Below are 57671 nucleotides of genomic sequence, written 5' to 3'. Positions count from 1 at the left end.
GGCGGTCCTCCAGCTCCCGCAGATACCGCAGCCGCTCCTCGAGCGTGCGCAGCTGCGCATCGTCGAGCATCTCGGTCGCTTCCTTGCGGTAGCGCGCGATGAACGGCACGGTCGACCCGCCGTCGAGCAGCTCGACGGCCGCCTTCACCTGCCGCTCGCGTACGCCGAGCTCCTCGGCGATCCTGCCTTCGATGGACGTCGTCACGGTTCTACCGACTCGCCTTCTCGTACTGGCTGTGCTTACCGGGGCGGGGCCCCTTCGCCTGCATTGTGCCGGGTGGCCGGGCACCGTGTCGCCCGACCACCCCTCTTGTCCGCCGGTCGGCGGCTCAGTCCTTGCCGATCAGATCGGCCGGGAAGGCGCCCGCCGAGGCCGCCGTGAACAGGAATCCGCGCGCCAGCTCGGTCAGCCGCGCCACACCCTCCTCGCCCAGATGCTCGTACGGGGCCTGGTCCATCCGGTCGGTGGCGTCCTCCAGGTCTGCCCGCAGTGCGATACCCGCCTCCGTCAACTCGCCCTCGCTGTTCAGGAGTCCACGCCCGCGCAGCCGCTCGGACGCCTCCTCCCAGTCGCTGCGGCGCCAGCCGCGGGTGGCGAGGACCCAGCGCGGGGACATTCCCTTGCCGGTCGCCGTGTGGCTGACCAGGGCCTCCACCGGGTCGAGACCGGCAGTGAGGAGAGCTGCGAGATGGCCGTCGCCGCGGTGTTCGCGCAGCAGCGTCCCGGCGTGCCAGTACGCCAGATGCGGTTGCTCGGGGACCGGAAGATCGGCATGGGCGGCGTAGAGCGGCCGGGCGTGTCGGGTGCACGCCTCGGTGGCGCGGAGCGCCAGTTTGGCCGCCTCGGCCAGTTCGGGGGAGGCGATGATCTCCTCGCCCAGCAGTCGGCGCAGCGTGGAGTCGGCGGCGCGCAGCCGGGCGTCCAGGACCGCCTGCGGTGAGGCGACGGACCACACGGCGGGCAGGTGCCGGGCGACGAGGTCGTGGTTGAAGTTGTAGAAGGCCGCGGTGATCGTCCCGGGGCCGACAGCGCCCAGCGCTGCCCCGCGCGCGGCGAAGTAGGCGGCGTTCGAGTCGTCGATGCCGAGCTCTCCGAGCTCCTTGCCGAGGTCGGGGGAGAAGTAGACCGTCGAGTGCAATGGGTTGATGGCGTTGTGGCAGCGGCGTCCGGCGCGCGGCGGCAGAGTACTCATACGAGAACGTTACCGACTGGTCGGTACGTCCCGTAACCCCGGGGTGACACCCAATCCGTGCAAGCCCCGGCATGGCAGAAAAGGTGGGATTTTCGTCATTGCGGCCATGCTCCCGGTTGCCCAGGATGGCAGTCATGACGCAGCGATCCGTACTCGTCGTTCTCTTCGACGGCGTCCAGAGCCTCGATGTGACCGGCCCGGTGGAGGTCTTCGCCGGGGCCTCCCACTTCCCCGGGGCCGGGTACGAATTGCGCACCGCCTCCCTCGACGGCGCCCCGGTCCGTACCAGCAGCGGCCTGACCCTCGTCCCGGACGGCGGCCTCGCCGACGCCGAACCGCCGCACACCCTCCTCGTCCCGGGCGGCCAGGGCACCCGGACCCCCGACCCGGCGCTCGTCGACTGGCTGCGGGGCCACGCCGCGCACGCCGAACGGCTTGTCTCCGTCTGCACCGGTTCGCTGCTGCTCGCCGCGGCCGGACTGCTGGACGGGCACCGGGTGACCACGCACTGGACGGTCTGCGAGCACCTCGCCCGCAGCTACCCGGCCGTCGAGGTCGACCCGCACCCGATCTTCGTACGCGACGGCAGGCTGGCCACCTCCGCCGGAGTCACTGCCGGTATCGACCTCGCCCTCGCACTCGTCGAGGAGGACCACGGCCGGGACATCGCGCTCACCATCGCCCGCCACCTGGTGGTCTTTCTGCGCAGACCCGGGAACCAGGCCCAGTTCAGCGCCCAGCTCACCGCCCAGACCGCCCGGCGCGAACCGCTGCGCGAGGTGCAGCACTGGATCACCGAGCACCCCGGCGACGATCTCTCCGTCGAGGCGCTCGCCGCCCGCGCCCGCCTCTCGCCCCGCCACTTCGCCCGCGCCTTCCAGGCCGAGACGGGCCTCACACCGGGCCGTTACGTCGACCGGGTACGCCTCGAACACGCCCGTCGGCTGCTGGAGGACACCACCGACGGCATAACCGGCATCTCACGCGCCTGTGGCTACGGCACCCCGGAGGCCATGCGTCGCGCGTTCACCAAGGCCCTCGGTACGGCGCCCGCCGAATACCGCCGACGCTTCCGCACCCAGCCCGCCATCGACTGATTGAACGAAAGGAACCCCATGCAGATCGCCATCGTCCTCTTCGACCGCTTCACTTCGCTCGACGCCGTGGGCCCCTACGAAATGCTGGTCCGTACCCCCGGGGCCGAGACGGTGTTCGTCGCCGAACGGACCGGACCCGTGCGCAACGACAACGGCAACCTTGCGCTCGTCGCCGACAAGGCCTTCGCCGACGTACCGGCACCGGATGTGATCGTCGTCCCCGGCGGCCCCGGCCAGAGCGACCAGATGGAGAACGAGACACTCCTCGGCTGGCTGCGCACGGCCGACGCCACCAGCACCTGGACCACCTCCGTCTGTACCGGTTCGCTGCTGCTCGCCGCGGCCGGACTGCTGAAGGGCCGCCGCGCGACATCGCACTGGCTCGCGCTGGACATCCTGAAGGGCTTCGGCACGGACGCGACCGGCGAACGCGTTGTCTTCGACGGCAAGTACGTCACGGCAGCGGGCGTCTCCTCCGGCATCGACATGGGGCTCACCCTGCTCGGCCGGATCGCGAACGACGAGCACGCCATGGCCGTACAGCTGCTGACCGAGTACGACCCGCAGCCGCCGTACGACGCGGGCTCACCGGCGAAGGCCCCGGCGGCACTGGTCGAGGAGTTCCGCACCAAGAGCCGCTTCGTCCTTGAGCAGTAGCCGCGGGGGCGTCACGACCCCGTCGTCCAGGTGAAGCGCGGCGCGCGCCGCTCCAGGAACGCGGCGACACCCTCCGCGGTGTCGCCGCTGCGCCGCGCCTGCTCCGCCCAGTACGCGTCGCGGTCCTCGCGCCCGGTGGCGAACTCCTTCGCCGCCGCCTGCGTCAGCCGCGAGCGCGCTGCCAGGGTGCGTACGTACGAGTCGACCCGCTTGTCCAGCTCACCGGCCGGCAGCACCTCGTCCACCAGACCGGTCCGCAGCGCCCGTGCGGTGTCGATCAGCTCACCGGAGAACAGCAGATGCTTCGTGGCGGCCGGGCCGATCAGCGCCACCAGCCGCCGGGTCGACGACGCGGCGTACACGACCCCGAGCTTGGCCGGTGTCACGCCGAACGACGCACCCTCCTCGGCGAACCGCAGATCGCAGGCGGCCGCGAGCTGGCTGCCGCCGCCCACGCAGTAGCCGCGGACCGCCGCCAGCGTCGGCCCGGGGAATGCGGCCAGCGCCTCCTCGGCCGCCACGGCGAGCGCCTGCGGACCGCCCGCCGGATCCCGGAGCGAGGAGATGTCCGCACCGGCACAGAAGGTGTCCCCGGCGCCCGTCAGCACCAGAACCCGGACCGCGGAGTCGGCGGCCAGCCGCTCCAGCAGACCGGGCAGCGTGCTCCACATCGCGGCCGTCATCGCATTGCGTTTGGCGGGGTTGCTGATGACGACAGTGGCGACACCGCCCGCAACGGTGTGCTCCAACCGGGGTTCCGCACGGTCCATGCGCCGGATGCTATCCGTACGGTCCGAACCTATGATCAAGAAGGGGTCGCCGGACAGGCACGCACCGTGAGGAGCTTCCCATGGCCGGTCCCGCAGTCGAGGGCAAGAAGCTGAGCCGCAGTCTCGGCCGGCTGGCGCTGCTCGGCACCCTTCTCGCCGTGGCCGGTCTGGTCGGCCTCGTCTACACCGGCGTCGCGACGCTCACCTCGATGCTTCTCTTCGACGGGCTCGGCCTGATCGCGATCGGGATCGGCGGCCGCCGCATCGTCTCCATGGTCTCGGATCAACACGTGGCCGGAGAGCTGCCGGACACCCCCACCGGAGAGGATCAGAACCGGTCCAGGAGCTGATGGTTTCGAGCTTGTCCGATCAAAACCTGCCGATAGAAGTCGACTTTTGTTCAGTAGCACGGTCCGGACCAACTACGCCCCGCACTCTGTACTCGACGTGCAGTCACCATCGAGTCGAGAGCGGGTACCGGACTATGGAGAGCTGCGGGAGTGTCCCCGCCCGGCCCGTGTCGTACGAGGGAGTCTGGCGGTTCACCGCCCCGGCCGTGGACGTCTCCGTACCGCAGGCCAGGCACGCCGTACGCGATCTGCTGAACCGCCAGGGCGTGCCGATGGACGACGACATCGCCGAGGGCCTGCTGCTCATCGTCTCCGAGCTGGTCACCAATGCCGTGAAGCATGCCGCGCTGCTCTCGCCGGAGCTCGCCGTCGAGGTGGCCGTCGGCGCGGAATGGGTCAGAGTGTCCGTCGAGGACAACCATCCCTACCGTCCGACGGCCCTGGAGACGGACTACGCGCAGACCGGAGGGCGCGGCCTGCTCCTGGTCCGGGAGATCACTCGGGAAGCGGGCGGCGCCTGCGATGTGGAACACACCGCAGGCGGCGGAAAAATTATCTGGGCGGCACTGCCGCTGCGCCCGCAGCTCTGACCACCCGCATTCACTGCGGCACCCGGTGCCCTCGCGCCCGCTACCAGCCGGCGGACGGTCCGGTCAGCTCCCTGATCGCCGGCCGTGCGGCATCCAGCACCGTCATGAACCAGGCCGAGAACGGCGCCCGGGCATGCTGTTCGGTCAGCTCATCGGCTGTCACGAACGCGGTCTCGCCGACTTCCTCCGGGTCCGGGTGCAACTGGTCCTGCGCCATTCCCACGAAGAGATGGTTGAACTCCTGCTCCACCAGGCCGGAGGCCGGATCGGGGTGGTTGTAACGGACCGTGCCCGCCTCCGCCAGCAGGGAGGGCGAGACCCCCAGCTCCTCGTACGTACGCCGGGCGGCGGCGGCGAAGGGCGCCTCCCCCGGGTAGGGGTGGCCGCAGCAGGTGTTCGACCAGACACCGGGGGAGTGGTACTTGCCGAGCGCGCGGCGCTGCAGCAGCAGCCTGCCCTGCTCGTCGAAGAGGAACACCGAGAAGGCCCGGTGCAGTTGACCGGGCGGCTGATGGGCGGCGAGCTTCTCCGCCGTACCGATGGTGGTGCCGTTCTCATCGACCAGTTCGAGCATGATCGCTTCTGCTGTGCCGTTCGACGAGCTGTTCGCCGCGGTGGCTGGTGTGGTCGGCATACCCATCCTTCGCTATGGTCCCGGCCTCGTGCGCCGGTCCCGTCGAGTCCGCTCAAGTCTGCCGTACAGAAGCCGCTTGTCCGCACTTCGGGTCCTGGCATGTCCGGCCCCACCGCACCACGGGGCACGGCGGGGCCGGACGGCACATCAGACGCCGAAAGCCGCCGGGTAACGGATCGTGCCCTGCGGCACCGGCACGGAGTCGTCGAGCACCAGGGCCATCATCGTTTCGTCCGGGACGTCGAAGCTTGGCCGGATCCCGTACCGGGACGCCGGTACGAAACCGAACTTCGGGTAGTACTCGGGATGACCGAGTACCAGGACGAGCGGCTCGCCCCGCAGCCGTGCCGCGTCGAGCGCGGCCCGCACCACGGCCTGTCCGGCACCCTGCCGCTGACGGTCCGGGGCCGTCGCCACCGGGGCCAGCGCGAGCACCGGCGCGTCCCCGACCCGGCACCGGGTCAGCAGCGCGTACGCCGCGATGTCGCCGTCCGGGCCGTCCAGCGCGACGTACCCGAGGCCGGGCAGCCAGGCCGCCGGATCGGAGCGCAGCGCGTCGACGAGAGCGGCTTCGTCCGGCGTCGGGAACGCTGCGGCGTTGACCGCGTGCACGGCCTCGATGTCCGCCGCCGTCTCCGGCCGGGTCGTCCAGCGTGGGTCGGCGGGGCGCAGTACGTAGCAGGCGTAGCCGTACTCCGTACCGTGGTCGCGCCGCATGGCCAGCTCCTCGCGGCTCGCCGCGAGCGCCCACTCCATACCGGGAGCCGACGTGTCGGCGGCCTCGACACGCTCGGCGAGCGGGACGTAGTACTCGTCCCAGTCGCTGTCGGGCTGCACCCGCACCCCGAGGACGTGGTAGCCGGCCGCCACGGCTGCCGCGGTGTTGGCCGCCACGGGGCGCAGCGAGGTCTCCTGCTCCCAGAAGGCGCGGGCTTCGTCCGTCGGCGCGTCCGTCGTCCAGACGCACTCGCTGACGACGAGGGAGCCGCCCGGGGCGAGCAGCCGCTTCCAGCCACGCAGAGCGGTGTCGAAACCGATGATGTACGCCGACCCCTCGGCCCAGACGAGATCGAACGATCCGTCCGGGAAGTCGGGACCGGAGAGCTCGGCCATGTCGGCCCGGACCGTATTGATAAAGTCGCCGAGCCCACGAGCTTCGGCCGCCTCGCGCAATTCGTCGAGGAACGGCTCGTGGAGATCGACGGCGGTCACCTCGGCGCCCGCCTCGGCGGCGAGCAGCAGTGCGGCGCGGCCGGGCCCGCAGCCCAGATCCAGGACGCGCGGACGGCGCGGCAACGGGCCGGTGAGCTTCAGCAGCCGCCGGGTGGTGGCATCGGAGCCGGGGCTCTGCCGGGGCAGGTTGTGATGCAGGGAGAAGAACGCCTCGGAACGGACGGCGTGATCGTTGTCGGTCAACGTGGGAAACCCTTGTGTGCGAGGGCTCCGGCCAGCGAGTCGGCCCGGTGCGAGTCGGGCGCTAGCCGAGAACCCGGGAGATGAAGAGGGACCGGGTGCTGCGCCGGGCAGGCGCCTTCGCGACGGTCATCAACCTCAGCTCCTCTCTCGGACACGGGGGCCCACACGCTCCGCCGAACACCCTACACGGCTCTGCTGAACGGCAGTTCAGTGGCAGAGCTTGGCCTCGTGCTCGGCATGGCCGCTCGGCTCCAGCTGGAATGTGCAGTGCTCCACGTCGAAGTGGACACCGAGGCAGCCCTGCAGTTCATGAAGGAGCTTCTCGTGACCGATCGAATCGAGCATGTCCTGGCGCACCACCACATGGGCGGAGAGCACCGGCATCCCCGACGTGATCGTCCAGGCATGCAGGTCATGGACGTCCAGCACTCCGGGCAGGGCGGTGATGTGGGCCCGTACCTCGGCCATGTCGACGCCCTTGGGCGCCGCCTCCAGCAGCACATTGAGCGTCTCTCTGAGCAGCTTCACCGTGCGGGGGACGATCATCAGGCCGATCACCAGCGAGGCGATCGGGTCGGCGGCCTGCCAGCCCGTGGCCAGGATGATTCCTGCCGAGATCAGCACGGCGAACGAGCCGAGCGTGTCCGCGAGTACCTCCAGATAGGCGCCGCGCACATTGATGCTGTCCTTCTGGCCCCGGAGCAGCAGCGACAGGGAGACAATGTTGGCGACCATGCCGACCAGGGCGAAGACGATCGTCAGTCCGCCCCTGGTCTCGGCCGGGGTGATGAAGCGCTGGATCGCCTCGAGGAGCAGAAAGCCGCCCACGCCGAGCAGCATCAGACAGTTGGCCAGGGCGGCGAGGATCTCGGCGCGGGCGAAGCCGAAGGTCCGGTTGAGTCCGGCCGGCCGGTTGGCGAAGTGGATCGCCAGCAGCGCCATGCCCAGACCCAGGGCGTCGGTCGCCATATGGGCTGCGTCGGCGATCAGGGCGAGCGAGTCGGAGAGCAGCCCCCCGACGATCTCCATGACCATTACGGTGAGCGTGATGCACAGCGCGATCCGCAGCCGTCCCTTGTACGCGGCAGCTGCCGTGCCGGTGGGCGGTGGTCCGCCGTGTGTGTGCCCGTGGTCGTGCCCTGCCCCCATGGGGACGCCTCCCGGTCGTCTCGCGGACTCGGACGCGATCTGCCCGAGCACTGCCAGTGAACTACGGGTGGGGGGTATCGGGCAACACGGCACTGAACACCGTTGTCATATGCCCTGACCTGCGGAAATGGTTGCAGGTCAGGGCCGTGGGGTGATTGCCTGCGGCTCAGTTGCCGCGTGCCTCGGGGTGGTGCAGGCACCAGCCCTGCCAGGCCGACTCGACCATCTCGCGTACCCCGCGCCGGGCCGTCCAGCCGAGCTCCTCGGACATCCGGACGGCGGAGGCGACGGCCTTTGCCGCATCGCCGGCGCGGCGCGCCTCGATCTCCGGCTTCTCCGGCCGGCCACTGACCTCGCCCACCAGATCGGCGAGCTCGCGCACCGAGACGCCCTCGCCGCGGCCGATGTTCACGGTCAGGTCCCCGGCGTCCTGCTCGGCCAGCCTCCGGGCGACGGCGAGATGCGCGTCGGCGAGGTCCGCGACATGGATGTAGTCGCGGATGCAGGTGCCGTCGGGTGTCGCATAGTCGTCACCGAAGATCCGGGGGGCCTCGCCACGGGTCAGCCGGTCGAAGAACATCGGAATCACATTGAAGACACCGGTGTCCGAAAGTTCCGGCGTGGCCGCTCCGGCCACGTTGAAGTAGCGCAGACAGCCGGTGGACAGGGAGTGTGCCCTCCCGGTCGCCCTGACCAGCCATTCCCCGGCGAGCTTCGTCTCGCCGTACGGATTGATCGGAACACAAGGAGTGTCCTCGGTGATGAGTTCCACATCCGGTACGCCGTACACCGCGGCCGAGGACGAGAACAGGAAGCGCCGCACACCGGCGGCGACGACGGCCTCCAGGAGGACGGTCAGCCCGGCCACGTTCTCCCGGTAGTACAGCAGCGGCTTCTCGACGGACTCGCCGACCTGCTTCTTCGCTGCGAGATGCACCACACCGGCCACGTCGTACTGAGTCAGTACCCGGTCGAGCAGCGCACGGTCGGCGGCCGAGCCCCGGATCAGCGGAACATCTGCCGGGAGCCGCTCGACGACACCGGTCGAAAGGTCGTCGAGGACGACCACCCGCTCACCGGCACCCACCATGGACCGCACTACATGTGCACCGATATATCCCGCTCCGCCTGTGATCAGCCATGTCATGCGGGTCAGCCTAGGTGTATGCCATCGCGTTTTGTCAGCCGAGGCGGGGATCGACGATGATGATCGCGGACGGCGCCGCATGGTGCCGGTCCACCCCGAACGGAGCACAAACGGGCGGTGAACTCCCGCTTCCGTTCATCCGATAGCCTCTGCCGACGTGCCGCCGGCCCGCTTCAGGGCCGCACTGTCGCGCGCCGGCCCCGTCAGCACCAAGGAGTGAGTTCGTCTGTCGACCGCCATCCTCACCGGTGCACCGGTACCCGGATCGTCGCTCGTGGACGATCTGCGGTCACTGGGCTTCGACGTACAGATCGCCGCAGATGTGACCGAGGCCGCACGGCTGCTCTCGGCCGTCCCCGCCGACCGCCGCGTCGCACTGGTCGACCCCCGTTTCGTCGGCCATGTCCATGCCCTCCGGCTCGGGCTGACCGACCCGCGTTTCCCCGCCGCCGCCGTGCCCGGTGCGCTGACCGCGCAGCCGGAGGCGCGCCCCGCGCTCGTCCGCGCTCTGAGCACCGCCGCCGCCGCGGCCGTCGGCGCAGGCGCCCCGACCGGCCCGGGCGCGACCACGACGACGGTCACCGACCGCACCGTGCCGGGCCGCCTCGCCGTCACCATGGACGCCGAAGGCACCGCTGTGCAGCGCCCCGAGCTCGGCTCGCTGGTCGCCGCCGTCCCGGTCGACGAGTCGGCCCGCACCACCGCGCAGAGCGCCGTCGCCGCGGTCGACGACGAGGCGGTACGGCTGCGCAGCGCCGTGAAGGCCCACGACGGCTTCTTCACCACGTTCTTCATCAGCCCGTACTCCCGCTACATCGCCCGCTGGTGCGCCCGCCGCGGTCTCACTCCGAACCAGGTCACCACTGCATCCCTGCTCACTGCGCTGATCGCGGCGGGCAGCGCGGCGACCGGCACCCGCGGCGGCTACATCGCCGCCGGACTGCTGCTGCTCTTCTCCTTCGTCCTGGACTGCACCGACGGGCAGCTCGCCCGCTACTCGCTGCAGTACTCGACGATGGGTGCCTGGCTGGACGCCACCTTCGACCGGGCCAAGGAGTACGCGTACTACGCGGGCCTCGCGCTCGGCGCCGCCCGCGGCGGTGACGACGTATGGGCACTGGCCCTCGGCGCGATGGTGCTCCAGGCCTGCCGCCATGTCATCGATTTCTCGTTCAACGAGGCGAACCATGACGCGGTGGCCAATTCGAGCCCCACGGCAGCCCTCTCCGACAGGCTCGACAGTGTCGGCTGGACGGTCTGGCTGCGCCGGATGATAGTGCTGCCGATCGGCGAGCGCTGGGCGATGATCGCGGTACTGACTGCGGTGACCACTCCCCGCATCGTCTTCTACGCCCTGCTCATCGGCTGTGCCTTTGCGGCCTGCTACACCACCGCGGGCCGCCTGCTGCGCTCGCTGACCCGCAAGGCGGAGCGCACCGACCGCGCCGCCCGGGCACTCGCCGACCTGGCCGACTCCGGTCCCATTGCGCAGATCGTGGCGGTACGGGGCCCCCGGATCAGGGGCGCCTGGAGCGCACCTGTGATCGCGCTCGTCGGCGCGGGGGCACTGATCGCCGCCGCTCTGCAGCAGCCGTTCGGCAGCAAGCAGATGATCTTCGCCGCAGTGTTCTACGCGATCTGCTCGGGGACAGCCGTGGCCCGCCCCCTCAAGGGCGCGCTCGACTGGCTCGTACCCCCGATATTCAGGGCGGCGGAGTACTGCACCATCCTCGCTCTCGCTGCCCGCAGCGATGTCCCAGGAGCCCTTCCGGCAGCCTTCGGGCTGGTTTCGGCCGTCGCCTACCATCACTACGACACGGTGTACCGCATTCGCGGCGGCACCGGCGCGCCGCCCCAGTGGCTGGTACGCACGATCGGTGGGCACGAGGGCCGCACTCTGGTGGTGGCCGTACTCGCCGCCGTACACACTCAGCATTCAGCGTTCACCGTGGCACTCACCGCTCTCGCGGTGGCTGTGGCACTGGTGGTGCTCGTGGAGTCCATCCGCTTCTGGGTGTCCTCCGGAGCACCAGCCGTACACGACGAAGGAGAACCCGCATGATCGGCCTCGTACTGGCAGCCGGTGCAGGACGGCGTCTGCGCCCCTACACCGACACGCTCCCGAAGGCTCTCGTGCCTGTGGGCCCTGAACAGGACGGCGCTGCGAAGACGGTCCTGGACCTGACGCTGGCGAACTTCGCGGAGGTCGGCCTCACCGAGGTCGCCGTCGTCGTCGGCTACCGCAAGGAAGCCGTGTACGACCGCAAGGCCGAGCTCGAGGCGAAGTACGGCGTGACCCTCACCCTGATCGACAACGACAAGGCCGAGGAGTGGAACAACGCCTACTCCCTGTGGTGCGCCCGTGACGTCCTGACGCGCGGCGTCATCCTGGCCAACGGCGACACCGTCCACCCGGTCTCCGTCGAGAAGACCCTGCTCGCCGCCCGGGGCAACGGCCAGAAGATCATCCTCGCCCTCGACACGGTGAAGCACCTCGCCGACGAGGAGATGAAGGTCATCACCGAGGGCGACAAGGGTGTGCGACGCATCACCAAGCTGATGGACCCGGCCACCGCGACCGGTGAGTACATCGGCGTCACTCTCATCGAGCCCGAGGCCGCCGCGGAGCTCGCCGACGCCCTGAAGACTACGTTCGAGCGCGACCCCGACCTCTACTACGAGGACGGATACCAGGAGCTCGTGAACCGCGGCTTCACCGTCGACGTGGCCCCCATCGGCGAAGTGGCGTGGGTCGAGATCGACAACCACGACGACCTCGCGAAGGGCCGTGAGATCGCGTGCCTGTACTGACCCGGCTCATCCCGTCCCCGGTCGTCGTCGACATCCGCCGCGGGGCCCTGGACGATCTGGCCGGTCTCCTCGCCGACCAGCGGATCTCCGCCTCCGGCAAGCTCGCCGTCGCGATCAGCGACGGTTCGGGGCGCGCCCTGCGCGAGCGGCTGGCCCCCGCGCTGCCCGGCGCCCACTGGTACCCGGTCACCGACGGCACCCTCGACTCGGCCGTCAAGCTCGCCGACGACATCAAGGGCAACCGGTACGACGCCGTGGTCGGCCTCGGCGGCGGCAAGATCGTCGACGTGGCGAAGTACGCCGCGGCGCGCGTCGGCCTGCCCCTGGTCGCGGTGGCGACGAACCTCGCCCACGACGGTCTCTGCTCGCCGGTCGCGACACTGGACAACGACAACGGCCGGGGCTCCTACGGGGTCCCCACCCCGATCGCCGTCGTCATCGACCTCGACATCGTCCGCGAGGCACCGGCCCGCTTCGTACGCTCCGGCATCGGCGACGCGGTCTCCAACATCTCCTGCGTGGCCGACTGGGAACTCGCCCACGAGGTCAACGGCGAGGAGATCGACGGACTCGCCGCGGCCATGGCCCGGCAGGCCGGCGAGGCGGTGCTGCGCCACCCCGGCGGGATCGGCGACGACGCCTTCCTCAAGGTGCTGGCCGAGGGCCTCGTGCTGACCGGCATCTCGATGTCGGTGGCCGGGGACTCCCGGCCGGCCTCGGGCGCCTGCCACGAGATCAACCACGCCTTCGATCTGCTGTACCCCAAGCGTGCGGCGAGCCACGGCGAGCAGGTCGGCCTCGGTGCCTGCTTTGCCATGCATCTGCGCGGTGCGCGCGAGGAATCGCTGCTCATGGCGGTCACCCTGCGCCGCCACGGACTGCCCGTCCTGCCCGAAGACATCGGTTTCACCGCCGACGAGTTCGTCCAGGCCGTCGACTACGCCCCGCAGACCCGCCCGGGACGCTTCACGATCCTGGAACACCTCAACCTGTCCACCGACCAGATCAGGGACGCGTACGCCGACTATGCAAAAGCCATCCATAGCTGAACTCCGTCCGGTCGTGCACCCTCCGGGCGTGAAGGACCGGCGCAGCGGCGAACACTGGGCGGGTCGGCTCTACATGCGCGAGATCTCCCTGCGCGTGGACCGGCACTTGGTGAATACCAAGGTCACGCCCAACCAGCTGACCTACGTGATGACCGTCGCGGGCGTGCTCGCCGCGCCGGCGCTGCTCGTTCCCGGCATTCCCGGCGCGCTGCTCGGCGTCCTCATGGTTCAGCTCTACCTGCTGCTCGATTGCGTCGACGGCGAGGTGGCCCGCTGGAAGAAGCAGTTCTCACTGGGCGGGGTCTACCTGGACCGGGTCGGCGCGTATCTCTGCGACGCGGCCGTACTGGTCGGCTTCGGCCTGCGCGCCGCCGACCTGTGGGGCTCCGGACGGATCGACTGGCTGTGGGCCTTCCTGGGCACTCTTGCGGCCCTCGGCGCCATCCTGATCAAGGCCGAGACCGACCTCGTCGGCGTCGCACGCCACCAGGGCGGTCTGCCGCCGGTCAAGGAGGCCGCCTCCGAGCCGCGCTCGTCCGGCATGGCGCTCGCCCGCCGGGCCGCCGGTGCGCTCAAGTTCCACCGGCTGATCCTCGGCGTCGAGGCGTCACTGGTGATCCTGGTGGCGGCCGTCCTCGACGCGGTCAGGGACGATCTGTTCTTCAGCCGTCTCATGGTCGCGGTACTGGCCGGCATCGCCCTGCTGCAGACCTTGCTGCACCTCGTGTCGATCCTGGCATCGAGCAGGCTGAAGTGAGCACCCCCATGAAGCTCGGCGCGGTCATCATCACGATGGGCAACCGCCCCGAAGAGCTGCGCGCACTCCTCGATTCGGTCGCCGAGCAGGACGGCGACCGGATCGAAGTGGTGGTCGTCGGCAACGGCGCCCCCGTACCGGACGTCCCCGCGGGTGTACGCACCGTCGAGCTGCCCGAGAACCTCGGCATCCCGGGCGGTCGCAACGTCGGGATCGAGGCATTCGGCCCGTCCGGCGCCGATGTGGACGCTCTGCTCTTCCTCGACGACGACGGACTGCTGCCGCTCACCGACACCGCAGAGCTGTGCCGGCAGGCGTTCGAGGCCGATCCCGAACTGGGCATCATCAGCTTCCGTATCGCCGACCCCGACACCGGCGTCACGCAGCGCCGCCACGTGCCGCGGCTGCGTGCCGCCGATCCGATGCGCTCCTCGCGCGTGACGACCTTCCTCGGTGGCGCCAACGCCGTACGCAGCAAGGTCATCGCCGAGGTCGGGCCGCTGCCCGGCCAGTTCTTCTACGCGCACGAGGAGACCGATCTCGCCTGGCGGGCACTGGACGCCGGCTGGATGATCGACTACCGCGCGGACATGGTTCTCAACCACCCGACGACCGCCCCGTCGCGGCACGCGGTGTACCACCGCATGGTGGCCCGCAACCGGGTCTGGCTGGCCCGGCGCAACCTGCCCGCGCCGCTGGTCCCCGTCTACCTCGGCGTGTGGTTGCTGCTGACCCTGCTGCGCAAGCCCTCCGGCCCGGCCCTCAAGGCATGGTTCGGCGGCTTCCGGGAAGGCTGGTCCACGCCGTGCGGAACCCGCCGTCCGATGAGGTGGCGCACGGTATGGCGGCTGACCAGACTCGGCCGCCCTCCCGTGATCTGAGAGGCTCTCCTCTGAGAGCATGAGTCGTACGTTTTCTCCACGGGACCTGTCCGCTCCGAGCCGCGCCCGCGACTGGCTGCGCATCCTGAATACGAGAGTTTCATCTGGTGAGTGACACAACCCATGATGGTGCGGTCGCATTGAGCACCCCACCATCCGCCGACGACGGCCTGAGCGCGGCCGAGATGGCCACCAAGTACGGCCTGACGGTGAGCGGCGCCCGGCCGGGGCTCTTCGAGTACGTCCGGCAGCTCTGGGGCCGCCGCCACTTCATCATGGCGTTCTCCAGGGCGAAGCTGACCGCCCAGTACAGCCAGGCGAAGCTCGGCCAGCTGTGGCAGGTGGCCACACCGCTGCTCAACGCCCTGGTCTATTACATGATCTTCGGGCTGATTCTGGGTACCAGGAAGGGAATGACCCAGGAGGTCTTCATCCCGTTCCTGGTGACCGGTGTCTTTGTCTTCACCTTCACCCAGAGCTCGGTGATGGCGGGTGTGCGGGCCATCTCCGGCAACCTCGGACTGGTCCGGGCGCTGCACTTCCCGCGCGCCTCGCTGCCCATCTCGTTCTCGCTCCAGCAGCTCCAGCAGCTGCTGTTCTCGATGATCGTGCTCGCGGTCGTGGCCGTCGCCTTCGGCAGTTATCCGAGTCCCTCCTGGCTGCTGATCATCCCGGCGCTGGTGATGCAGTTCTTCTTCAACACCGGCCTGGCGATGATCATGGCCAGGCTCGGCAGCAAGACCCCCGACCTCGCCCAGCTGATGCCGTTCGTCATGCGGACCTGGATGTACGCGTCGGGCGTCATGTTCTCCATCCCGGTGATGCTCAAGGACAAGCCGGACTGGATCGCCAACGTGCTCCAGTACAACCCGGCGGCCATCTACATGGACCTGATCCGCTTCGCGCTGATCGACGGCTACGGCTCGGAGAACCTGCCGTCGCACGTCTGGGTCGTGGCGCTCGCCTGGGCGGTCCTCGTCGGCGTTGTGGGCTTTGTGTACTTCTGGAAGGCAGAGGAACGGTACGGCCGTGGCTGACGACAACACTTCGGGGCGCGTCCCCACCGTCATCGCCGACGATGTGCACATCGTGTACCGGGTCAATGGCGCCGGCGGAGGCAAGGGCAGCGCCACTGCGGCGCTGAGCCGGATATTGCGCCGCGGCAAGGGCGAGTCGCGCGGTGTGCGCAAGGTGCACGCCGTCCGCGGAGTCTCCTTCACCGCCTATCGCGGCGAGGCCATCGGCCTCATCGGGACCAACGGCTCCGGCAAGTCGACCCTGCTGCGGGCCATCGCCGGTCTGCTGCCGACCGAGCACGGCAAGGTGTACACGGACGGCCAGCCGTCGCTGCTCGGCGTGAACGCGGCGCTGATGAGCGATCTGACCGGCGAGCGCAACGTGGTGCTCGGCGGTCTCGCGATGGGTATGTCGCGCGAGGAGATCCGCGAGCGCTACCAGGGCATCGTCGACTTCTCCGGCATCAATGAGAAGGGCGACTTCATCACCCTTCCGATGCGGACGTACTCCTCCGGTATGGCCGCCCGGTTGCGTTTCTCCATCGCCGCCGCGAAGAACCACGACGTCCTCATGATCGACGAGGCGCTGGCGACCGGTGACCGCAAGTTCCAGATCCGCTCCGAGAAGCGCATCAGGGAGCTCCGCAAGGAAGCGGGCACCGTCTTCCTGGTCAGCCACAGCAACAAGTCCATCAGGGACACCTGCGACCGGGTGCTGTGGCTGGAGAAGGGCGAGCTGCTGATGGACGGACCGACGGACGAGGTCCTCAAGGCGTACGAGCGCGAGACGGGGAAATAGCTGCTCCCGGGTCCCGTGGCACCGAGGCGGCCTCCATCGGAGAGTTCCGGCGGAGGCCGCCTCGGTGTCCGGAGCGCGGACTCCCAGCGGCGCCCACCACCCCCGGCGGTACGCCCTGCACAAGATCTCCTCCCGTCGGATGACGTCAATTTCCTTGCGCACGGGGAAGGTTGGCGGGGCAGGGCTCGTTGTTCTTCCGGGCGTAACACCCCGACGTATCGATGAGCGTTGTACAACGTAAGCTGTAGCGGTGCTGATTCGTTGCAAGTGGGGCGATAGTGCCTGGCCATACGGCCTGGCGGCGTGCTCCGCACTCGGTAGAGCGGGCGGCGTGTCCGGAATGGGATGTTTTGGGTCAGCAGTGTAGAACGGGAGATGTGACGGCTATGACGGAAAATCTCCAGCTCCGAGGTGCTCACGCCGTCCCAACGCCGGGCGGTCGGTGGTGACCCGTACCCAGCAGGTGCACCCCGATGCCGCCGTGCCCAGCACCCTCGACAAGGCCGCGGACGAGAATTTCCCCGTAGCCCCCTTCTTTCTGCCGCGCGCCTGGCGCGACGACCTGATGGCCGTCTACGGCTACGCCCGTCTCGTCGACGACATCGGTGACGGCGATCTTGCCCCCGGCGGTGCGGACGCCCGCCATCTCGGGCTCGACCCGGCGCGGACCGAGGACCGGCTCGCCATGCTCGATGCCTTCGAGGCCGATCTGCACCGGGTCTTCGACACCACGGGCGACGGCCCGCGCCACCCCCTGCTGCGTGCCCTGCGTCCCACTGTGCGGCGCTGCGCGCTCACTCCCGATCCCTTCCTCGGCCTCATCGAGGCGAACCGGCAGGACCAGAAGGTCCGCCGCTACGGGACGTACGAGGACCTCGTCTCCTACTGCGAGCTCTCCGCCAACCCCGTGGGCCGCCTTGTCCTGCAGATCACCGGAACCGCCAGCCCCGAACGCATCCGCCGCTCCGACGCCGTCTGCACGGCCCTGCAGATCGTCGAGCACCTCCAGGACGTCACCGAGGACCTCGGCCGCGGCCGGATCTATCTGCCCGCGGACGACATGGCCCGGTTCCATGTCCGCGAAACCGATCTGGCCGCCCCGTCGGGGGGCGCATCGGTGCGATCACTGGTTGCGTACGAAGCAGAACGCGCTCGGGAACTGCTGAATGAAGGCACCCCCCTGGTGGGTAGCGTCCACGGCAGGCTCAAGCTGCTTCTCGCCGGATTCGTGGGAGGGGGGCGTGCCGCCCTCACCGCGATCGCGGCCGCCGGGTTCGACGTACTGCCCGGACCGCCCAAGCCCACCAAGCCCAGCCTGCTGCGCGAAGTGGGAGTTGTCTTGCGAAGAGCGCGTAGAGAGGGGTGAGCCGGACCGTGGAGGGACAGACGACGTATATGTCGGCACCGGTACAGGCCGCATACAGTTACTGCGAGGCGGTCACCGGACAGCAGGCGCGTAACTTCGCGTACGGCATCAGACTGCTGCCGGCCGAGAAGCGACAGGCCATGTCGGCGCTGTACGCCTTCTCCCGTCGTGTCGACGACATCGGTGACGGCGAGCTGGAGCCGGAGACCAAGCGGACCCGCCTGGAGAGCACCCGCACACTGCTGGACCGGATCCGCAACGGCGTGATCGACGAGGACGACACCGACCCGGTGGCCGTCGCGCTCGCCGACGCCGCGCGCAGATTCCCGCTCCCGCTCGGCGGCCTCGACGAACTCATCGACGGCGTGCTGATGGATGTGCGCGGTGCGACGTACGAGACCTGGGACGATCTCAAGGTCTACTGCCGCTGTGTCGCGGGCGCCATCGGCCGCCTCAGCCTGGGCGTCTTCGGTACGGAACCGGGCGCTCCCGGCGCCGACCGGGCCGCGGAGTACGCCGACACGCTCGGCCTCGCGCTCCAGCTGACCAACATCCTGCGCGACGTACGTGAGGACGCGGGCAACGGGCGTACGTATCTGCCCGCCGACGACCTCGCCAAGTTCGGCTGCTCGGCCGGCTTCCACCGGGCCACCCCGCCGCCCGGCGCCGACTTCGCGGGCCTGGTCCACTTCGAGGTACGGCGCGCCCGCGCCCTGTTCGCCGAGGGATACCGGCTGTTGCCGATGCTGGACCGGCGCAGCGGCGCCTGCGTCGCGGCCATGGCGGGCATCTACCGGCGACTGCTCGACCGGATCGAGCGCGACCCCGAGGCGGTGCTGCGCGGCAGGGTCTCGCTGCCCGGCCACGAGAAGGCGTATGTCGCGGTGCGTGGACTGTCGGGCCTCGATGCGCGATACATCTCCCGCCGCACGGCCAGGGGGCGTGTCTGATGCGCCGTACGGACATCTCGCGCAACATGTGCATCACGGTGAGTCGCGTCGATCAGCGGTCAACCCTCTGGTGTACTGACGCGTCCCTGACTGAAGTGACCTGGCGAAAGGAGGACGCATGACCGACGACGCCCCGCGTTCCTCGCGCGCGGTCGTGATCGGCGGCGGACTCGCCGGCATCACCGCGGCCCTGCGTCTCGCCGACGCCGGGCTTGACGTGACCCTGCTCGAAGGGCGGCCCCGGCTCGGCGGACTTGCCTTCTCCTTCCGGCGCGGCGAACTGACGGTCGACAACGGACAGCATGTCTATCTGCGCTGCTGCACCGCCTACCGCTGGTTCCTCGACCGCGTCGACGGGACACGGCTGGCACCCCTGCAAAACCGTTTGGACGTGCCTGTTCTCGATGTCGGGCGCCCCTCCGGCCCCCGGCTGGGACGGCTTCGCCGCAACGCACTGCCGGTGCCGTTCCACCTCGCCGCCGGACTCGCCGGCTATCCGCATCTCTCGCTCACCGAGCGGGCGAGCGTCGGACGCGCCGCACTGGCGCTGGGCCGGCTGGACCCGGACGACCCCGCGCTCGACGCCGTCGACTTCGGCAGCTGGCTCGCCCGTCACGGGCAGTCGCCGCGCACCATCGAGGCCCTCTGGGACCTGGTGGGCGTCGCCACACTCAACGCCACCGCCCCGAACTCCTCGCTGGCCCTTGCCGCGAAGGTCTTCAAGACCGGACTCCTCTCCGAACCCGGCGCCGCAGACATCGGATGGGCGAGCGTGCCGCTCGGCGAGGTGCACGACACACTGGCCCGCAAGGCCCTCGACACCGCCGGGGTACGCACCGAGCTGCGTACGAAGGCATCCTCCATCACCCGTACGGAGGACGGCTGCTGGACCGTCGACACCGGCAGCGAACGGATCGAGGCGGACACCGTCGTCCTCGCCGTCCCGCAGCGCGAGACCCACGACCTGCTGCCCGACGGCGCACTCGACGAGCCGGAGCGGCTGCTCGACATCGGCACATCGCCGATCCTCAATGTGCACGTGGTCTACGACCGCAAGGTGCTGCGCCGCCCGTTCTTCGCCGCGCTCGGCTCCCCGGTCCAGTGGGTCTTCGACCGTACGGACGCCTCGGGTCTCACCGGACCCGGCCAGTACCTCGCGTTGTCCCAGTCCGCCGCCGACGAGGAGATCGACCTCCCCGTCGCCGAGCTGCGAAAGCGCTACCTGCCCGAGCTGGAGCGGCTCCTTCCGGCCGCCCGCGGGGCCGGGATCAGGGATTTCTTCGTCACCCGGGAGCGCGCGGCGACCTTCGCCCCCGCCCCCGGCGTCGGCCGACTGCGGCCCGGAGCCCGCACCCGTACTCCCGGCCTCAGTCTGGCCGGAGCCTGGACGGCCACCGGCTGGCCCGCGACGTTGGAGGGTGCCGTCCGCAGCGGGTTCAGCGCAGCGGACGCCGCGCTCCGGACACTCGGCCGCACCCATGAACATCCGCTGCAGGAGGCGGCATGAGCAGTACCACCGGAACAAGAGGAGAGTCAGTGACCCCGGCGAATCCGGCTTTCGACACCGTGGCCGACACCACGGACGTCACCGCGCTTCTGGAGCGCGGACGGGCCCTTTCCGTGCCGGTGCTCCGGGCCGCCGTTGACCGGCTCGCACCACCCATGGACACCGTCGCCGCCTACCATTTCGGCTGGATCGATGTCCAGGGACGGCCCTCCGACGGCGACGGCGGCAAGGCCGTGCGCCCGGCGCTCGCCCTGCTGTCCGCGGAGGCGGCCGGAGCTGCGGCCGAGGCCGGCATCCCCGGCGCCGTGGCCGTCGAACTCGTGCACAACTTCTCGCTGCTGCACGACGACCTGATGGACGGTGACGAACAGCGCCGTCACCGCGACACCGTCTGGAAGGTGCACGGCCCCGCCCAGGCGATCCTGGTCGGCGACGCGCTCTTCGCGCTCGCCAACGAGATCCTGCTGGAGCTCGGCACCGTCGAGGCGGGCCGCGCGGCCCGTCGGCTGACCGTCGCCACCCGCAAGCTCATCGACGGGCAGGCCCAGGACATCTCCTACGAGCACCGCGAGCGGGTCACCGTCGAGGAGTGCCTGGAGATGGAGGGCAACAAGACCGGCGCCCTGCTCGCCTGCGCCTGCTCCATCGGTGCGGTGCTCGGCGGCGCCGACGACCGGACCGCCGACACGCTGGAGGCATACGGCTACCACCTCGGCCTCGCCTTCCAGGCCGTCGACGATCTGCTCGGCATCTGGGGCGACCCCGAGTCCACCGGCAAGCAGACCTGGAGCGATCTGCGCCAGCGCAAGAAGTCCCTGCCGGTCGTCGCCGCGCTCGCAGCGGGCGGACCGGCCTCGGAGCGCCTCGGCGAACTGCTCGCCGCCGACGCCAAGAGCAGTGATTTCGACAGCTTCTCCGAAGAGGAGTTCGCCGCCCGTGCGGCGCTCATCGAGGAGGCGGGCGGCCGCGAATGGACCGCCCAGGAGGCCCGTCGGCAGCATGCCGTCGCCATCGAGGCACTGCACCGGGTCGACATGCCGCAAACCGTGCGGGCGCAGCTCACAGCGCTCGCGGACTTCGTCGTCGTACGAAAGAGATGATCACCATCTGCTCCATATGACTCGCAGTCGCCGGCCGGTGCCCGTCCCGGGCGCCGGCCGACGGAGACCCCAGCACAGCAGAGGAACAACTGCACGAAGGGGAAGCCATGACAGCGACGACCGACGGAAGCACCGGGGCTGTGAGCCCCCGCGCAGCCTCGGCCAGTAATCCGACCGATACAACCATCGCCGCGGACGACCTACTCGCCGCCGCGCGGCGGGCCGCGGAACGCTCGGTGGAGCATCTCCTCGGCAGGCAGGACGAGCAGGGCTGGTGGAAGGGCGACCTCGCCACCAACGTCACCATGGACGCCGAGGACCTGCTGCTCCGTCAATTCCTCGGCATTCAGGACCAGGCCACCGTATCGGCGGCCGGCCGTTTCATCCGCGGCGAACAGCGCGGCGACGGCACCTGGGCCACCTTCCACGGCGGCCCCGGCGAACTCTCCACCACCATCGAGGCGTACGTGGCTCTGCGGCTGGCCGGAGACCGGCCGGACGAACCGCATATGGCCCGCGCTTCGGGATGGATCAGGGGACAGGGCGGAATCGCGGCGAGCCGCGTCTTCACCCGGATCTGGCTCGCCCTCTTCGGCTGGTGGAAATGGGACGACCTGCCGGAACTCCCGCCCGAGCTGATGTTCTTTCCCAAATGGGTGCCGCTCAACATCTATGACTTCGGCTGCTGGGCCCGCCAGACCATCGTGCCGCTCACCGTCGTCTCGGCCAAGCGGCCGGTACGCCCGGCCCCCTTCGCCCTCGATGAGCTGCACACCGACCCACGCCACCCGAACCCGCCCAGGCCCGCCGCTCCGGCGGCGAGCTGGGACGGGGTCTTCCAGCGCCTGGACAAGGCGCTGCACGCGTACCACCGGATCGCACCTCGCAAGCTGCGCCGGACCGCCATGAACGCCGCGGCCCGCTGGATCATCGAACGCCAGGAGAACGACGGCTGCTGGGGAGGCATCCAGCCGCCCGCCGTGTACTCCGTCATCGCCCTGCACCTGCTCGGCTACGACCTGGACCACCCGGTGATGCGGGCCGGACTCGCCTCGCTCGACCGCTTCGCCGTCTGGCGCGAGGACGGCGCCCGGATGATCGAGGCCTGCCAGTCCCCGGTCTGGGACACCTGCCTCGCCACCATCGCCCTCGCCGACGCCGGGGTCAGCCCCGACCACCCGGCGCTGGTGAAGGCCGCGGACTGGATGCTCGGCGAGGAGATCGTGCGGCCCGGCGACTGGTCCGTGCGCCGTCCCCGGCTCAATCCGGGCGGCTGGGCGTTCGAGTTCCACAACGACAACTACCCGGACATCGACGACACCGCGGAGGTGGTCCTCGCGCTGCGCCGGGTCCGCCACCCCGACAAGGCGCGCATCGAGGCCGCCATCAGGCGCGGGGTGCGCTGGAACCTCGGCATGCAGTCCCGCAACGGGGCCTGGGGCGCGTTCGACGCGGACAACACCAGCGCGTTCCCCAACCGGCTGCCCTTCTGCGACTTCGGTGAGGTCATCGACCCGCCGTCCGCCGATGTCACCGGGCACGTGGTCGAGATGCTCGCCGTCGAGGGGCGGTCCGGGCACCCCGCCACCCGGCGCGGTATCGAGTGGCTGCTCGCCGAACAGGATGCGAGCGGCGGCTGGTTCGGCCGCTGGGGCGTCAACTACGTATACGGCACAGGGTCGGTGGTGCCCGCACTGGTGGCCGCCGGACTGCCCGTCACTCATCCGGCGATCCGCCGCGCGGTCGGCTGGCTGGAGTCCGTACAGAACGACGACGGCGGCTGGGGCGAGGACCTGCGCTCGTACCAGGAGGACAAGTGGATCGGGCACGGCGCCTCGACCGCCTCGCAGACCGCGTGGGCACTGCTCGCACTGCTTGCCGCTGGACGGCGTGACAGCAAGGCCGTGCAGCGGGGAGTGTCCTGGCTCAGCGAGACGCAGCAGGCCGACGGATCCTGGGACGAGCCGTACTTCACCGGAACCGGCTTCCCCTGGGACTTCTCCATCAACTACCACCTCTACCGGCAGGTTTTCCCGCTCACCGCACTCGGACGGTACGTGCACGGCGAACCGTTCGCCGACCGCACGGTCACCCGCAAGGGGGCCTGATGGGCGATGGTCCGGGGCCGGCCGGCCCTGCAGCGCCGCTGCTGATCGCCTGTGCGCTCGGGATCGAGCAGTTCGCCCTGCGCAGCGGCAGAGGCAGGGCCGGTGACGCTCCGGGCCCGGTGACCGTACTCCGTACGGGCATGGGCCCCAAGGCCGCCGAGGCGGCCGTGTCACGGGCGCTCGGTCAGGACCGGGCGCCCGGCACAGCAGTGCTCGCCTCCGGATTCTGCGCCGGGCTGTCACCCGGCATGCACCCCGGGGACCTGGTGGTCGCCGCCGAGACCAGGGAATCCGGGGACTCGACGGTCTGCACCGGCACGGGCCTGCTCGCCGAGGCCCTCGCCAGTGCGGTCTCCGGCCGCACCGTCCACACCGGTCCGCTGACCGGCTCCGCCCATGTCGTACGCGGACATGAACGGGCCGAGCTGCGGGCCACCGGAGCGATCGCGGTGGACATGGAGTCCGCCGCCACTCTCCGCGCCGCCCTGCGGTCCGGGCCACGCCCGGTTGCCGCCGTACGGGTGGTCGTGGACGCTCCGGAGCATGAGCTCGTCCGCATCGGCACGATACGCGGTGGAATATCGGCTTTCCGTGTTCTCCGTGCCGTCCTACCGGCTTTCTACGAATGGCACCGATCTCTGCTGCTCCCCAGGAGGTGAGCTAGATGGCCATGCCGCTCCGCCAGACCATCAAGGTTGCGACGTACCTCATTGAACAGAAGCTCCGCAAGCGGGACAAGTTCCCGCTCATTGTCGAGCTGGAGCCTTTGTTCGCCTGCAATCTGGCGTGCGAGGGCTGCGGGAAGATCCAGCATCCGGCCGGAGTTCTGAAGCAGCGCATGCCGGTGGCCCAGGCCGTTGGCGCGGTACTGGAATCGGGCGCCCCGATGGTTTCCATCGCGGGCGGCGAACCCCTGATGCACCCGCAGATCGACGAAATCGTGCGGCAGCTGGTGGAAAAGAAGAAGTACGTCTTCCTGTGCACCAATGCGATGCTGTTGCGTAAGAAGATCGAGAAATTCACTCCGTCGCCGTTCTTCGCCTTCGCCGTGCACATCGACGGGCTGCGCGAACGGCACGATGAATCGGTCGCCAAGGAAGGGGTGTTCGACGAGGCGGTGGCGGCGATCAAGGAGGCCAAGCGCCGCGGCTTCCGGGTCACCACGAACTCCACCTTCTTCAACACCGACACCCCGCAGACCATCATCGAGGTCCTGAACTACCTCAATGACGATCTGAAGGTCGACGAGATGATGATCTCGCCCGCCTACGCGTACGAGAAGGCACCCGACCAGGAGCACTTCCTCGGCGTCGAGCAGACCCGAGAACTGTTCAAGAAGTCGTTCGCGGGCGGCAACCGGTCCCGCTGGCGACTGAACCACTCGCCGCTCTTCCTGGACTTCCTGGAGGGCAAGGCGGACTTCCCGTGCACCGCGTGGGCGATCCCGAACTACTCGCTCTTCGGCTGGCAGCGGCCCTGCTACCTGATGAGTGACGGGTACGTCCCGACGTACCGCGAACTCATCGAGGAGACCGACTGGGACAAGTACGGCCGGGGCAAGGACCCGCGCTGCGCCAACTGTATGGCGCACTGCGGTTACGAGCCCACCGCCGTCCTCGCCACCATGGGATCGCTGAAGGAATCCCTGCGCGCCATGCGCGAGACCGTCTCCGGGAACGGGTGACGTCATGACCGCTGGAGAACCGGTCGCACTGGGTCTCCCCGAGCTGCCGGCCCGGCCGCTCGCGATGCGCCGCCACTCGCGGCGCATCCAGGTCGGGTCGGTTGCGGTGGGCGGGGATGCGCCGGTGTCGGTGCAGTCGATGACCACGACGCGTACGTCGGACATCGGTGCGACGTTGCAGCAGATCGCGGAGCTGACGGCGTCGGGCTGTCAGATCGTGCGGGTGGCGTGTCCGACGCAGGACGATGCGGACGCGTTGGCGACGATCGCGAGGAAGTCGCAGATCCCGGTGATCGCGGACATTCATTTCCAGCCGAAGTATGTGTTCGCGGCGATTGATGCGGGCTGTGCGGCGGTGCGGGTGAATCCGGGGAACATCAAGCAGTTCGACGACAAGGTGAAGGAGATCGCGCGGGCCGCGAAGGATGCGGGTACGCCGATCCGGATCGGTGTGAATGCCGGTTCGCTGGATGCGCGGCTGCTGAAGAAGTACGGGAAGGCGACTCCGGAGGCGTTGGTGGAGTCGGCGTTGTGGGAGGCGTCGCTCTTCGAGGAGCACGGTTTCCGGGACATCAAGATCTCGGTGAAGCACAACGATCCGGTGGTGATGGTCAATGCGTACCGTCAGCTGGCGGCGCAGTGCGACTATCCGCTGCATCTGGGTGTGACGGAGGCGGGGCCGGCGTTCCAGGGGACGATCAAGTCGGCGGTGGCGTTCGGTGCGCTGTTGAGCGAGGGGATCGGGGACACGATCCGGGTGTCGCTGTCGGCGCCGCCGGCCGAGGAGGTCAAGGTCGGGCTGCAGATCCTGGAGTCGCTGAATCTGAAGCAGCGGCGGCTGGAGATCGTGTCGTGTCCGTCGTGCGGTCGGGCGCAGGTGGATGTGTACAAGCTGGCGGATCAGGTCAGTGCGGGTCTTGAGGGCATGGAGGTGCCGTTGCGGGTGGCCGTGATGGGCTGCGTCGTCAACGGTCCGGGTGAGGCCCGTGAGGCGGACCTGGGTGTCGCTTCCGGGAACGGCAAGGGGCAGATCTTCGTGAGGGGCGAGGTCATCAGGACCGTGCCCGAGTCGGAGATCGTCGAGACGCTGATCGAAGAAGCCCTGAAGATCGCCGAGGGCATGGACGACGCAGGGACACCATCGGGGGTTCCCGCCGTCACCGTGAGCTGAAACAGAACCAGAGAGGGGGCCCGAGCGTGACGATTCTGGAGAACATCCGGGGGCCGCACGATCTCAAGGCGCTGAGCGAAGCACAACTCGACGAACTCGCCGAGGACATCAGACAGTTCCTCGTCCGGGCGGTGGCGAGGACCGGCGGTCATCTGGGGCCCAACCTGGGGGTGGTGGAGCTTTCCATCGCCCTGCACAGGGCCTTCGACTCGCCAGTGGACCGCATCCTGTGGGACACCGGGCACCAGAGCTATGTGCACAAACTGCTCACCGGGCGGCAGGACTTCTCCAAGCTGCGGGTCAAGGGGGGCCTTTCCGGCTATCCCTCCCGCGAGGAGTCCGAGCACGACGTCATCGAGAACTCGCATGCCTCGACCGTCCTCGGCTGGGCCGACGGCATCGCCAAGGCCCATCAGGTTCTGGGGCGGAGCGACCATGTCGTGGCCGTCATCGGAGACGGGGCCCTCACCGGCGGGATGGCCTGGGAGGCGCTCAACAACATCGCGGCCGCGAGGGACCGGCCGCTGATCATCGTGGTCAACGACAACGAGCGCTCCTACGGCCCCACGATCGGCGGTCTCGCCAACCACCTCGCCACCCTCCGTACCACGGACGGATACGAACGCTTCCTCTCCTGGGGCAAGGGTGTGCTCCAGCAGACACCCGTCATCGGACAGCCGTTGTACGAGTCGCTGCACGGCGCGAAGAAGGGGTTCAAGGACGCCTTCGCCCCGCAGGGCATGTTCGAGGACCTCGGGCTCAAGTACGTCGGGCCGATCGACGGTCATGACATCGCGGCCGTCGAATCGGCACTGCACCGGGCAAAACGCTTCCACGGCCCGGTACTGGTGCACTGCCTCACCGAGAAGGGCCGCGGCTACCCGCCCGCGCTCCGGGACGAGGCCGACCGCTTCCACACCGTGGGCGCGATGGACCCGCTGACCTGCGCACCGCTCGTCCCGTCCGGAGCGCCCTCCTGGACCTCGGTGTTCGGGGACGAGATCGCCGCGATCGGCGCGGAGCGGCCGGATGTCGTGGCCATCACCGCGGCGATGCTGCACCCCGTCGGACTGACGAAGTTCGCCGAGGCGTTTCCCGACCGGGTCTGGGACGTCGGGATCGCCGAGCAGCACGCGGCGGTCTGCGCAGCGGGACTCGCCACCGCCGGACTGCATCCGGTCGTCGCCGTCTACGCCACCTTCCTCAACCGGGCCTTCGATCAACTGCTGATGGATGTCGCGCTGCACAAGTGCGGGGTGACCTTCGTCCTCGACCGCGCCGGAGTCACCGGTCCCGACGGACCCTCGCACAACGGCATGTGGGACATGTCCATGCTGCAGGTCGTCCCCGGGCTGCGGATCGCCGCCCCGCGCGACGCCGACGAACTGCGCGCCGAGCTCCGCGAGGCCGTCGACATCGACGACGTACCCACCGTGATCCGGTTCCCCAAGGAGTCGGTGGGGGAGCCGGTCCCGGCCATCGACCGGATCGGCGGAATGGACGTACTGCACCGGGCGGACGACCCCGACGTGCTGCTCGTGGCCGTCGGTGTGCTCGCCCCGGTCTGTCTGAAGGCCGCAGACCTGCTGGCGGGCGGCGGCATCCGCTGCACCGTCGTCGACCCGCGCTGGGTCAAACCGGTCGACGAACAGCTGGCCCCGCTCGCCGAACGGCACCGGCTGGTCGCCGTCGTCGAGGACAACAGCCGGGCAGGGGGTGTCGGTTCGGCGGTCGGGCAGGCGCTGCGGGATGCCGGGGTCGACGTTCCGCTGCGGACGTTCGGCATCCCCGATCAGTTTCTCGCCCACGGCAAGCGCGCCGAGGTGCTGGCCGACATCGGGCTCACCCCGGTCGAGGTCGCGGGGCGCATCAGCGCCGCGCTGGCCGCCAAGGAAGCAGCGACAAGGACCGAGGAGAGCGGGGCATGAAGGACGACGGGCCCAAGGGCTTCGACCTGGCACAGCTCCTCGCGGAGCGCGGCGGCGAGCGCTACGAGCTGCACACGAAATACCTCAACCCCCAGCTGCCCCGCATGCTGCACACCATCGGCTTCGACAAGGTCTACGAACGGGCCGAGGGCGCGCACTTCTGGGATGCGGACGGCAACGACTACCTCGACATGCTCGCCGGGTTCGGCGTGATGGGCCTCGGCCGGCACCACCCCGTCGTACGCAAGGCCCTGCACGACGTCCTGGACGCCTCGCTCGCCGATCTCACCCGCTTCGACTGCCAACCGTTGCCCGGGCTGCTGGCCGAGAAGCTGCTCACGCACAGCCCGCACCTGGACCGGGTCTTCTTCGGCAACAGCGGTACGGAGGCCGTCGAGACCGCCCTGAAGTTCGCCCGGTACGCCACCGGCAGGCCCAGGATTCTCTACTGCACCCACGCATTCCACGGGCTGACGACCGGCTCTCTCTCGGTCAACGGGGAGAGCGGCTTCCGGGACGGCTTCGCACCGTTGCTGCCGGACACCGCCATCGAGCTCGGGGATCTCGACGCACTGCGCCGTGAACTGAAGCGCGGTGATGTGGCGGCACTGGTCGTCGAGCCGATCCAGGGCAAGGGCGTCCACGCCGCGCCGCCCGGCTTCCTGCGGGACGCGCAGGAACTGCTGCACAAGTACAAGGCACTGCTCATCGCCGACGAGGTGCAGACCGGCCTCGGCAGGACGGGCGATTTCTACGCGTACCAGCACGAGGAGGGTGTCGAACCCGATCTGGTCTGTGTCGCCAAGGCACTCTCCGGTGGCTATGTGCCGGTCGGGGCGACCCTCGGCAAGGACTGGATCTTCAGACGCGTCTACTCGTCGATGGACCGGGTCCTGGTCCACTCCGCGAGCTTCGGCTCCAACGCCCAGGCGATGGCGGCCGGGCTCGCGGTCCTCGCGGTGATGGAGGACGAGGAGACCGTCGCGGGTGCGCGCCGCACCGGTGATCTGCTGCGCGGGCGGCTGGCCGCACTGGTCGACCGCTATGAGCTGCTGCACGAGGTGCGCGGGCGAGGGCTGATGATCGGCATCGAATTCGGCCGACCGTCGTCACTGAAGCTGCGCAGCCGCTGGACCATGCTGCAGGCGGCCCGCAAGGGCCTCTTCGCGCAGATGGTGGTGGTGCCCCTGCTGCAGAAGCACCGCATCCTCACCCAGGTCTCGGGCGATCATCTGGAAGTGATCAAGCTGATTCCGCCGCTGGTGATCGGGGAGCCGGACGTCGACCGGTTCGTCACGGCGTTCACCGCGGTGATGGACGACGCGCACAGCGGCGGCGGGCTGATGTGGGACTTCGGCAGGACCCTGGTGAAACAGGCCGTCGCCAACCGCTGACCCCGCGCGCCCGGCAGGGCCCCTCGTTTGCCTCGGAGGCAAGAAATTTGCCTCTGAGGAAAGCTCCTGGCCCAATGGGTACATGAACACTCCAGACGGAGGGGTGGCCGACGAGCTGCCCGGAGTCGCGCCACGCCTGCGCGATCTGCGCCGCAGTCGTGGTCTCACCCTGGAGACCGCCGCTCAGCGGGCGGGGCTCTCACCCGCCCATCTCTCCCGGCTCGAAACAGGCCGTCGGCAGCCTTCGCTGCCGATGCTCCTCGGTCTTGCCAGGATCTACGGTACGACGGTCTCCGAGCTGCTCGGCGAGACGCCCCCGGAACGGGAGGCGATCATCCGCGGTGGGGAGTTCGATGGGGCCGAGGCCGACGGCTGGATGTATCAGCAGGCCGGCGGCTCCGGCCGGGCGATGCAGGCGCTCCGCGTCCGAGTTCCGTACGGCGCACAGGGTGATCTCGTGCGCGTCCATCCCGGCGAGGAGTGGCTGTACGTGCTCGCCGGACACCTCCGGGTCACACTCGGGGACACCGTGCACGATCTCGCCCCCGGTGACAGCGCGCACTTCGACTCGCTCACCCCGCACCGGATCGCGGCCGTCGACCGCGACGGTGCCGAGCTGCTCTTCGTCCACACCCTGCTGCAGAGCCCCGCCGCCGAGCTGTGCCTCGGCAGCGGCATCCACCGTCGCTGAGACCGGTCCGTCCGGATACCAGAGAGGACTGTCATGTCCGATTCAGAGAACTTCGACCCGCTGGGGTCCAGGAAGAACTACGAAGCCCAGGAGCGGAAGTTTCCGCGCGGCGTGGTGATCCGGCTGTTCGCCTACCTCATCGCCGGACACATCTTCGCGGCCTTCCTCTACCTGCTCTTCGCGGTGGCCGGCAAGGGCTGACCATTGCCGACGGGCGGGTGCGGCTACGCCTCGTCGAGGAGCCGGTCGCGCAGCTGCTCACGGGTCTCGGGCGCGAGCTTCAGACCTTCGGAGAAGTAGCGGTCCGTGCTGCCCCAGGTCTCCTCGATGGTGGCGAAGGCCGCGGCGAGGTAGTCGGCGTGGGCGCCGAAGAGCGGATTGAGCAGCTCCATCACCTCTGCCGACATGCCGTCCGCCGAGGTGTCGCTGCGCTGCACCTTGTAGCGGCGATGGGCATCGTTCGACTTCAGGTAGTCGGCCTCGATGGCGTCGCGCTCGACACCGACCGCGAGCAGTGACACCGCGATCGACAGGCCGGCCCGGTCCTTGCCCGCCGCGCAGTGCATCAACGCGGGAACGCTGTCCTCGGCCAGGGCGTGCAGAACCCGGCTGTGTTCGGCGGTACGGTCCCGGATGATCTCGCGGTACGAGGCGATCATCCGGTTCGTTCCCCTGTCGTCGGCCAGGATCGAGCGCAGCTGGTCGAGATCGCCGTCCCGGACCATCCGCCAGAACTCGGCGCCGTCGGCGGGGTCGGAGAGCGGGATACTCACATTCCGTACGCCCGGCAGCTCCACATCCAGGCCGTCGAGCCGGTGGTCGGCCGCATTGCGGAAGTCGAAGACCGTGTGCAGACCCAGACCGCCCAGAAAGGCGGCGTCCTCGGCGGTGGCGTGCGCGAGGTGACCACTGCGGAAGAGCCGTCCGTACCGTACCCGCCGGCCGTCCACGGTGGGCAGTCCGCCCACATCGCGGAAGTTGCGGACACCCGCCAGCTCGGGTTCCGTCGACGGGATCTGCGGCAACTGCTGCGTCACAGTGACTCCTGGAGTGTCTGGTGCCGGCGCGAGTCGCCGACAAGGCCACTCCCGCGACGATACGACATTGATTCCTCAGGCAATCATCTCGGCCTTTGCTTGTCGATATTTCCACCAACCCCGGTCCCTCTGCGGCGAATCCGCCCGGTGAATTCCGAATTCCTTGCAAGGCCGTTGCCCACCCACCGGTGATGGTCGATGATGTGCGGAACTGTTGGAATGTGGGGATGCGATGATCGAGACTGGCGGCAAGGGCCGGACCTGGCTGCTCACCGGGGCGAGCAGCAGCTACGCATTGCGACTCACCGAGCGGGACGAGCTGGTCCATCTGCACTGGGGGCCGCGGATCCCCCTTGCCGCGGTCGAGGCCCTGGCCGCAGTGCCGGAGCCACCCTTCAGGGGCTTCGAGTCCCAGCTCGACGGCCGCGAGGAGTACCCCGTGGAGGGCGGCCCCCGGTTCGTCCGCCCGGCCCTCTCGGTACGCACCCCCGAGGTCCGCGGCACCGAGTGGGTCTTTGTCGACGCCACGGTGGACGGGGACGAACTCCGTATCGGATTCACGGACTCCGTGCACCGGCTCGCCCTCACCCTGCACTACCGGATGCGGGACGACTCGGATGTGATCGAGCGCTGGGCCACCGTCGCCCACGCCGGGCCGGACGGTCCGCCGCTGGAACTGCTGCGCGCCGACGCGGCAGCCTGGGCGCTGCCCGCCCGCGACGGCTGGCGGCTGAGCCGACTGCACGGACGCTGGGCGGCGGAGTCGCAGCTCGCACGGGCGGAGCTGACGTACGGCGAGAGCGTCATCTCCAGCAGGCGCGGTCACACCGGGCACCAGTCCCTGCCGTGGGTCGCACTCGATGCCGACGGTGCGGCGACAGAGGAGAGCGGCGAGGTGTACGGCTGTGCGCTCGGCTGGTCCGGGTCGTGGCGGATTTCGGTGCAGCAACTCCCCGATGGGCTCGTGCAGATCACCGGCGGCGCCGGCTACGACGACTCGGGGCTGCTGCTGCTCGCGCCGGGGGAGTCGTACACCACCCCCGTCTTCGCCGGTCTGTGGAGTGCGGAGGGGTTCGGCGGGGCGAGCCGGGCCTGGCACGCCTGGCAGCTGGCCCGTGTGATCCCGGACGCACAGAGCTTGCGGCCGGTGCTCTACAACTCCTGGGAGGCGACCGGCTTCGACATCTCGCAGGAGCAGCAGCGCGCCCTCGCCGAGCGCGCCGCCGCGATGGGCGTCGAGCTGTTCGTCGTGGACGACGCGTGGTTCGGGCGGCGCACCAGCGACCGGGCCGGGCTCGGCGACTGGACGCCGAATCCGGACCGCTTTCCCGGCGGACTGAAGCCGCTCGCCGACGAAGTGCACGGACTCGGCATGCAGTTCGGCATCTGGGTCGAGCCGGAAATGGTCAATGCCGACAGCGATCTCTATCGCGCACACCCCGACTGGGTGCAGCATTTCCCCGGGCGGGCGCGGACCGAGTTCCGCAATCAACTGGTGCTCAATCTGGCCCGCACCGATGTGCAGGACTATCTGTGGGAGCGGCTGGACACACTGCTCTCCAGTACGCCCGTCGACTATGTGAAATGGGACTTCAACCGCAGCTTCACCGACGCGGGCTGGCCGGGTGAGGAGTATCAGCAGAAGCTCTGGATCGAGCACGTGGACGCCCTGTACGCGCTGATCGACCGGCTCCGGGCCGCGCACCCCTCCGTCGCATTCGAGTCCTGCTCGGGCGGCGGCGGCAGGATCGACCTGGGGATTCTGTCCCGTACGGACCAGGTGTGGACCTCCGACAACACCGACCCGCTCGACCGACTCGCCATCCAGGAGGGCTTCGGCCAGATCCATCCGGCCCGGGTGATGGCCGCCTGGGTCACCGACAGCCCGAATGCCCAGCTCAACGACAGGGTCAGCTCACTGCGGTTCCGTTTCGTGAGCGCGATGGCCGGTGTGCTCGGGGTCGGTGGGGACCTCACCGACTGGAGCGAGGAGGAGCTGGCCGAGGCGCGGAACTGGGTGGATCTCTACAAGGAGATCCGGCCGGTGGTGCAGCACGGCGCGCTGTACCGGCTGCGCGCCCCGCGCGGCGGACTCAGCGCGGTCCAGTACGTCCACGGGGACGAGACCGTGGTCCTGATGTGGCTGGAGGCACAGAGGTACGGAGAGCGGCCCCCGGCCCTGCGGCTGCGCGGGATCGACCCCGCAGCGAGGTACACCTGCCTGGACACGGGGGCGGTGCACCACGGTTCGGTACTGCTGCATCAGGGGCTGCACACCGGGCTTCGGGGGGATCTCGACGCGCGGGTGCTGAGGCTGCGACGCGAATGACAGGCGCAACATGTCCGCAATTAGTGCATTTAGCTCAATATGCCCCGCTTCTACGGGAGATGGTCGCCCGCTCGTGAGCGGAATCATATCCGTGACGGTGTGTGGTGGCGGGGCAGTTGGGTATTCCGTGCGCGGCGCGGAAAGCCAAGATCCTTAATCCACGGAGTGTGACCGGAATTCTGCGCTGATTTCCGAGCGCGGATTCCGGTACAGAAGCAGTGGCTTGTTATCGCCGTCCCGACTCGCTTACGGTCACCGTCAATCCGGACGGACCGCCTAATCCTGCCGCCGCCCGGAATTCGCACCCACTCATCGTGTGGCAGGAGCGGGGGAACCAGGTAGGCCGCCGATCGGAGAAATCCGGCCGGCTAGGGGTGAAGCCGCGCTCAGTGCGGCCGGGCATCTCCAGCCCGAACCCGACAGCTCACCTCGCAGGCGCCGGAGAGGAAGCACGTCATGCCCATATCGGGTAAGCATCGTCGTACGAAGTCCAGCGCCATCGCCCGTGGCGTCGCCGCCGCAGGCGCCGGTGGTGCCGTCATCGCACTGCCGCTGCTCGGTGCCACCGGTGCCCACGCCGCGCCGCAGTCGGCCCCGACCACCGCGCCGCAGTCGGCCTCCGTCGCCGCCACGCACGCCGCCCCGGCCAAGCCGGTCGCGCAGAAGCAGGCCGCCACCACGACGTACTCCGTCGTGTCCGGCGACTACCTGTCGAAGATCGCCACCGAGCACAAGGTCAAGGGCGGCTGGCAGAAGCTGTACCAGGACAACCGCAGGGTCGTCGGTGAAGACCCCGGCCTGATCTTCCCGGGCATGAAGCTGACGCTCGGCGGCAAGGCGTCGGGTGACGCCGCGTCCACCGGCGCCGGCGCGGGTGCGGCCCTCCCGTCGAAGGCCCTCTCGGTGCCCTCGTCGATCGTGGAGAAGTCCGCCCCGGCCAAGTCCGCCCCGGCCAAGGTCTCGACGGTCACGGAGTCCAAGACCTCCGCCCCGGCAGGTCAGAGCAACAGCTCCGGCTACGCACATCCGGTCCCCGGCAACCACACCACCGGATACCGCGCCTCCGGCTCCAACTGGTCCAGCGGCAGCCACACCGGCATCGACTTCCCCGTCTTCACCGGCACCAGCGTGAAGGCCATTGCCTCCGGCACCGTCGTCACCGCCGGCTGGGGCGGCGCGTACGGCAACCAGGTCGTCATCAAGCACGCCGACGGCCACTACTCGCAGTACGGCCACCTGTCCTCGATCTCAGTCTCCGCGGGCCAGACCCTGAGCACCGGTCAGCAGGTCGGCCTCTCCGGCGCCACCGGCAACGCCACCGGCCCGCACCTGCACTTCGAGGTTCGCACGGGCCCGGCGTACGGCTCGGACATCGACCCGATCGCGTACCTGGCTTCTCACGGCATCTACGTCTGAGCCGAACAGCCGGGCAGTTGAGCAACAAAGCATGACCTGAACAAAACAGAAGGGGCGGTGCGCGGCGGCGCACCGCCCCTTCTGCTTATTCCCCCTTTACCAAAAACTGACCGGGTGGTCTATCTCGCCACCCGTCAACCCCTTATTACGGTCGCGTAGGTCACATTCGTCGGTGCAGGATAAGCGTTTGTGGCAGACGATTCGAGAAAAAATCAACGTGGCGTCATCAACCGACATGGCGTCATCGGGTCGTACGCAGCGATTGGCGACAGCTTCACCGAGGGAGTCGGCGACCCCGGCCCGGACGGAACCTTCGTCGGCTGGGCGGACCGCTTCGCGGTGCTTCTCGCGGACCAGCTCCCGGACCCCGATGCGGGGACGAACACCGAAGGCTCCGCTCACGGGAATTTCAGGTACGCCAATCTCGCCGTACGCGGACGCCTCCTCGACCAGATCGTCGAGGAGCAGGTGCCGCGCGCCAAGGAGCTCGCACCCGACCTGGTGAGCTTCTGCGCGGGCGGCAACGACATCATCAGGCCCGGCACCGACCCCGACGACGTGGCCGAGCGCTTCGAGCGCGCGGTCGCCGAGCTGACCGGATCGGTCGGCACCGTCCTGGTCACCACCGGCTTCGACACCCGAGGCGTTCCCGTGCTGCGCCATCTGCGCGGCAAGATCGCCACCTACACCGCCCATGTGCGGTCCATCGCCGACCGCTACGACTGCCCGGTCCTCGACCTGTGGTCGCTGCGGTCCGTCCAGGACAGGCGCGCCTGGGACGACGACCGGCTCCATCTGTCGCCCGAAGGACACACCAGGGTCGCGCTGCGCGCCGCCCAGGTCCTCGGCATCGATGTGCCGGCCGACCCCGACCAGGAATGGCCCCCGCAGGCACAGCGCGGCACGCTCGAAGTACGGCGCGACGACATCCACTGGGCGCGCGAGTACCTGGTTCCGTGGATCGGCCGGCGGCTGCGCGGCGAGTCCTCCGGCGACCATGTCGAGGCGAAGCGGCCGGACCTCCTGCCGCTCTAAGCGGCCTCCGCCACCGTGGTGCCCTCGCTCGCCGGACGGGCTGGAGGTTCAGGTTCGTCCGGCGAGGGGCAACAACGTGGACGCCGGTATGCGTTCCAGCACACCGCCCGCGAAGACGTCGTACAACGGCAGCGTCTCCAGATGCACATAGCCGATGTGGCAGTCGCAGACGGCCAGCGGACAGGCCCGCGGGCCGAGAGAGCGCCGGTAGCTCCCGTCGTAGAGGTTGCCGAGCTCCACCGGTACGAAATGGCAGCGCCGCACCGTGCCGTCGCCGTCCACCGAGATGACCGACTCGCCCGTCCGGCAGGGCAGCCCGGCCGACCGGTGCGGATGCCGGCTGTACGGGAAGAGCGGGTCGAGGCCCGTCCACCGATCCGCTTCCTCGTCCGTATAGGTGTGCCCCTCCGCGGCGTTCACCCAGAGATAGACCTCGTCCGGCAGGGCGGCCCGCAGCCGCCGCGCCTCGTCGAGATGGTCGTCGAGACCGACGACACCGACGCTGTGGCGGATGCCGAGCGCGGTCAGCTCCCGGCACTTGGTGAGGAACCGCTCGTACGGCGTCTGCCCCGGGTGATACGTGCACCAGAGCGCGATCTTCTCGCGGCCGGCGTCCCCCGCCTCGGCCAGCCACCCCGTACGGGTGCTGAGATTGGTCTGGATCGCGACCCGGCCGATGTGCGGCAGCTGCGCCAGCTCGACCAGCGCACGCCGGTACCAGGAGCGGACCAGACCCTCGCCCCACGGGGTGAACAGGACCGAGATCCGGTCACCGGTCTGCGCCGCGGCCCACGCCGTGAACCGCTCCAGCGCGGCGCGGTCGGCGTGCAACTGCTCCCGGCTGTCGCGCCGCTTGGCGAACGGGCAGTACGGACAGTCGTAGTCGCAGGACGCAAGCGGACCGCGGTAGAGAATGGTCAGGTCCATGGGCGCGCTCACTTCAGTTCGTACGCGGCCATCGCGGCCCGTACGCCGGGAGAGAAGAGTTCGGGGCCCAGCGCGTCGGAGTGGGCCAGGCCCTCGGGGGAGAGCCGCAGCGGGCCGGACGCCCCGGCCGTCGCGTCGAGCCAGCCGCGCGCCTCGAACCGGGCCAGTTCAGCGGGGAAGTCGTCGGACGGGGAGGTACCGAACCGCTTCCGGTAGTCGGCGGGTTGCAGCCCCTCGGCCTGGAGGACGGACTGCAGAACGTGGCGGCGGCGCGCCTCGTCGTCGCCGACGTACCGTCCGACCTCGGCGCGCGAGAAGTCCTCGGTCGCGGTGTAGCCGTCGATGATCGCTCGCACCTCACGCATCTCCACCGCGTAGTCGAAGGAGTAGTGCAGCTTCGAGGTGTACGAACGGGCGCCGCACCCCAGCCCGATCATGCCGTCGGTCTGGCAGGCGTGGTCGGCGGGGCCGTCCGTCCGCGGGGCGTCGGCGCGGCGGAACATCCGCATGGACACCTGCTCGTAGCCGTGGGCGAGGAGATGGTCCCGGCCCGTGCGGTACAGCCGTAGCCGCTGCTCGTCCCAGGCGGCGTCCGCGGCTGCCTCGCCGTCGGCGCCGAGCCGCCCGAGCCCCGTCAGTGGGCGGACATACAGCGGATAGAGATACAGCTCCTCCGGCTGCCAGCCGAGCGCCGCGTCCAGCGAGGTGTGCCAGCTGTCCTCGGTCTGCCCGTCGATGCCGTAGATCAGGTCGATGTTCAGGATCGGGATGCGGGCATCACGTATCCGGTCCAGCGCCGCCTCCACATCCGCGCGGCGCTGCGGTCGCACAGCGGCACGCGCCTCGGCTTCGACGAAGCTCTGTACGCCGATGCTGATCCTGGTCGTCCCGCGGTCGGCGAGGACGGCCAGCCGGTCGGCCGTCGCGGTCGACGGCGACGTCTCGACCGACAGCGGAACGGACCGCAGATCGGCCCCCATCCGCTTCTCCGCGATGTCGCAGAGCCGCTCCAGCTCCGCCGCGGTCAGGAACGTGGGGGTGCCCCCGCCGAACGCCGCCGCCGCGAAACGCACCGGCTCGGCGTCTCCCAGCGCGTCGCGGACGGCGGTGGCCTGCCGGTCCAGAGCATCGAGATACCGGGTCGTCAGCTCGTCGGGAGCGCCGATCCGGGTGAAGAGATTGCAGAATCCGCAGCGGACCTCGCAGAAGGGTATGTGGAGATAGAGCGAGAGCGCGTCCTTGCGCTCTCCCGCCCACAGCTCGCGCAACGCCGGCCGGTCGGCCAGGGGGCGATAGGCGGTCTTGTGCGGATAGGCGTAGACATAGCTCTGGTACGGGCGGGTGGTCTGCGAGACGGTCGTGGTGCGGCTCATGGTGCGGTGGTCCCCGGTTCCAGGAAGAAGTGCGCGTACGGAACGGTCCAGACGGACTCGTGACCGAGCCGGTGACCGGTGTAGCCGTCATCCCCGTACGCCGTTCCGTGGTCGGAGCAGACGATGGCGAAACAGCGGCGGCGGCTGCTCGCGGCGGCGAAGAGCCGGCCGATGTGGGCGTCGACGTACTCCAGGGCGGCGGCATGGGTGGCGCGGGAATCGCCCGCCTCGCGCGTGGCCCCCGGCTGGTGGAACCAGTTGGGCTGGTGCATGGCGGCCACATTGACGAACAGGAACAGCCGCTGCTCGGCAGGGAGTTCGGCGACGACCTGCTCGGCACGGGTCACCTGCGCCTCGAAGGAAGTGGGCGACGCGACGCCGAACTCCGGTTCCCAGTGGCTCTCCTGGAACATGCCGGGCAGTACGGAACCGAGCGGCCCCTGCCGGTTGAAGAAACCGACGCCGCCGATGCACACCGTGCGGTAGCCCGCATCGGCGAGGCCGGACAGCAGATCGGGGGTGTCGAAGACAAAGGTGCCCGAAGCGGTGGACTCGCTGCCTGCGAAACGCGCAGCGAACAGCCGGGGGTGCGGCCCCTGGCAGGCCGGTGTCGGCAGGAATCCCGCGAAGATCGCCTGGTGGGAGGCGTAGGTGAAGCTGCCGGGCGCATGCCGCTTCTCCCAGACGCCGTCCGGTAGATGACGCGCCAGATGAGGGATGCGTCCGGCAGCGGCGAGCTCCGCCGCCACGTCGTAACGCAGTGTGTCCAGGGTGATGAGCAGCAGGTCGTGGCTGCCCACGATCTCGCTCATGTCGGGGTTCCGGGCGTCCGCGAGGGCGGGCGCGGTGTCAGCAAGTGGCGGTTGCACGGTGGTTCCTTGCTCTGTTCAGTACGGCGGCGACCTGCGCCGCATAGGTGTCCAGGCCCTCGGCGCCGCTGCCGGCAAGGCCGGTCAGCCGTGGCAGCAGATCACCGAAGGCGTTGACCTCGCCGACGGCGAAGCGCCGCCAGCCGGTCGCAGGCAGCAGATCGACGCCCACACACAGCGTGTCCGGGAAACAGGCCGCTGCCCGTTCGCATATGGCCAGGGCCTCGGCCCAGCTGCCGCCTGCGGCCTCGACGGCCGCACGGACGTCGTCGAGACTTCCGCGCTCGCCACCGAGGTGAAGATTGGTCATGGGGGAGTGGCTGGTGCGCACGACGGCATGGGTGGCGCGGCCGGCCACCACGACGACCCGCAGATCCGCCGCGCGGCCGCGCTGGGTGGCCTTGGGCAGCCAACGCTCGATGTGCAGCCCGTCCGGTGCGAGTGCGTCGACGATCGCCGCGACCTCCCGCTCCGTCGTACAGCGACGCACCCGCAACGAGTTGAAGAGCCGACCGGCCGCGTCGCGCTCCACCGATGTGGTCGCCCTGACCCTGCCGGGTCCGGCCGTCTCCACGGCCAGCACCCCCGAGGCGGACGAACCGTGCGCCGGTTTCACAAAGGCCCGGGGCATGCCATGGGCCGCCATCCGGTCGCGTACGTCCGCCCAGTCGCGCACCGCGGGGGCCGCGGCTCCCGAGGTCGGCGACGCGGGCACGGGCACTCCGGCGCCGTCCAGTACGGCATGGCAGAGCCGCTTGTCGAACAGCACCGCGACGTCGTCGGGGTCGTCGAGCAGAACGGCACCGGAAGCGGCTGCCGCCCGCGCCACTGCCCGTACAGCCGAGGTGAACCGGGCGTACCACAGGGCGGTCCCCTCGACCCTGGCCGGATCGCCGACCGCCCGTAGCAGCCGCTCCACCTCGGCGTCCTCACCGGGCGAGTCCATCCGAACGGCCTCGCCCGGCCGGAAGGCGGCCTCGCCCCGCAGGACGTCCAGCCAGGGCACGACCCGCGCGGGCGGCAGCCCGGCGGCGCGCACGGCGTCCTGGAAGAGCGCGACCCGGCGGTTGCCGGGCACACCCACGACGACGAAGCGCGGCGCCGGGCCGCCCGTACTACTCGGCGACGGCGACATAGCGGTCGTCGTCCTCTTCCGGGTCCCAGTACTCGACCTCATGGATCTCGCCGTTCACCCGGTCGGAACCGATCAGGTTCCTGAGGCGGTCCACCAACGCGTCGCTGATGTAGTGATGGTGCAGATCCAGTGAGGTCAAGTGGGTGAGCGGCTGGCCCGCGAGCAGCGACCCGGCGCCTTCGTCGCCCAGGGTTCCCATCGCGAGGGAGAGCGACTCGAGCTGGGCGACGACCGGGGCGGAGGCAACCGCGGCCGCGATCTCGTCCTGGATCTCGCTGTTCTGCAGCCCGAGATGGCGCAGCGCCGGGAGCGCCGCACCCGACAGCAGCGGCGCGAGATCCTCGACCGTCGCGTCCCCGCCGTACTCGGTGACGCCGAGCCAGAGTTCGAGGTGCTCCAACGAGGGCAGCTCCGACGCTCCGATCGCCCGCACGATCCCGGACGGCAGTCCGCCCGACTCGAACCGCAGTGACTTGAGCGCCTTGTGCCGCACCGGCCGCAGGCCGAGCGTCTCCTTGCCGTCGATCGGTTCGCCGCACCCGCGTACCGTCAATTCCTCCAACTGTCCGAACGCCTCGATCACCGGGGTGATGTCGGACATCTCAAGCCACGACAGTTCGCACTCCTCGCTGACGACATCGGCGAGGAAGAGCGCCTTCAGGGCCGGAAAGCGGTCCGCATGGCCGGCCAGCAGCTCGACGACGGGCGCGAAGGATTCGTACTCCTCCTGCCACCAAGGGCCGATCAGCAGCGCCCGCACCCGCGAAGTGTCGACCGTGTCGAGAAAGTGCTGCCACAGTGCGGCGAACGTCAGATCGCCCTGCCAGGCGCTCTCCAGCCGCCACGCGACCGAATCGGCGGCCGGAAGAGGGTCGGTGCGCGATTGGTCCGGTCCCGGCAGGGTCAGGACGGGCAGGCCGTGAAAGGTCTCCGGGTGTTCGATGTCAGTCATCGCGCATCACTCCGAGATCGCGGTGTAGCGGCCTTCGGCACCGCGACCGCCCCAGGGCTCCTCGCGCTCCGACACATCGACCTGCACCCCATGGGGTTCCAGCGCCTGAGTGATCCGGCGCTCCATCGGCTCGGTCATGAAGTGGTGGTGCAGATCCAGCCGTTCGAGATGGGTGAGCGGCTGGCCGTCCAGCAGCGCCGCCGCGCCCTCGTCGCCCAGCGTGCCGTGCGACAGGTCGAGGGTACGGAGCTGGGCGACGACCGGGGCACCCGCGACAGCCGCCGCGATCTCGTTCTGCACCTCGCTGTTGCGCAGACCGAGGTGGCGGAGGCGGGGGAAGCGGGAGCCGGAGAGCAGGGGGGCCAGGTCCGCCACATCGGCGTCGCCCCCGTACGCGGAGACGCCGAGCCAGAGGTCGAGCCGCTCCAGCGCGGGCAGTTCGCTGTCCAGGATGCCGCGGATCACTCCGACCGGCAGGCCGCCGGTCTCGATGGTCAGCGAGCGCAGCCGCTCGTGCTTCGTGGCGGAGAAGACCAGATCCGTGCCGCCGCGCACGCCCAGCTCCAGCAGGCCGGGGAAGGCGGTCAGCAGTGCGGTGACATCGGACTGCTCGATCCAGGAGATCTCGTTCTGCTCCGGGGTGATGTCGCCGACGAAGACGGCCTCCAGCGAGGTCAGACGGTCGGCCGCGGCGATGACGAGATCGATCGGGTAGGACGAGGTCTCCTCGTACGACTCGCCCCACTGACCGATGATGAGCGCCCGCACACCGGCCGGGTCGACCGCCGTCACAAACGCCTGGAACGCCTCCTCCCAGGTCATCTCGCACTCGTCGTCGTACGGGTCGACCGAGATGCGCCAGGCCGCCGCATCGGCGGCCTGCACCGGTGTTTCCTTCGTCGCGTGCTGGAAGTCGACGGCGGGAAGGCCGAGCAACTCGTGCAGATGGTCCACACCGGACATGACCCTGGGCTCCTGGTACTGGGGGACGGCTGATGTCCGCAAGGTTTATCAAGCCGCACTGACAACGGCGCGACCGGGGACCGTCCGTGACATGTCCACCGACGCCGTGGGAGCCGGTCGCCGTTCGATTGTCAGACCCTCCCCTTAGCGTTTTCTTCGTGGCCGGCACAGCGGGTGCGGCCATCGAGGGGAGACTTCTGTGTACCGGCAGGGCGATGTACTGATCGTGTCGTTGGAGGAGTCGGCGGTGCCCGCGCATCTTGTGGACGCGCCGGGCGAACCGAGGGACGGCCGGGGGCGGATGGTCCTCGCGCTGGGCGAGGTCACCGGCCATGCCCATGCGGTTCAGGGGCCGGGCCGGCTGATGCGCGAGGCGGGCGCCTTCGGGCCGATGCTGCTCCATCTCCCCGAAGGCGGGCGGGTGGTTCACGAGGAGCACGCGGCGATACCGCTGTCGAAGGGCTGGTACCGAGTGGTGCGCCAGCGGGAGTACGCCCCGGGGGCGGTCCGCATCGTCGCGGACTGACGCCGCCGGGCCCATCCGGCAGCAGCGGATCAGGGAGCCGGATCAGAGATCCGGAGCACGCACACACAGAACACCGAACGACACGGAATCAGGGGACGGGGAAGACCGATGCAGTACGTGGACTCATGGCGGGCCGTGGCAGCGGCGACCGGCGCGGCGGACCGGGCCGCGGCCGAGGACGGGCTGCGGCTCGCCTACCGCAGCGCAGGACTTGCCGAGCCGGAGCAGATCGTCTGGGTCGATTCGCCCAGGGCCGCCGTGGAGGCCGTCGAGAAGCTCGTCGACGCCGGACGCTCGGTGCGTGACGAGGTACGGACCCGGCCCTGGGCGCAGGAGCGGCGCCGGATGTACGACGAGCTGGGCCCGGCGGGCTGGTCCGCCCTGTGGTCCGCCACGGGGGCGCAGCTCTGGGAGACCACGGCGGCGCTCGCCGAGCGGATCAGGGCCGGTGTCGTCGCGGACCTCACGGAGCGCCCCGAGGACGAGTCCGCTGTCCGGCTCGTGCTGCTCGATGCGGTCCTGGGCCAGCACGATGCGGCCTGGCTCGCCGCGTTCGACGGCCGGGGCGAGCGGCTTGACGGTCTGGCCGAGGTCGCGAGGCACGCGGGCTGGTGGTGGCCGTACGAGCGTGTGGTGGTGATCAGCGAGCGCCCCGAAGCGCTCCACCGGGACGAGGCGGGCCGGCTCGACCGCGGGGACGGCCCGGCGCTCGCCTACCGCGACGGCTTCGCGCTCCACGCCTGGCGGGGCATGCCCGTGCCCGCCGAATTCCTTGCGGAACTGAACTCCCTGACCCCCGAACGGATACGTGAGGAGGAGAACGCGGAACTGCGCCGCGTGATGCTGGAGTTCTACGGTTACGACCGCTACCTCACCGAGTCGGGCGCCGAGCCGGTCCATCGGGACGAGACGGGCATCCTCTGGCGGATCGCGCTGGACGGCGACGAGGACGTGGTGATGGTCGAGGTCGTCAACTCCACCCCGGAGCCGGACGGAACCCACCGCACCTACTGGCTCCGGGTGCCGCCCGGCACGAGGACCGCGAAGCAGGGTGTGGCCTGGACCTTCGGACTCCAAGGGGATGCGTATGCACCCCTGCGCCAGACCTGACCTTCGTCGGCCGAGCAGGCGGAGCGCCTTTCAGATCCCGGCGTCGAGGTGGGTGCCGATCCGTATGAAGGCCTGGACCAGCGGCGCCGGGGGGACCGAGGGCGACATGACCTGGGAGGCGAAGTGCACGATGACCAGGTCCAGTTTGGGGGAGATGAACAGGCGCTGCCCGTGGATGCCGCTGGCCATGAAGGACTCGTAGGGATCGTTCAGGATCCACCAGAGGTCGTGGTACGAGAGCGTAGCGGGCGAGTCCGGGGGTGCCGCCGGGAAGCGGACCCGCCGGGGATAGCCGTCCGGGGTGCTGGTGGCGATCGTCGTGGCGATGCTTTCGGGCACGATCTGACGGTCACCGACGGCGCCGCCGCATCGGATCACCTCGCCCAGCCGGGCCACGTCACGCAAGGTCGCGCTGAAGCCGCCGCACGCCGCCTCGGTTCCTTCGGAGTCGAGGATGTAGTAGGCGTCCTCCTCCGCCCCCAGCCGGGACCAGATCACCTCGCTGAGCAGCGCGGACGTACTGATGCCGGTGACGCGGCGGAGGACTTCCGCGAGGGCCTCGACATTGCCGTTCTCGTAGCGGAATTCCGTGCCGGGCTTGCCGGTGGCCCGGGCGGTGGCGAGGTGTTCGCGAATGCTGGTGGGGCCGTTGTAGCCGTAGGGGCGCAACTGAGGGGCGAGGATGGCGAAGTACCGCTGGGCCTCGATCGCCTTGTCGAAAGGCCGGCCGGCGTAGCTCATCAGGGTGCCCATGTGCAGCAGATCGTCGACCCGTGCCTCTCCGAACGCCGTTCCCGTGAGTTCGGGGACGTATCGGGTGACGAGGGCGTCGCGGTCGAGCAGCCCCTGGTCCGCGAGGATCGCTGCCAGGAGGCCGATGTACGACTTCGCCGCCGAAGCGTTGAAGTGCGGCACGTGGGATTCGTATCCGTGCAGGTAGCGCTCGTAGACCACGGTGCCGCGGTGCATGACCAGGAAGGCGTCCGTCTGGGCGGCGGCGAAGAGCGCCGACAGGGTCAGTGACCGGCTGCCGGACGTGGTGAACTCCAGCGCTTCGAGATCGTGCGGTGCGCATGGTACGTCGAGCGGCTGCGTCCTGCCGCGCCATACGCGCCGGCTGGGCACGGTCTCGCGGCCGGACGTGGTGTGCCGGCGGACCCAGGCCGGGTCCGTGAATCCGCGCGCCCAGGTCAGTTCGGTCAGCGAAGGTGTTTCGGTCATGCGCCCACTCCTGTCGGTGTTGCCAACGGAGCGTTACCGTACAGTGTGTCCAGAAACGTGGCCAGGCCCGTTCCGGTCGGCAGACCTATGCACCCGACTCGGTCGCCGGGGGGTCGAAGGCGCCCGGAGCGTCGGACGGGGCGAGTCCGGAGGCCCAGACGCGGCCGTACACGGACAGATCCCGGAGATGTCCGGTGATCTCGGCGGCGCTGTAACCGGTGTCGTTCTCGACCCACCAGGTCAGCACGCCGATGAGCTCGCCGGTCCAGGCCCGGGCGATGACGTCGAACGGGATGCGCGGTGTGACGCCGAGCTGCGCCGCGCGCTCTCGGAAGACGGTCTCGACGCGCTTGCAGATGATCGCGGAGAACTCGCGCAGAGCGCGCCCGTCGCCCTCTCCTCGGAGAATGACCTGGTAGACGCGCCTCTCCTGCTCCGCGTGCCGGAAGATGTAGAGCACCGGAAGGCCGGTGAAGCCTTGTGTCTGCGCCTGTTCGACGGCGGGCAGAAGGCGCTCACGGTCCTCTGCCAGATCCCGGACGATGCCGAGGAGCAGGTCCTCCTTGTCCCGGTAGTGCGCGTAGAAGGTCGCGCGGGCGACATCGGCGCGCTCGGCGATCTCTTCGACGCTGAGCGCGTGGAATCCCTTCTCCAGGACGAGGTCGACAAGGGCCGCGCGCAGGGCGCGGTGGGTGCGGCGGACACGGCGGTCACCTGCAGTCTTCATGCCCTGGATTATTGCGTCTTCCTTTCGAACCGTTGACCGGCAGGCTGCCGCGCGTTACGTTTCCCGCCATCGAGATCGTTAACAGACAGACTGTTCAGTTACGGAGTCGTCATGAACCTCGGGCGATATGTACGCAGGACCAGCAGCCACCATCCCGAAGCCGAAGCCGTCGTCTGCGGCAGCACGCGGCTCACCTATGCCGCCCTCGACGAGCACAGCGACCGGCTCGCCGCCGCGCTGCGCGCCCTCGGCCTGACGGCCGGAGACTGCGTCGCGACACTGGCGGCCAACCGCGCCGAACTCGTCGTCGCCGAAGTGGCCCTGTACAAGGCCGGACTGGTGCGCGCCCCCGTCAACGCACGCCTCGGCATACAGGAAGTGGCCCATCTGCTGCGCGAGTCGCACGCCCGGGTGCTTCTCGTGGACGCCGCCCACGTGGAGGCGGCCCGGCAGGCCGTGCCGGGCAGCGAGGTGAAGAGCGTGATCGGTTTCGACGGACCGGGCGAGTTCGGTCCCGGCTACGCCGAGGTCCTCGCCGCCACCCACCGCGAGCCGGTCGATGTCGACTGCGACGAGGGCGACACAGCCGTCCTGCACTTCACCTCGGGCTCCACCGGCAAGCTCAAAGCGGCGACACAGACGTACGGCAACCGTCTCGCCCTGATGCGCAAATCCGTGATGAACGCGCACACCCGGGTCGGCCCCGGGGACAAGCAGATCCTGGCCGGCCCCGTCACCCATGCCTCCGGCATGCCTCTGATGGGCATCTTCTTCGCCGGCGGATGCGCCGTAGTCATGGAGCGCTGGGACGCCGAAGCCTTTCTCACCACCGTCGAACGGGAGCGCGCGACGCATGCGTTCGTCGTACCGACCATGATCAATACGGTGCTCGCACTGCCCGGCCGGGGCGCCTACGACGTCTCCAGCCTGCGCCAGCTCATGTACGGTGCCGCACCGATGTCACCGGCGCGGATCCGCGAGGCGTGGCAGCTGTTCGGCCCCGTGCTCTCTCAGGGATACGGCTGCGGGGAGACCACCTCCGGCGTGCTGTTCCTGTCGACCGACGACCACCGGCGTGCGATCGAGGGCCTGGACGAGGAGCTGCTGCTGTCCTGCGGCCGCCCCCTCACCGAGGCCGAGATCAGGATCGTCGACGACTCCGGTGCCCAGGTCGCCGACGGCGAGATCGGTGAGATCGCCGTCCGGGGCCCCGACGTCGTACCCGGTTACTTCAACGAACCCCACCTGACCGCCGAGACCTTCCACGACGGCTGGTTCCATACCGGCGACCTCGCGCGGCGCCGTGGCGACGGCTACATCTTCATCGTCGACCGCAAGAAGGACATGATCATCTCCGGCGGTTTCAACATCTACGCCGTCGAGGTCGAATCCGCCCTGCACCAGCACCCCGACGTGTTCGAGGCGGCTGTCGTCGGGATCCCGGACCCCGAATGGGGCGAAGCCGTCAAGGCCGTCGTCGTCCTGCGCGACGGCGCGGAGCTTCAGGAGAGCCGGCTCATCGACTTCTGCGCGTCCCGGCTCGCCCGCATGAAGAAGCCCCGCTCCATCGACTTCACCGACGCCCTTCCCCACAACCCCAACGGCAAGATCGACCGCCGTGCCATCCGCGAACGCTACTGGACCGGCGTCGAACGCCGCGTGCACTGAACGGACACCCCTCATGACCTTCACCCTCGAACCGTCGTACGACGACAACCCCCGTCTGCAGGAGCTCGTCGAAAGGCTCCGCACCTACCTCCGCGACGAGTTGATCCCCTTCGAACAGGAGCGGGGCATCACTCCCGAGACCAAGGTCGACCGGCCCGTCCTCGAACAGGTATGGAAGCGAAGCCGTGAACTCGGTTTCTATGGCATCAACCTGCCGCCGGAGTATGGCGGGCAGGGCCTGTCGCTGGTCGAACTGTGCGCACTCAAGGAGGAGCTGACCGCCTCGGGCGCCGCACTGTCCCACTCGGTCCTCGGCGACATGGGCGGCCCGCTGCGTGCCGGAGCGATCCTCCACCATGCCACCGAACACCAGCTGCAGCGCTACCTCCTGCCCGTGATCCGCGCCGAGCGCGCCTGCTGCTTCTCCATCACCGAGGACGACGCGGGCTCCGACGTCCGGCGCATGACCACCACCGCGACCCCGGACGGCGACCACTACGTCCTCAACGGACGCAAGGTGTTCAGCTCCGCCGCGCCCTTTGCGGACTTCGCCGTCGTCGTCGTCAGAATGGCCGGCACCGAGGAGTCGTACAGCGCTTTCCTCGTCGACCTCGACACCCCGGGATGCCAGGTGCTGGACGGCGAAATCCCCATGTCCGGCCAGCAGATGGAGGGCGACCTCCTGTTCGAGAACTGCAGGATCCCCGCCGAGAACCTCCTCGGCGAGATCGGACAGGGACTGCGTATCGGCATCGGACGCATCACCCTCAACCGCCTGTTGCACTGTCCTTCCGTGATCGGCGCCGCCCGCCGCGCCTGGGACCTGTCGGTCGACTACTCCAAGAACCGGGTCGTCTTCGGCCGGCCACTGCTCGCCCTCCAGGCCATCCAGCACAAGCTCGCCGAGATGGCCACCGACATCTACGCCGCCCGCTCCATGGTGATGGCCACCGCGGCCAGGGCCGACGGGGGCGCTGCCATCGGTGTCGAGGCGAACATGTGCAAGCTGTTCAGCTCCGAGTCCTGCTTCCGCGTCGCCGACCAGGCCGTACAGATCCATGGCAAGGCCGGACTGACCCACGGTCACGAGGTCGAGCAGATCTTCCGCACGCTGCGCATGTTCCGCATCGTCACCGGCACCACCGAGATCCACAAGAACGCCATCGCCAAATCGCTCGTGTGACCCGGCGGGCCGGGAGATCCCGGGCCCGGCCCGCCCACCGGCTCTGCACACGCCCACGAGCACGGCACAGGCTCGTGCGGCCCTTCGACACACCAGCTGGGCCCATCTTGCACCCCCGCACCCGCGCAGGAGTCCCCCATGGTCACCCGCCCCACCGAGCCCGTCACCGGCCGCGCAGCCCCGCACCCGAGCATGCCCGAGCCCCGCTACAACCCCCGCCGCGCCTGGCTGATCACTGCCCTGATCGTGGCCTTCATGGTCATCAACTACGCCGACAAGTCCGTTCTGGGCCTGGCCGCTGTCCCGATCATGGACGAACTCCACATCAGCAACAGCACCTACGGCCTGATCTCCAGCTCGTTCTATCTCCTGTTCAGCCTCTCCGGACTGCTCGTCGGCTTCACTTCGTCCCGCATATCGAGCCGGATGCTCCTGTTCACACTGACCGTCCTGTGGGCCGTCGCCCAGCTGCCGGTCCTCTTCGTGGCAGCCGTGCCCACGCTCATCGCCGGCCGGGTGCTGCTGGGAGCCGCCGAAGGGCCCGCGGCCCCGATGTCCATGCACGCCCTGTACAAGTGGTTTCCCACTACCGGACGCGGACTGCCCTCCGCGCTCCAGATCGGTGGAGCGGCTCTCGGCACACTCATATCGGCGCCCCTGCTCACCTGGCTCATCAGCGACTTCGGCTGGCGCTCGGCGTACGCGGTGCTCGCGCTGGTGTGTGTCGTCTGGAGTCTGGCCTGGCTCAGGCTCGGTCACGACGGCCCCTTCGGGCAGGACGGCTCCTTCGGACACGCCCCCGAACCCGCAGCCGCCGCAATCGCGCCGTCGGGCCGTTGCCTGCCCTACCGCAGACTCCTGCTGAACGGGACCGTACTCGGCTCCATAGCCAGCGCTTTCGGCGCCGCCTGGGCCCTCTCACTCAGTCAGGCATGGCTCCCCGCCTATCTGAGAACACAGCTGGAGATGACGCCCGCCCGCGCGGCCACCACCATCAGCGTCATCTCCGCCTTCAGCCTCGTCCTCCTGCTGACCCTCTCCCCGCTCGTCGACGCCCTGAAATCGCGCGGGGTGTCCAGCCGCTGGTCCAGCGGTTTCCTGCAGGGCACCGCCGTGGTCGTCGCAGGTACCGCGATGGCCGTCTTCCCCTTCGTCGATGCGTCCGGTCCCCGCCTCGTGCTGATCGGGGTGGCCTTCGGCGGACACGCCATCGCCATCCCCCTGCACTACATGACCACCGCGGAAGTCGCGCCCCCGCGCCAACGAGGAGCACTGTTCGGCATCGTCGCGGCCACCGGCACGCTGCCCGGCCTCGTCGCACCCTTCCTCACGGGCCGCATCATCGACACCGCAGGCTCGGAATCGGCCGGCTATCTGGTGGCCTTCCTCATCGCCGCCGCGGTCATGCTCACCGCCGGGGTATTCGCCATCGCCGCCATCCGGCCCGAACGCGACGCCGTACGGCTCGGCATCCCCCACCCGGACCGCCGGGAATCCGGCACGCCGGAGTGATCCACCAGGGGAGCGCGTTTCAGGCCGTCAGTGCCGCACGGTCGATGCCGAGTTCGCGGGCGAGGGCCTCGTCGGTCCAGGTCAGCATCGTGGCCCGGGAGAGCGGACCCGCATACGACGTCATTTGTACGGCCAGGCCGTCCAGCAGGGCGGTCAGCCGCCAGGCCACGGACATCGGGTCGTCGCAGTGGAACTCACCGGCGGCGGCGCCCTCTTCGATGACCTCGGCGAGCTCCGCCTTCCACTGCTGGTCGAGATCGCCGGCCACATTGCGCAGCGCCGGGTCGCGCAGCGAGGCCGCCCAGCCCTCGATCCACAGCCGCCAGCCCTTGGCCTGGCCCGTCGGGGCGTACCAGCGGACGGCGGCGCGCAGCCGCCGTACCGCACTGGTGCGGCGGCTCAGCAGCTTGCGCAGATGGGCGAGGTCGGCCTCGGCGGCATGCGCGAAGGCGGCCGTGACCAGCTTCTCCTTGGTCGAGAAGTGGTAGAGCACGAGCGCATTGCTCACACCGAGCACGGCGGCCACGTCGGCGATCCGTACCGCTGCGACCCCTCGCACCTCGATCTGTTCGACGGCAGCGCGCAGGAGCTCCTCACGCCGTTCCGCCACGCTCAACCGCACTCTTGCCACTGCGCCACCCTAACGAATGCGCGGGGCCCGGACAGGCCGGGGGCGGAGCCGCGTACGGCCCCGCCCCCTGTTCATCCGACGCCCGTGGCGCCGGCCTGCACCGTCAGCACCAGATGTCGGCGCAGCCGGAGTTGTACGCGTCGATCAGGGTCTCCGTCAGCGAAGCACCGGAGGTGTCCGTGACGGTGGACCTCAGATCGACCTTGGCGGTCCCGAGGGTCGGCACGGTGACCTTCCAACGGCCGTCCGCCCCGCGAGCCGCCGCGGCCTGCTTCCAGTCGGTGCCGTCCGTTGCGTACCAGACCTTCAGCGAGGCGATGGGAAGTGCATTCCGGCTGCCCTGCGCGGAGAGACCGACCGTGTAGTCGAGCGGTTTCGCGGGGTCGGCCGCATTCTCGCCGGTGAGCGGCAGCCGGTAGTCGAGATCCAGCAGCCGGGCCGGTGCGGCCGACTTCTCGTGCCCGGAGCGAAGACGCCACTCGCTGGTGACCCTCGTCCCGAGCATCCAGGTCACCGGATCCGGCGACGTACGCGTGGCATCGACGGTCAGCCGGTACCAGCTCTCCTTGCGCGGCAGGTCGAATGTGGCGCGTCCCGGTGCGGCATTGCGGGCCAGCACCTTTCCGCTGTCGTCCGCCAGGACCGTGCTCCCGCTGTCCGCACCCGGTGCCGTCTCGGCCCGGTGCCCGGCCGCGTCGGAGAACACCGGGAGCGCCACCTTCAGCTTGTCGCCCTCCCTGACGACCTGGGCGGCACCGGCCCGCTTGCCGAGCGCCGGGTTGAAGGGGGCGGACATCCAGTCGTCCCGGTAGTCACCGTCCTTGCGGTACACGGTGGGTGGACCGCTCAGCGTCCCCAGCGGGTAAGTGCGGTGGCCGACGTCGTACTGGTAGTGGAAGGTCGCCGTCGTCCACGCCACGTCCGGGGAGAAGTACAGCGTCTGCTCCGACGGCGGACGGTAGCGGGTGACCTGCTGATAGAGCGTCAGCCCGTGCCAGGTGGTCCAGGCGTACATGCCCTTGGGATCGGACGGGTAGCCATGGGTGCGCTGTGTCGTCCGCACCTCGGCCAGCTCGGACCGCCGGTCGAACCAGTCGGCCCCGGCCGGGACCCGGCCGTCGACCGAGTGGTGCAGATAGTAGGCGTCCGCTCCGGTGTTGACGCCGTCGAGTGTCAGGGTCAGCGGCCCCTCGGCCAGCCGGTCCCGCAGCGCGGGCACGCTGGTCTGGTCCAGCCGGAGCACCGGTGTCGGCTTGTAGACGGAGAGTCCGTAGCCGGCGTACATGATGGCGGCCGTGCCCGCGTCGGACAGTCTCTGGTAGAGGGCGTTGTTGATCGAGGTCTGGCTGGTCGCGGGCGTCCACAGCACGATCTTGCCCTTGAGGTCCATCGCCGCCGGGTCGGTGTCCGCCCCGGTGCCGATGTCGACGACCTCGCCGGTCGCGGTGCCCAGCCACCTGTAGATGCTGTACTGCGACAGCAGCAGCTTCAGCGCGCTCGCCGAGGAGCTGGGCTCGTGCGCGTCGACCTCACGCTGCTGCCAGCTCAGCCCGCCGAAGAAGGTGAGCCCGTCCAGCGTGCCGCCGGTGGTGGGTACGGCCTCGACCCGGTACTGACCGGCGGAACTCGGTGCGATCAGACCGTTGTCCACGGCGCCGGAGCCGGTGTCGATCCGCGAGGCGATTCCGGTGGCCGACTGGAGGGTCACCCGGGCGGACCCGTCGTCCACCCCGATCCGTACCGGCTTCGCGCCCTTGGTGTCCAGCGTGGCCGAGGTGTCCTGATTCACCGTCACCCGCCGGGCGAAGTGAATCGCCGTGCTGCCGACGACGGTGTTGTCCACCTTGTCGTACTCCCAGGTGTGCCCGAGGGCGCGGTAACTGCCGCGCGGCAGCGTCACCTTCCTCGGCGTGGTGCCCGTCAGCCCGATGATCTGGGACGCACCGGTCCTCTCGTTCTGCAGCACCACACCCGTCGAGGTGGCCTCGCTGCCCTCACGCGGCGCGGGACCGGTCAGGGTGAGGGTGTACGTCTCCGGATCGGCCTGGATCGAGACGGGTACGGTCGCCCGTCCGCCTCCCGGCCAGGTCGCGGTCACGGCACCGCCGTACGTCGTGCCCGCCTCGACCCGCGACGGTTCGAGGGTGACCTTCGAGACGGCGGAGGAACGCGCCGGCACGGTCAGCGTCTGCGCGTCGAGGCGTACCGCGGAGCCCTGCCCCGCGGAGAGCCGCAGCCTCACCGGCTTGTCGGTGGTGTTCGTCCACGTCAGCTCGCGACTCTGCGGCTCGGCGGAGGCGTTCGGGTACGTGGTGCGGGCGGCCAGCGTGGCGGGCTCGGCGACCACCGCGGTGGCCAGCGCAGCCGGTACGTCGGCGAGACCCGAACCGGTGTCGGAGACCGTCGCACCGTCCACCGGCGCGGCGCTGCCGATCAGTGCCGCCTTCAGCCGGGCGCCGGACCAGTCGGGGTGCCGCTGCGCCAGCAGGGCCGCGGCGCCCGCCACATGCGGGCTCGCCATCGACGTACCGGAGAGCGAGGCGTACCGCTCGGTGACGGCGGCGTCGTCAAGTGTGCCGGCGGCACGCGCGGCGACGATGTCGCTGCCGGGGGCGGAGATCTCCGGTTTGACGGCGGGCCGGCCCTGACGCGGTCCACGTGAGGAGAACGCCGACATCTCACCGGACTTGGTGACCGAGCCGACCGTCAGAGCGGCGTCGGCGGCACCGGGTGCGCTGATCGTCCGGTCGCCGCTGTTGCCCGCGGCGATGACGAAGAGCGTGCCGTGCTCGGCGGAGAGCTTGTCGACGGCGGCCGACAACGGGTCGGTGCCGTCGGACGCCACGCTCGAGCCGAGGCTCATGTTGACGACCTTGACGTCCTGGTCGACAGCCCACTGCATGCCTGCCAGGATCCAGGAGTCGTAGCCGTAGCCGTCGTTGTTGAGCACCTTGCCCTCGACGAGTTCCGCACCCGGTGCCACACCCGCGTACCGGCCCTCGGAGGCGGCCCCGGAACCGGCGATGATCGAGGACACATGGGTGCCGTGGCCCTGCACGTCCTGCACGTCGCCGTCTTCGGTGAAGTCCTGCGAGGCGACGACGGCGCTCTTCAGATCGGGGTGGTCCCGGTCGTAGCCGGTGTCGAGAACGGCAACTCTGGTGCCCTTCCCGGTGATCCCGGCACGATGCGCCCGGTCGGCGCCGATCTGCGGTACGGATCTGTCGAGCGTGGCCCGCACCCTTCCGTCGAGCCAGACCTTGCCGATGCCCTCGGTGCGGGCCCGCGATTTTGTGCCGAGCTGTTTCCAGACGGTGCCGGCCGACTTCTTCGGCACATTCAGCGCGGTGGTCTGCGTGGTCGGGAAGGCCGCGGCGATCCGTGCGCCCTTCGGGGCGTCGGGGCTCCCGGACGACGATGCGGCACCGCCGACGAGGATGCGCAGCGAGTCCGTATCGGCGTCCGCGTAGCCCGAGGCGACGAGCTCGGTCACATCGAACAGCCGCTGGTCCACACGGCCCCGGGAGATCTGGCCCATGGCGTCGATCGGTACCGCGTACTCGTGGCCCCCGGCCCGGAAGCGGGTGAAGCCCATGCCCTCGCGGCCGGTTCCCGGCACGATCGAGCTGATCTGTACGCCGTCCCCACGGCCGGAGTACGTCACCACGTCGCCGGTCAGCAGGGTGACGGTGCTGCTCCCGCCGGCCGTTCCCGGGGATGTGGACGGTGCGGCGAAGGCGGGTGTGTTGTCGGCGGCGGCGGGCAGTGTTCCACCGGCAAGGGCGGCGGCAAGCGCGGTGGCGCAGACCGCCGCCCATCTGGTCCGTCTCATTCTCACCTCGTGAACTCGTGTGTTTTCAGGGGGTGGTGAGGTGAGAATGTCAGGAGCATGACGGATTGGAGCTGGGTCGGGGCTGGCGGATAGCTGCCATGGCAGCTATCCGCCGTTGGGCTCAGCGGTACCAGCCGAACCGCTGCGCCATCACCGGCAGACGGTCGGCGACGATGGCATGGGCGGCGGCCCGCGGGGTGCAGTCGTCGGCCTCGGCGCGGGCCAGCATCAGGTCGATCAGGGCTCGCATCGAGCGGCGGGTGTGTCCGAACGCCTCGTCGGCGTCAGCGCCGATGTCACCGAACAGCGTCCACCACCACCAGGCGTTCGTACCGGAGTTGACGACCACATCCGGCAACACCGTGATCCCGCGTGCCGCGAGCAGTGCCTCCGCCTCCGCAAGCACCGGCATGTTCGCCGCTTCGACGACCCAACGGGCCTGTATCCGCGCCTGGTTGGCGGCATCGATCGCGTACGAAACGGCTGCCGGTACCAGTATCTCGGCCTCCTGCTCCAGCCATGCTTCCGCGGACAGCTCCCGGTCCCCGTCCCGGAGCGCGCCGCGGTCCACCGTTCCGTACCCGTCCCTGGCGGCCAGCAGCGCCTCGACATCCAGGCCGGCCGGATTGGCGATCGTGCCCTTGACGTCGGCCACGGCGACCACCGTCAGCCCGGCCCGCGCCAGGAATCGCGCTGTCGCCCCGCCCATGGTGCCGAGCCCCTGTACGGAGACCCTGGCCTCCCGGTACGGGACGCCCGCCCGGTCCAGCGCCGCGAGCGCCGACTCGGCGACACCGCAGCCGCCGACCAGCTCGTCGAGCCCGATGCCGTCCACCTCGACGGCGAACGCGTCGGCGAGACGCTGCCGGGCCGCCGTCTCGTCGTCGAGCAGGGGATAGACGGCCTGGATCGAGGAGACGAGCCCGGCCTCGGCCGCCGCCCGGTCCACGATGTCCTGGGTGAGCCCCAGGTCCTCGCCCGTCGTCCACACGTTCTCGATGTACGGGCGCACGGCCCGCAGATAGCGCACCAGAACGCCGTAGGCCTCCGGGTCGCGCGGATCGCAGTCGATGCCGCCCTTCGCGCCGCCGAGCGGTATGTAGCGGGCCCCCGTGTCACCGGCGTTGAAGTGGAGGGCCTCCTTCATCGTCATGCCGCGGGCCAGCCCCGCGACCTCGTCGAGCGTGCAGCCCGCCCGCATCCGCAGTCCGCCGCTGGACACGCCGCGCACCAGCCGGTCGACGACCAGGTGCCCCTGGCGGCCGGTGATGTGGTCGGTCCAGGTGAGCGAGATCAGGGGGGCGGACGGGGCAGTGGGACGGGACACCGCAGGTGTCGTCATCGGGGGGTCTCCTCGGTCACAGTGATCACGGTGGGCCCGGGGGTGGTCAGGGCCAGGGACAGGGCGCGGGCGAGCGCCTCAGGGGTGTCGGCGCGGGTGCCGCGGCCGCCGTACGCCCGCGCCAGCGCGGGCAGGTCGACGGACGGCAGATCGACGCCCGTGGGAGTGTCGCCGCGCGCAGTCATTTCGTCGCGGATCTCTCCATAGCCGCCGTTGTCGAACACCACGACGGGCAGCGGCAGCCGCAGCTGGGCCGCCGTGGCGAGCTCCTGCACGGAGAACTGCAGCCCGCCGTCCCCGCTGAGCGCCACGACCTGCCGGTGTGGGTACGCGGTCTTCGCGCCGATCGCCGCCGGCAGCGCGTAGCCGAGGGTGCCGAAGCCGGTCGGGTGCAGATAGCGCCCGCGCGGGCCGACGGGCAGGTGGGGCAGGGCGCCGTAGTAGCAGCACTGCGCACTGTCCGAGGTCCAGATCGCGTCGGCGTCCAGCACGGCCCGTGCGGCCCGCATATACGGCACCCAGCGGGCGTCGCGCTCCGCGGTCTCGGCGTCCCGCGCGGCGCGCAGCGCCCGCACCGCGGCGGCACCGTCCCGCGCGCCCGAGTCCCCGGTGGCCTCCTCCAGCGCATCCCGCAGCGCATCCAGCGTGGGGCGCGCCGCGCCGACCAGCGCCAGATCGGCGGGCAGTCCCGCGTACATCTGGGCGGGGTCGATGTCGACCCGGATCAGCGTGCCGCCCAACGGCGGCGGCGCGGACCACAGATCGGACTCGGCCAGCTCGGTGCCGACCGCGAGCACCGCATCGCAGTCGGCCAGCCACTTCTGTACGGACGGGCTGTGCAGCGACACCCCGAGCGACAGCGGATGCGTCTCGTCGACGATCCCCTTGCCGTTGGCGGTGGTGACGACCGGGGCGGCCAGAGCCTCGGCGAGTGCCCGGCACCCGGCGGACGCGGACCGAGCCCCTCCGCCGAGGACCACGGCGGGCCGCCGGGCCGAGCGCAGCACCCGGGCCGCGTCCCGGAGCGAGGGCCCGGCCGGGCCCGGGGTGGACAGCGGTGGCGCGAGCCGCACCGGTCCCGCGGGCTGCGCCGTCTCCAGCAGATCCAGCGGTACCTCGATATGGACCGGGCGCGGCCGCCGGGTACGGAACAGGGTGAACGCACGCGCCACCGCCGAGCCGATCTCCTCGACCGTCGACACCCGGTGGCTGAATGCCGCGACCGCGCGCAGTGCCTCGGTCTGGCTGCGCATCTCGTGCAGCAGGCCGGTCGGCTGCCGGGGGTGGCGCAACGGCATCCCCGGCGACACGACCAGCAGCGGCACGCTGTCCGAATACGCCTGACCGACCGCTGCCGTGATGTTGAGCAGGGCCGGCCCGGTGGTGGTGATCGCCACCCCGGGCCGCTCGGTGACCCGTGCGTACGCATCCGCCGCGTATCCCGCGCCCTGTTCGTGCCGGGGCGTGACATGTGCGACGCCGTAAGGGGCCAGATGCCGGTAGATCTCCAGGTTGTGCGTTCCGGGAATCCCGAACGCCCTGGTGACCCCATGCGCCGCCAGGGCCCGGACCACGGCTTCACCGCCGGTCACGGACGCACTCCTCGACTGTTCGGGCACGCCGGCTCCCTCCACTGACAGGTCGATTTCAACGGGTCGATTTACTGAA

The 57671-nt window shown here is 69.8% G+C and carries 50 protein-coding genes, 1 pseudogene and 1 riboswitch (1 of these 52 only partly in view); of the genes and pseudogenes, 31 read left to right on the top strand and 20 right to left on the bottom strand.

What is annotated here, in order from left to right:
* Together NRF20_RS07440 and NRF20_RS07435 are read right to left on the bottom strand one after the other, a co-directional pair.
* Positions 1-205: the beginning of a Tex family protein gene (locus NRF20_RS07440; RefSeq protein ID WP_413752257.1), read on the bottom strand. The gene continues 2216 nt to the left of window position 1, outside the view; the window shows 205 of its 2421 coding nt (coding positions 1-205); the start codon lies at positions 203-205; its stop codon lies beyond the left edge, outside the window.
* Between the two features lie 124 nt (positions 206-329).
* Complete coding sequence (locus NRF20_RS07435; RefSeq protein WP_413752256.1) at positions 330-1193, bottom strand: SCO6745 family protein; 864 nt, start codon at positions 1191-1193, stop codon at positions 330-332.
* A gap of 134 nt (positions 1194-1327) precedes the next feature.
* On the opposite strand from NRF20_RS07435, the gene NRF20_RS07430 reads away from it, so the two are divergent.
* Positions 1328-2290: a GlxA family transcriptional regulator gene (locus NRF20_RS07430; protein WP_398633757.1), complete on the top strand. Its 963-nt coding sequence runs from the start codon at positions 1328-1330 to the stop codon at positions 2288-2290.
* A gap of 18 nt (positions 2291-2308) precedes the next feature.
* The gene (locus NRF20_RS07425; RefSeq protein ID WP_266355820.1) at positions 2309-2947 is read left to right on the top strand and encodes a DJ-1/PfpI family protein; all 639 of its coding nucleotides are present in this window, start codon (positions 2309-2311) and stop codon (positions 2945-2947) included.
* 11 nt (positions 2948-2958) lie between these two features.
* Here NRF20_RS07425 and NRF20_RS07420 read toward each other — a convergent pair whose 3' ends face one another.
* Positions 2959-3717: an enoyl-CoA hydratase/isomerase family protein gene (locus NRF20_RS07420; RefSeq protein WP_398633756.1), complete on the bottom strand. Its 759-nt coding sequence runs from the start codon at positions 3715-3717 to the stop codon at positions 2959-2961.
* Between the two features lie 80 nt (positions 3718-3797).
* Here NRF20_RS07420 and NRF20_RS07415 point away from each other — a divergent pair.
* A pseudogene (locus NRF20_RS07415) lies at positions 3798-3971 on the top strand (HdeD family acid-resistance protein); the annotation flags it as partial.
* Positions 3972-4201: 230 nt separating this feature from the next.
* Positions 4202-4657 (top strand): ATP-binding protein, encoded by a 456-nt coding sequence (locus tag NRF20_RS07410; protein ID WP_266355817.1) that lies wholly within the window; start codon positions 4202-4204, stop codon positions 4655-4657.
* A 40-nt stretch (positions 4658-4697) separates the two neighbouring features.
* Here NRF20_RS07410 and idi read toward each other — a convergent pair whose 3' ends face one another.
* From idi to galE, 4 genes are all read right to left on the bottom strand, one after another.
* Positions 4698-5291, bottom strand: coding sequence for an isopentenyl-diphosphate Delta-isomerase (gene idi / locus NRF20_RS07405; RefSeq protein WP_327271596.1), 594 nt, complete (start codon positions 5289-5291; stop codon positions 4698-4700).
* A gap of 147 nt (positions 5292-5438) precedes the next feature.
* The gene (locus tag NRF20_RS07400) at positions 5439-6707 is read right to left on the bottom strand and encodes a bifunctional class I SAM-dependent methyltransferase/N-acetyltransferase (protein WP_398633754.1); all 1269 of its coding nucleotides are present in this window, start codon (positions 6705-6707) and stop codon (positions 5439-5441) included.
* A 207-nt stretch (positions 6708-6914) separates the two neighbouring features.
* Positions 6915-7856 (bottom strand): cation diffusion facilitator family transporter, encoded by a 942-nt coding sequence (locus NRF20_RS07395; RefSeq protein ID WP_398633753.1) that lies wholly within the window; start codon positions 7854-7856, stop codon positions 6915-6917.
* 166 nt (positions 7857-8022) lie between these two features.
* A complete protein-coding gene (gene galE, locus NRF20_RS07390; RefSeq protein WP_413752255.1) occupies positions 8023-9003 on the bottom strand; it encodes a UDP-glucose 4-epimerase GalE in 981 nt (326 codons plus the stop codon).
* Between the two features lie 274 nt (positions 9004-9277).
* On the opposite strand from galE, the gene NRF20_RS07385 reads away from it, so the two are divergent.
* The 19 genes from NRF20_RS07385 (at position 9278) to NRF20_RS07295 (ending at position 30416) form a co-directional block, all read left to right on the top strand.
* Complete coding sequence (locus NRF20_RS07385) at positions 9278-11065, top strand: DUF5941 domain-containing protein (RefSeq protein ID WP_413752254.1); 1788 nt, start codon at positions 9278-9280, stop codon at positions 11063-11065.
* On the top strand, positions 11062-11814 hold the full coding sequence (locus NRF20_RS07380; protein WP_398633750.1) for a sugar phosphate nucleotidyltransferase: 753 nt from the start codon (positions 11062-11064) through the stop codon (positions 11812-11814). The genes NRF20_RS07385 and NRF20_RS07380 overlap by 4 nt, the downstream gene beginning before the upstream one ends.
* Positions 11802-12863, top strand: coding sequence for an iron-containing alcohol dehydrogenase family protein (locus tag NRF20_RS07375; RefSeq protein ID WP_266355808.1), 1062 nt, complete (start codon positions 11802-11804; stop codon positions 12861-12863). Before NRF20_RS07380 ends, NRF20_RS07375 begins: the two co-directional genes overlap by 13 nt.
* Positions 12841-13620: a CDP-alcohol phosphatidyltransferase family protein gene (locus tag NRF20_RS07370; protein ID WP_266355806.1), complete on the top strand. Its 780-nt coding sequence runs from the start codon at positions 12841-12843 to the stop codon at positions 13618-13620. The genes NRF20_RS07375 and NRF20_RS07370 overlap by 23 nt, the downstream gene beginning before the upstream one ends.
* Positions 13621-13628: 8 nt before the next feature.
* Positions 13629-14501, top strand: coding sequence for a glycosyltransferase family 2 protein (locus NRF20_RS07365; protein ID WP_266365042.1), 873 nt, complete (start codon positions 13629-13631; stop codon positions 14499-14501).
* Between the two features lie 107 nt (positions 14502-14608).
* Positions 14609-15538, top strand: a complete 930-nt coding sequence (locus tag NRF20_RS07360; protein WP_398633749.1) for an ABC transporter permease — start codon at positions 14609-14611, stop codon at positions 15536-15538.
* On the top strand, positions 15531-16316 hold the full coding sequence (locus NRF20_RS07355) for an ABC transporter ATP-binding protein (protein ID WP_114247839.1): 786 nt from the start codon (positions 15531-15533) through the stop codon (positions 16314-16316). Before NRF20_RS07360 ends, NRF20_RS07355 begins: the two co-directional genes overlap by 8 nt.
* Before the next feature lie 445 nt (positions 16317-16761).
* Entirely contained in the window at positions 16762-17682 is a 921-nt protein-coding gene (gene hpnC, locus NRF20_RS07350; RefSeq protein WP_413752253.1) for a squalene synthase HpnC, read from the top strand.
* 29 nt (positions 17683-17711) lie between these two features.
* Positions 17712-18632, top strand: coding sequence for a presqualene diphosphate synthase HpnD (gene hpnD, locus NRF20_RS07345; protein WP_383979083.1), 921 nt, complete (start codon positions 17712-17714; stop codon positions 18630-18632).
* A 118-nt stretch (positions 18633-18750) separates the two neighbouring features.
* Entirely contained in the window at positions 18751-20139 is a 1389-nt protein-coding gene (gene hpnE, locus NRF20_RS07340; protein WP_398633747.1) for a hydroxysqualene dehydroxylase HpnE, read from the top strand.
* Entirely contained in the window at positions 20136-21239 is a 1104-nt protein-coding gene (locus NRF20_RS07335) for a polyprenyl synthetase family protein (RefSeq protein WP_398633746.1), read from the top strand. Before hpnE ends, NRF20_RS07335 begins: the two co-directional genes overlap by 4 nt.
* A gap of 107 nt (positions 21240-21346) precedes the next feature.
* On the top strand, positions 21347-23347 hold the full coding sequence (gene shc / locus NRF20_RS07330) for a squalene--hopene cyclase (protein ID WP_398633745.1): 2001 nt from the start codon (positions 21347-21349) through the stop codon (positions 23345-23347).
* Positions 23347-24006 (top strand): 1-hydroxy-2-methyl-2-butenyl 4-diphosphate reductase, encoded by a 660-nt coding sequence (locus tag NRF20_RS07325; RefSeq protein WP_266355794.1) that lies wholly within the window; start codon positions 23347-23349, stop codon positions 24004-24006. Before shc ends, NRF20_RS07325 begins: the two co-directional genes overlap by 1 nt.
* Positions 24007-24011: 5 nt before the next feature.
* Positions 24012-25031: an adenosyl-hopene transferase HpnH gene (hpnH, locus tag NRF20_RS07320; protein ID WP_266355793.1), complete on the top strand. Its 1020-nt coding sequence runs from the start codon at positions 24012-24014 to the stop codon at positions 25029-25031.
* A gap of 4 nt (positions 25032-25035) precedes the next feature.
* Entirely contained in the window at positions 25036-26202 is a 1167-nt protein-coding gene (gene ispG / locus NRF20_RS07315) for a flavodoxin-dependent (E)-4-hydroxy-3-methylbut-2-enyl-diphosphate synthase (protein WP_413752252.1), read from the top strand.
* A 26-nt stretch (positions 26203-26228) separates the two neighbouring features.
* Positions 26229-28130 carry a 1-deoxy-D-xylulose-5-phosphate synthase gene (dxs, locus tag NRF20_RS07310; RefSeq protein ID WP_398634184.1) on the top strand — a complete coding sequence of 634 codons (1902 nt, stop codon included), beginning with the start codon at positions 26229-26231 and terminating at the stop codon, positions 28128-28130.
* Positions 28127-29524, top strand: coding sequence for an aspartate aminotransferase family protein (locus NRF20_RS07305; RefSeq protein ID WP_398634183.1), 1398 nt, complete (start codon positions 28127-28129; stop codon positions 29522-29524). Before dxs ends, NRF20_RS07305 begins: the two co-directional genes overlap by 4 nt.
* Positions 29525-29606: 82 nt before the next feature.
* On the top strand, positions 29607-30215 hold the full coding sequence (locus NRF20_RS07300; RefSeq protein ID WP_398634182.1) for a helix-turn-helix domain-containing protein: 609 nt from the start codon (positions 29607-29609) through the stop codon (positions 30213-30215).
* A gap of 33 nt (positions 30216-30248) precedes the next feature.
* Positions 30249-30416 carry a DUF6126 family protein gene (locus tag NRF20_RS07295; protein WP_176729046.1) on the top strand — a complete coding sequence of 56 codons (168 nt, stop codon included), beginning with the start codon at positions 30249-30251 and terminating at the stop codon, positions 30414-30416.
* Positions 30417-30439: 23 nt separating this feature from the next.
* On the opposite strand, the gene NRF20_RS07290 is transcribed toward NRF20_RS07295, so the two are convergent.
* On the bottom strand, positions 30440-31252 hold the full coding sequence (locus NRF20_RS07290; RefSeq protein ID WP_413752251.1) for a tyrosine-protein phosphatase: 813 nt from the start codon (positions 31250-31252) through the stop codon (positions 30440-30442).
* A 232-nt stretch (positions 31253-31484) separates the two neighbouring features.
* Here NRF20_RS07290 and NRF20_RS07285 point away from each other — a divergent pair, with 232 nt between their 5' ends.
* The 3 genes from NRF20_RS07285 to NRF20_RS07275 all read left to right on the top strand — a co-directional run bounded on the left by NRF20_RS07285 (position 31485) and on the right by NRF20_RS07275 (position 36032).
* A complete protein-coding gene (locus tag NRF20_RS07285; protein WP_413752250.1) occupies positions 31485-33581 on the top strand; it encodes an alpha-galactosidase in 2097 nt (698 codons plus the stop codon).
* Between the two features lie 292 nt (positions 33582-33873).
* Positions 33874-34032, top strand: a riboswitch (cyclic di-AMP (ydaO/yuaA leader).
* A 5-nt stretch (positions 34033-34037) separates the two neighbouring features.
* Positions 34038-34997 (top strand): peptidoglycan DD-metalloendopeptidase family protein, encoded by a 960-nt coding sequence (locus NRF20_RS07280; protein ID WP_398634179.1) that lies wholly within the window; start codon positions 34038-34040, stop codon positions 34995-34997.
* A gap of 189 nt (positions 34998-35186) precedes the next feature.
* Positions 35187-36032, top strand: coding sequence for an SGNH/GDSL hydrolase family protein (locus NRF20_RS07275; protein ID WP_413752249.1), 846 nt, complete (start codon positions 35187-35189; stop codon positions 36030-36032).
* Between the two features lie 48 nt (positions 36033-36080).
* Here the strand turns inward: NRF20_RS07275 and NRF20_RS07270 are convergent, their stop codons facing one another.
* Genes NRF20_RS07270 through NRF20_RS07245 form a run of 6 tightly spaced genes read right to left on the bottom strand, consistent with a single transcriptional unit; the run spans position 36081 to position 42251 of the window.
* On the bottom strand, positions 36081-36959 hold the full coding sequence (locus NRF20_RS07270; protein ID WP_413752248.1) for an STM4011 family radical SAM protein: 879 nt from the start codon (positions 36957-36959) through the stop codon (positions 36081-36083).
* Positions 36960-36967: 8 nt separating this feature from the next.
* Positions 36968-38332, bottom strand: coding sequence for an STM4012 family radical SAM protein (locus NRF20_RS07265; protein ID WP_398634176.1), 1365 nt, complete (start codon positions 38330-38332; stop codon positions 36968-36970).
* Positions 38329-39144 (bottom strand): STM4013/SEN3800 family hydrolase, encoded by an 816-nt coding sequence (locus NRF20_RS07260; RefSeq protein WP_398634186.1) that lies wholly within the window; start codon positions 39142-39144, stop codon positions 38329-38331. Before NRF20_RS07260 ends, NRF20_RS07265 begins: the two co-directional genes overlap by 4 nt.
* A 37-nt stretch (positions 39145-39181) precedes the next feature.
* On the bottom strand, positions 39182-40336 hold the full coding sequence (locus NRF20_RS07255) for an STM4014 family protein (protein ID WP_398634175.1): 1155 nt from the start codon (positions 40334-40336) through the stop codon (positions 39182-39184).
* Positions 40317-41288, bottom strand: a complete 972-nt coding sequence (locus NRF20_RS07250) for an STM4015 family protein (protein WP_398634174.1) — start codon at positions 41286-41288, stop codon at positions 40317-40319. The genes NRF20_RS07255 and NRF20_RS07250 overlap by 20 nt, the downstream gene beginning before the upstream one ends.
* Positions 41289-41294: 6 nt before the next feature.
* Complete coding sequence (locus NRF20_RS07245; protein WP_398634173.1) at positions 41295-42251, bottom strand: STM4015 family protein; 957 nt, start codon at positions 42249-42251, stop codon at positions 41295-41297.
* A gap of 199 nt (positions 42252-42450) precedes the next feature.
* Between NRF20_RS07245 and NRF20_RS07240 the strand changes: the two genes are divergently transcribed.
* Together NRF20_RS07240 and NRF20_RS07235 are read left to right on the top strand one after the other, a co-directional pair.
* Positions 42451-42777 carry a hypothetical protein gene (locus NRF20_RS07240; RefSeq protein ID WP_266355770.1) on the top strand — a complete coding sequence of 109 codons (327 nt, stop codon included), beginning with the start codon at positions 42451-42453 and terminating at the stop codon, positions 42775-42777.
* Between the two features lie 108 nt (positions 42778-42885).
* On the top strand, positions 42886-43887 hold the full coding sequence (locus NRF20_RS07235; RefSeq protein WP_398634172.1) for a DUF6745 domain-containing protein: 1002 nt from the start codon (positions 42886-42888) through the stop codon (positions 43885-43887).
* 30 nt (positions 43888-43917) lie between these two features.
* Here the strand turns inward: NRF20_RS07235 and NRF20_RS07230 are convergent, their stop codons facing one another.
* Together NRF20_RS07230 and NRF20_RS07225 are read right to left on the bottom strand one after the other, a co-directional pair.
* On the bottom strand, positions 43918-45108 hold the full coding sequence (locus tag NRF20_RS07230; RefSeq protein ID WP_398634171.1) for a serine hydrolase domain-containing protein: 1191 nt from the start codon (positions 45106-45108) through the stop codon (positions 43918-43920).
* Positions 45109-45193: 85 nt separating this feature from the next.
* On the bottom strand, positions 45194-45835 hold the full coding sequence (locus NRF20_RS07225; protein ID WP_266355764.1) for a TetR/AcrR family transcriptional regulator: 642 nt from the start codon (positions 45833-45835) through the stop codon (positions 45194-45196).
* A 111-nt stretch (positions 45836-45946) separates the two neighbouring features.
* Between NRF20_RS07225 and NRF20_RS07220 the strand changes: the two genes are divergently transcribed.
* From NRF20_RS07220 to NRF20_RS07210, 3 genes are all read left to right on the top strand, one after another.
* Positions 45947-47503 carry an acyl-CoA synthetase gene (locus tag NRF20_RS07220; protein ID WP_413752247.1) on the top strand — a complete coding sequence of 519 codons (1557 nt, stop codon included), beginning with the start codon at positions 45947-45949 and terminating at the stop codon, positions 47501-47503.
* A gap of 13 nt (positions 47504-47516) precedes the next feature.
* On the top strand, positions 47517-48686 hold the full coding sequence (locus NRF20_RS07215; RefSeq protein ID WP_266355760.1) for an acyl-CoA dehydrogenase family protein: 1170 nt from the start codon (positions 47517-47519) through the stop codon (positions 48684-48686).
* Between the two features lie 138 nt (positions 48687-48824).
* On the top strand, positions 48825-50198 hold the full coding sequence (locus NRF20_RS07210) for an MFS transporter (RefSeq protein ID WP_398634168.1): 1374 nt from the start codon (positions 48825-48827) through the stop codon (positions 50196-50198).
* Between the two features lie 19 nt (positions 50199-50217).
* Here NRF20_RS07210 and NRF20_RS07205 read toward each other — a convergent pair whose 3' ends face one another.
* From NRF20_RS07205 to NRF20_RS07190, 4 genes are all read right to left on the bottom strand, one after another.
* Complete coding sequence (locus NRF20_RS07205) at positions 50218-50829, bottom strand: TetR/AcrR family transcriptional regulator (protein ID WP_413752246.1); 612 nt, start codon at positions 50827-50829, stop codon at positions 50218-50220.
* Between the two features lie 103 nt (positions 50830-50932).
* The gene (locus NRF20_RS07200; RefSeq protein ID WP_413752245.1) at positions 50933-54661 is read right to left on the bottom strand and encodes a S8 family serine peptidase; all 3729 of its coding nucleotides are present in this window, start codon (positions 54659-54661) and stop codon (positions 50933-50935) included.
* A gap of 121 nt (positions 54662-54782) precedes the next feature.
* A complete protein-coding gene (locus NRF20_RS07195) occupies positions 54783-56003 on the bottom strand; it encodes a Glu/Leu/Phe/Val dehydrogenase dimerization domain-containing protein (RefSeq protein ID WP_398634165.1) in 1221 nt (406 codons plus the stop codon).
* Positions 56000-57595, bottom strand: coding sequence for a thiamine pyrophosphate-binding protein (locus NRF20_RS07190; RefSeq protein ID WP_413752244.1), 1596 nt, complete (start codon positions 57593-57595; stop codon positions 56000-56002). The genes NRF20_RS07195 and NRF20_RS07190 overlap by 4 nt, the downstream gene beginning before the upstream one ends.
* Positions 57596-57671: the final 76 nt, after the last annotated feature.

The organism is Streptomyces sp. R-74717, assembly GCF_047305335.1.
GTDB classification, from domain to species: domain Bacteria; phylum Actinomycetota; class Actinomycetes; order Streptomycetales; family Streptomycetaceae; genus Streptomyces; species Streptomyces atratus.
Note: the sequence above shows the minus strand (reverse complement) of the source record. Positions and strands in the feature narration are given on the sequence as shown.

Excerpts from the sequence above, each read along its gene's own strand:
- NRF20_RS07435 (WP_413752256.1), bottom strand. The coding sequence starts at position 1,193 with ATGAGTACTCTGCCGCCGCGCGCCGGACGCCGCTGCCACAACGCCATC.
- NRF20_RS07430 (WP_398633757.1), top strand. The coding sequence starts at position 1,328 with ATGACGCAGCGATCCGTACTCGTCGTTCTCTTCGACGGCGTCCAGAGC.
- NRF20_RS07425 (WP_266355820.1), top strand. The coding sequence starts at position 2,309 with ATGCAGATCGCCATCGTCCTCTTCGACCGCTTCACTTCGCTCGACGCC.
- NRF20_RS07420 (WP_398633756.1), bottom strand. The coding sequence starts at position 3,717 with ATGGACCGTGCGGAACCCCGGTTGGAGCACACCGTTGCGGGCGGTGTC.
- NRF20_RS07410 (WP_266355817.1), top strand. The coding sequence starts at position 4,202 with ATGGAGAGCTGCGGGAGTGTCCCCGCCCGGCCCGTGTCGTACGAGGGA.
- idi (WP_327271596.1), bottom strand. The coding sequence starts at position 5,291 with ATGCCGACCACACCAGCCACCGCGGCGAACAGCTCGTCGAACGGCACA.
- NRF20_RS07395 (WP_398633753.1), bottom strand. The coding sequence starts at position 7,856 with ATGGGGGCAGGGCACGACCACGGGCACACACACGGCGGACCACCGCCC.
- galE (WP_413752255.1), bottom strand. The coding sequence starts at position 9,003 with ATGACATGGCTGATCACAGGCGGAGCGGGATATATCGGTGCACATGTA.
- NRF20_RS07380 (WP_398633750.1), top strand. The coding sequence starts at position 11,062 with ATGATCGGCCTCGTACTGGCAGCCGGTGCAGGACGGCGTCTGCGCCCC.
- NRF20_RS07370 (WP_266355806.1), top strand. The coding sequence starts at position 12,841 with ATGCAAAAGCCATCCATAGCTGAACTCCGTCCGGTCGTGCACCCTCCG.
- NRF20_RS07365 (WP_266365042.1), top strand. The coding sequence starts at position 13,629 with ATGAAGCTCGGCGCGGTCATCATCACGATGGGCAACCGCCCCGAAGAG.
- hpnD (WP_383979083.1), top strand. The coding sequence starts at position 17,712 with ATGTCGGCACCGGTACAGGCCGCATACAGTTACTGCGAGGCGGTCACC.
- hpnE (WP_398633747.1), top strand. The coding sequence starts at position 18,751 with ATGACCGACGACGCCCCGCGTTCCTCGCGCGCGGTCGTGATCGGCGGC.
- NRF20_RS07335 (WP_398633746.1), top strand. The coding sequence starts at position 20,136 with ATGAGCAGTACCACCGGAACAAGAGGAGAGTCAGTGACCCCGGCGAAT.
- shc (WP_398633745.1), top strand. The coding sequence starts at position 21,347 with ATGACAGCGACGACCGACGGAAGCACCGGGGCTGTGAGCCCCCGCGCA.
- NRF20_RS07325 (WP_266355794.1), top strand. The coding sequence starts at position 23,347 with ATGGGCGATGGTCCGGGGCCGGCCGGCCCTGCAGCGCCGCTGCTGATC.
- hpnH (WP_266355793.1), top strand. The coding sequence starts at position 24,012 with ATGGCCATGCCGCTCCGCCAGACCATCAAGGTTGCGACGTACCTCATT.
- ispG (WP_413752252.1), top strand. The coding sequence starts at position 25,036 with ATGACCGCTGGAGAACCGGTCGCACTGGGTCTCCCCGAGCTGCCGGCC.
- NRF20_RS07305 (WP_398634183.1), top strand. The coding sequence starts at position 28,127 with ATGAAGGACGACGGGCCCAAGGGCTTCGACCTGGCACAGCTCCTCGCG.
- NRF20_RS07300 (WP_398634182.1), top strand. The coding sequence starts at position 29,607 with ATGAACACTCCAGACGGAGGGGTGGCCGACGAGCTGCCCGGAGTCGCG.
- NRF20_RS07295 (WP_176729046.1), top strand. The coding sequence starts at position 30,249 with ATGTCCGATTCAGAGAACTTCGACCCGCTGGGGTCCAGGAAGAACTAC.
- NRF20_RS07285 (WP_413752250.1), top strand. The coding sequence starts at position 31,485 with ATGATCGAGACTGGCGGCAAGGGCCGGACCTGGCTGCTCACCGGGGCG.
- NRF20_RS07280 (WP_398634179.1), top strand. The coding sequence starts at position 34,038 with ATGCCCATATCGGGTAAGCATCGTCGTACGAAGTCCAGCGCCATCGCC.
- NRF20_RS07270 (WP_413752248.1), bottom strand. The coding sequence starts at position 36,959 with ATGGACCTGACCATTCTCTACCGCGGTCCGCTTGCGTCCTGCGACTAC.
- NRF20_RS07265 (WP_398634176.1), bottom strand. The coding sequence starts at position 38,332 with ATGAGCCGCACCACGACCGTCTCGCAGACCACCCGCCCGTACCAGAGC.
- NRF20_RS07260 (WP_398634186.1), bottom strand. The coding sequence starts at position 39,144 with ATGAGCGAGATCGTGGGCAGCCACGACCTGCTGCTCATCACCCTGGAC.
- NRF20_RS07255 (WP_398634175.1), bottom strand. The coding sequence starts at position 40,336 with ATGTCGCCGTCGCCGAGTAGTACGGGCGGCCCGGCGCCGCGCTTCGTC.
- NRF20_RS07250 (WP_398634174.1), bottom strand. The coding sequence starts at position 41,288 with ATGACTGACATCGAACACCCGGAGACCTTTCACGGCCTGCCCGTCCTG.
- NRF20_RS07245 (WP_398634173.1), bottom strand. The coding sequence starts at position 42,251 with ATGTCCGGTGTGGACCATCTGCACGAGTTGCTCGGCCTTCCCGCCGTC.
- NRF20_RS07235 (WP_398634172.1), top strand. The coding sequence starts at position 42,886 with ATGCAGTACGTGGACTCATGGCGGGCCGTGGCAGCGGCGACCGGCGCG.
- NRF20_RS07230 (WP_398634171.1), bottom strand. The coding sequence starts at position 45,108 with ATGACCGAAACACCTTCGCTGACCGAACTGACCTGGGCGCGCGGATTC.
- NRF20_RS07225 (WP_266355764.1), bottom strand. The coding sequence starts at position 45,835 with ATGAAGACTGCAGGTGACCGCCGTGTCCGCCGCACCCACCGCGCCCTG.
- NRF20_RS07220 (WP_413752247.1), top strand. The coding sequence starts at position 45,947 with ATGAACCTCGGGCGATATGTACGCAGGACCAGCAGCCACCATCCCGAA.
- NRF20_RS07215 (WP_266355760.1), top strand. The coding sequence starts at position 47,517 with ATGACCTTCACCCTCGAACCGTCGTACGACGACAACCCCCGTCTGCAG.
- NRF20_RS07210 (WP_398634168.1), top strand. The coding sequence starts at position 48,825 with ATGGTCACCCGCCCCACCGAGCCCGTCACCGGCCGCGCAGCCCCGCAC.
- NRF20_RS07200 (WP_413752245.1), bottom strand. The coding sequence starts at position 54,661 with ATGAGACGGACCAGATGGGCGGCGGTCTGCGCCACCGCGCTTGCCGCC.
- NRF20_RS07195 (WP_398634165.1), bottom strand. The coding sequence starts at position 56,003 with ATGACGACACCTGCGGTGTCCCGTCCCACTGCCCCGTCCGCCCCCCTG.